Raw genomic sequence first — 56,778 nt, forward strand, 5'->3', positions numbered from 1 at the left:
GGTGGGGGGTGGTGCGGGGGGGTGATGTCGTATTCGACTCAGCTGCGTAGGTGTCGGCAGGGGCAGGTCGGCCTGGGCGGTGCTGGTGGCGGGCCCGGGCACGGGGCTTCTGTTGGCAAGCGATTAGCGAAAACCGACATTGAGGCCCCGCCCCGACCTGCGGCAGGGGCCTTACTTCGTACGGCGCGCCACAACGCACTCCCGGAAGGGGGCCCTGACGTGTCACGATTCAGGGCACGGCGTGCGGGGCGTCGGGTGCTTACCGCACCGGGAGGTGCGCGAGGGAGGGTGTCCGGTGTCAGCGGGTAGGGCCCGCCGGGGACGGCGGGACAACGGGCTCGACGCGAGCGAGTACGCGGTCGCCGGCGACGTGGATCCGCGCGTGGGCGAGCACCTGCTCGACGTGCTGGCCGCGGGCGGCATCGCCGCGTACCTGCAGCCGTCGGCCGACCTGAACCCGGTCACCCGCACCACCACCGTCCCGGCCCGCCCCGTGGACCGGCTCTACGTCGACCGCTCCCACCTGACGACCGCGCGCGACTACCTCACCCAGCTCGCCGAGGAGGCCCCCGCCGCGCCGGCCCGCGACGAGCCCGACGTCGACGCCGAGTGGGCCCGCATCGTGGCCGGCTTCCACACCGCGCCGGCCGCCGGGGCGCACCCCTGGCCCGCCGCCGAGGACATCGACGACAAGCCCGACGAGCAGCCGGCCGGCACGACCGGCCGGGTCGGCGCGGACGAGGGCGGCACCGCCACCGACGTACGCCGGCTGCCGTGGGCCGCCGACGTCTCGGGCGTCTCCGTCGGCGGGGGACGGCAGGACGAGCCGTCCCTGTTGGACGGGCTGGACACCTTCGGCGCCGGCCTGCCCGACGACGCCGACGAGCGCTACACCCCGCCGCCGCCACCGCCGCTGCCCCGCGTCTCCAAGTACGCGGTGGCCGGCGTGCTGGCCATCGTCGCCGGGTTCGTGCTCTTCCTGGAGCCGACGCTGCTGCCGGTGGACCCGTCCGTGGTGACCCTGCTCGGCTTCACCGGCATCCTCGCCGGCTTCGTGACGCTGATCTGGCGGCTGCGCCCCGGCGACTCCGACGACGACCCCGACGACGGCGCCCGCGTCTGAGGCGGCCCCATACGCCGGGTAGTGACCCGTCCCCACAGGCGGGCGGCGGATGCCCGAATTGCGGGACGCGCACCGCCCCCGGCATGGGGCGTAACAGTGGTGTAACTTACTGTCAGTAGGAATACCGCTGTACGTCACTTCCCGCACTGGCTGCCCGGTTGTTCCTTGCTAGCGGTGGTCGGTCTCTGCTGATCGGAATGCCCGAGATGCGACAGAGTTCCCTCGTGGTGGTGGCCAACCGCCTGCCCATCGACGACAGTGTGGCGCCCGACGGCGCCTGCGAATGGCGACGCAGCCCCGGCGGGCTGGTGAGCGCCCTGCACCCCCTGCTGCGGCACACGCCGGCCACCTGGGTCGGCTGGGCCGGCGGCACCGGGCCGGCGCCGAGCCTGCCCGACATCGGCAGCGTGCGAATGCGCGCCGTGCCGCTGAGCGGCGAGGACTTCCGCGACCACTACGAGGGCTTCGCCAACTCGACCCTCTGGCCGCTCTACCACGACGCGGTGGAGCAGCCGGAATACCACCGCCGCTGGTGGGAGGCGTACCAGCGGGTCAACCAGCGGTTCGCCGAGGCGACCGCCGAGGCGGCCGAGCAGGGCGCGGTGGTCTGGGTGCAGGACTACCACCTGCAACTGGTGCCCGGCCTGCTGCGCGAGCTGCGCCCCGACCTGCGGATCGGCTTCTTCCTGCACGTGCCGTTCCCGCCGCCGGAGCTGTTCATGCAGCTCCCCCGCCGGGCCGAACTGCTGCGCGGCATGCTCGGCGCCGACCTGATCGGCTTCCAGCGCGCCCAGGCCGCGCACAACTTCGCCCAGCTGGTGGCGAAGGTGCTGGAGCTGCCGGCGACCGACCGGCGCATCGGCGTCGACGACCGGGTGGTCCGCATCGGGGCGTTCCCGGTCTCGATCGACACCGCCGAGATGGCCGCGCTGGCCGCCCGCCCCGACGTGGTGGCGCGGGCCCAGCGGCTGCGCCACGACCTCGGCGACCCCGGCCACGTCATCCTCAGCGTCGACCGGATGGACTACACCAAGGGCATCGAGCAGCGGCTCAAGGCCTACAGCGAGCTGTTGGCCAGCGGGCACGTCAAGGTGCGCGACACGGTGCTGGTGCAGGTGGCGGTGCCCAGCCGGGAGCGGGTCACGCAATACCAGATCCTCCGCGACCGGGTCGAGCGCGAGGTGGGGCGGATCAACGGCGAGTTCGGCCGGGTGGGCGAGCCGGCCATCCACTACCTCACCCAGCCGTTCGACCGGGCCGAGCTGGCGGCGCTCTACCGGGTCGCCGACGTGATGGCGGTGACCCCGCTGCGCGACGGCATGAACCTCGTCGCGAAGGAGTACGTGGCGGCCCGGGTCGACGACACGGGGTCGCTGCTGCTCAGTGAGTTCGCCGGGTCGGCGGCCGAGCTGCCGCAGGCGTACCTGGTCAACCCGCACGACCTGGAGGGGCTCAAGCAGGGGCTGCTCTCGGCGCTCGAGGCCGACCCGGCCGACGTCACGCCGCGGATGCGGGCGATGCGCGAGCACCTGCACCGCAACGACATCCGGGCGTGGGCCCGCTCCTACCTCAGCGCCCTCGACGACGGCGGGTCGCTGCTGACCCACCTCGCCCCCACCGGCTGACCGGGCGCTCCGCACGACCGGCCGCTGCCGGCGCGCCCGGACGACGGGCCGCGCCGGCAGCGGGTCAGGCCGGCAGCGGGTCAGGCCGGCAGCGGGTCAGGCCGGTGGGTGTTCCTTCTCCAGCCAGTCCAGGATCGCGTCGATCGGCTCCCGCCAGCGGACGTCGAGCATCAGGTCGTGCCCCATGCCGGGGAAGAGCAGCGGCGCGCCGCCGTGCCGGCGGGCGGCCCGGCTCAGCGCGGCCGGCGGGACCACCCGGTCGTCGGGGCTGCCCACGACCAGCACGGGCGGGTCGCCCACGGCCGGCTCCGGGTCGCGGTGGGTCAGCAGCTGCCACTGGGCGCGCCGGCCGGCGTGGCCGAGCCGGGCGGCGTACCGGCGGGCCTCGGCGTCGGGCAGCTCGCGGCTGAACAGCTGCCGGCGGCTCAGCCGCAGCCCCGCGCCGACGAACGCGGGCAGGGTGCCGCCGGGGTTGCGGCGCAGCGCCGTGCCGAGCGTCGACCAGTCGCCGAGCACCGGGGCCGCCAGCACCGCCGCCCGCGCCGGATAGCGGGCCAGGGCGTGCCGCACCACCAGGGCCCCGGCGCCGTGCCCCACCAGCACCGCCTGGCGCGGCAGGCCCGCCGCCGCCTGCGTCACGTCATGGGTGTACGCCCGCAGCGTCGCCTCCGGCGCCGGCTCGCTGCCGCCGTGGCCGCGCAGGCTCAGCGCGTACGCCGGGAAGCCGCGACCGGCGGCGTGGCCGAGCCAGTGTTCGGCGAACGCCCACGCGCCGTGGCCGAAGCCGGGCACGAACAGCAGCGGTGGGCGGCCCTGCTCGACCTCGGGGAGCGCGCTGAGCACCTCGCGCCGGGCCGGGCGGACGGGCCGGGCCCACTCCCGGCCGCGCATGATCCGCACCCGCTGCTGCCGGCTCACTTCTCCTCCAGCTCGTGCATGGCGCGCTGGACGGCGCGCAGGTAGTCGGCGTGGCCCACCTCGAACCAGTGCCGGCTGCTGTCCTTGACCTTCCCCGAGTACCGCTCGCCGGCCCCGGCGGTGACCCGCTGCGCGAAGGCGGCGGCCCGCTCCGGTCGGCGCACGCGCAGCGCGAGCAGCCGGGCGAACAGGACGGTCTGCCAGTGCGACAGGGTGAAGATCCCCGAGTCGGGCTGGACCAGGCCGGCGACGGCGAGCGTCGGGTGGCCGGGGACGAACGCGTTGAGCCACAGCCGGGGCCGGCCCGCCTCGTCCGCGCCGAGCACCCGGGGGTCGAGGAACTCGAAGCGCGGCAGGTAGCCGGTGGCGAAGACGACCAGCTCCGGGTCGATCTCGCGGCCGTCGGTCAGCTCGACGGCCTTGGCGTGGAACCGGGCCACGTCCGGCACGGGGGTGATCTGGCCGTGGCCGACGTGGTAGACGAGCTGGCTGTTGGCGATGGGGTGGGTCTCGTAGACCCGGTGGTCGGGCTTGGGCAGGCCGAACCGGGTCAGGTCGCCGACGGTGAGCCGCAGCGTCCAGTGGTAGAGCCACTGCCGCACGCGCAGCGGCACCCGCAGGGCGAGCAGGCTGTCGTTGACCTGGTCGGCGGGGCGGCCGAGGACGTACTTGGGGGCGTACCAGTAGCCGCGGCGGGTGGAGTGCCAGCAGTGGGACGCCTGCTGGGCCGCCTCGACGGCGATGTCGCAGCCGGTGTTGCCGGCCCCGACGACCAGCACCCGCTTGCCGCGCAGTTGCGCCGGGTCCTTGTACGACGAGGCGTGCATGATCTCGCCCCGGAACTCCTCCAGCCCCTCGTAGCGGGGCAGCTTCGGCGACCAGTTGTGGCCGTTGGCGACGAGCACGGCGGCGTACCGGGAGGTGCGCTCGGGGCCGTACCCGCCGGTGCTGCGGGTGGTGACGTCCCAGCGGTCGCCGTCGACCGGCTCGACCCGGATCACCTCGGTGCCGAACCAGATGTGCTGGCGCAGGTCGAAGTGGTCGGCGTAGCGCTCGAAGTAGGTCAGCACCTGGCTGTGGTGCGGGTAGTCCGGCCAGTCGTCCGGCATCGGGAAGTCGGGGAACTGGGTGAACGGCCGCGACGAGATCAGGTGGGTGCTGGCGTAGACGGGGCTGCGGTCGTGCCGCCAGTTCCACGCGCCGCCGACGCCGGTCTCCCGCTCGTAGCAGTCGACGCCGAAGCCGTGCTCGCGCAGGTTCTTCACGGCGGTGAGGCCGCTGGCCCCGGCCCCGATGACGCAGACCGTGTCGCCTCGGTCGGAGACCGGTCGGGCGTCCCGGGGCGGGGCGAGCGTCGTCGCGTCCGGCTCGGGACGGCCGGGGTCGGTGGAGGGGGACACCGGATTCTCCTTATGTGCGGCACGAGTGCCGGAAATCATTCTCCTCATGCGCGGCATGAGCCGGGTCGCTGCGAAATCCTTCCGGTAACCCGACCGGTTTGTCCAGTCCCTGTGGACGGTGGGTCGCGCGGCCCGTCAGCCGGCGGCGGGCAGCAGCAGGTCGACCACGACCGGGAAGTGGTCGCTGGCCAGGCGGGCCTGCGGGGTGTCCACCACGTCGTAGTCGACCACGGTGATCCGGGGGTCGACGAAGACGGCGTCGATGCGGCGGCGCGGGTCGGCGCACGAGTAGGTGAGCCGGTCGGCGCGGTCGGCCGCGACCGCCGCGTCGGTCAGCCCCGCGCCGACGGTCGCCCACGCCGGGCCGTCCGGGCCCTCGTTGAGGTCGGCGCCGGCCACCACGGGCAGGTCGGCGGCGGCCAGCTCCCGCTTGAACGCCGCCGCCTGCGCGGGGCGCTCGGCCGGGTCGGTGGACAGGTGCGAGCCGGCCAGCAGGAACCGGGCCCCGCCGACGCGGCAGTCGGCGTACGCGGCGCCGCGCATGTGCCGGCCCGGGGTCAGCGGGTAGCGCTGGCAGCGGGTGTCGGCCACCCGCACGCGCAGGCTGGTCAGCAGCAGGTTGCCCAGCGACGGCAGGCCGCCGACGGCGACGACCAGCCCGAACGACTCGGCCAGCGACGCGCACTTCTGCCGCCACCGGAACCGCCGGGGCGCCTCCTGCACGATCACCACGTCGGGGGCGACCGCGCGGACCACCGCCGCCAGCGCGGCCTGGTCGTCGCGCTGGCTGTGCACGTTGTACGACACGACGCGCAGCGGCACTCCGCCCGGGGCCCCGGCCCCCTGGCCGGTCTCGGTCATCCCGGCCCGCCCTACAGCCGGCGGGCCAGGTCGGCGGCGCCGATCACGCCGGCGGTGTTGCCCAGCTCGGCGGGGAGCACCTCGGCGACGGGGAGCCGGCTGCGCTGGGCCAGCGCGTCGGTGAAGGAGCGCCGGGTCGGGCCGAGCAGCAGGTCGCCCGCGTCGACGACGCCGCCGCCGACGACGAGGACCTGCGGGTCGAGGATCTGCGCCATGTCGGCGAGGCTGGTGCCGAGCCAGCGCCCGACCTGCGCGAACGCCTCGGCGGAGACGGGGTCGCCGCCCTGGGCGGCGGCGGTCACCATCGGGCCGGTGACCGCCTCGGCCTCGCCGCCGGCCAGCTCCAGCAGGGCGACGGCCCGGTGCGGCTCCTGCCGGGCGGCGGCGCGGGCGAAGCGCACCAGGGCGCTGCCGCTGGCGTACTGCTCGATGCAGCCGAGCCGGCCGCAGCCGCACTGGTGGCCGTCGGGGACGGTGAGCATGTGGCCCAGTTCGGCGGCGATGCCGTGGGCGCCGCGCACCAGCTCGCCGCCGAGCACGATGCCGCCGCCGACGCCGGTGCCGATGGTGAACATGACCATGGAGTCGTCGGCGTGCCGGGCGGCGCCGTAGCGGAACTCGGCCCAGGCGGCGACGTTCCCGTCGTTCTCGACGATCACGGGCAGACCGGTGGCCCGGCTGACGTAGTCGCGCAGGGGCTCGTCGCGCCAGGCGAGGTTGGGCGCGAAGAGGACGGTGGAGCGGGTGGCGTCGATCCAGCCGGCCGCGCCGATGCCGACGGCGTCGATCTGCCGGCCGGCGGCGAGTTCGGTGACCACCTCGATGATGACGTCCCGGGTCTTGCCCACGTTGTCGGCGGGGGTGTCCCGTCGGGCCTGCACGAGTACGTTGCCGGTGTCGTCGACGACACCGCCGGCCACCTTCGTGCCACCGACGTCGACTCCGATGGTCAGCGTCACCGCTGCCACTCCCCTCTGCTGTGCTGCCCGGCACCGGCACGGCGTACGGCCGTGCCGGTGGGACGGGATGTCCGGTGGTCAGGCCCCGTCGCCTGGTGCGTCCCCTCCCGCGCCACCGGGGGCCCGCGACGCGGGCACCACGGGTCGGCCGGCCGGCGGCCGGGGAGCCCCCGGCGCGTCCGGCCCGGCGTCGTCGGCGGGCGGCACGGCGGCGGCCGGAACGCCCGGACCCTCCCCCCGGGTCGCGGCGGACCACACGTCCTCATCCGGCGCCGGGTGAGAATCATGCCCGGTACGGGTGGCCTCGCGCCACACGTGATCGCCCGATGCCTGGTCAGCCGCCGGTCGGGGCGGGGGCGCGGCGGGGTCACCGGGCGGTGGGCCACCGGCGGAGGGCTCGTCGGCCGACGCGAACGCGCGCAGCAGGCTGGCCACCCCGGCGGCCAGATCACCGGCTCCCGTGGCGAGCCGCTCGGCGAATTCCGGACTCGGGTCCCGCAACGCGGCGATACCGCGGCAGACCGGACAGATACAGCATTCGGCGGCACCGGTGGCGAAACCGCCGTGGCCGCCGCTGGCGGCCGGTCGCGTCGCCGCGCCGCCGGTGCTGTGACCGAGGACACTGGACACGATCCCACCGAGCGGACCCCACGGCCCCGCCCCGGAGCCGCCGCCCGACCCGGCGCCCGCGGCGGCCAGCCGGGCCGCCGCGAGGACCGTGGCGACCAGCCGCTCCGCCTCTTCCCGGGCCGAGCCCGGATCCGTACCCCCCATGGTCGGCTCCTCTACCGTGCCGGGCGTGCCGCAGCCGGTCGCGTCACCGCGCCGCACCGGTGTCTTCTACCCGGCGCTTGAGCTGCTTCAACGCCGCATCCATGATCATTTTCTCGGCCTTGCGGCGAAACATGCCGAGCATGCCCACGGAGAGCTCCACCTCCAGGGTGTAGGTCACCGTGGTCGTGCCGTCGGGGTTGCCGACGAGGTCGTACGACCCGCGCTGGGAGCGCTGCATCTTCGAGGGCGCCACCAGGTGCCACTCGATGCGGGAGATGTCCTCGGCGTACTCGTAGGCCAGCACGTACTCGTCGGCCAGCACCCCGGCGTCGAGGGTGAAGCGGACCTGGCTGGCGTAGCCGTCCTCGTACTCCTCGACGACCTCGGTCCGGCGCACCGCGTCGGTCCATTCCGGGTAGCGCGCGAAGTCGCAGATGACCGCCGCCACCCGCTCCGGTGACGCGCCGATGACGATCGACTGGGTGGAGGAGTCCGCCATGGGGGGAGGCTACCCGGCAACCTGCCTGGCGCACCCACCTGGGCGGGCGGGTAGGTTTCGACAGAGCCGACCCGTCCGGGGCCCCGGCCCGCCCGGGAAGTGCGAGCACGAGGGAGTGCAGGTGCGCGAGTTCTCCGTTCCGCCGATCGTCACCGTCGGCGACTCGGCCAACCTCACCGACCCGGTCTGGGACAATGCCGAGACCGCCCCGGAGGCCGTCCAGTTCGCCCGCCCCGCCGCCGCGCCGGCCTCCGGCTGGGTCGAGGTGACCTGCCGGCAGTTCCGCGACGAGGTGGTCGCGTTGGCCCGGGGGCTGGTCGCCGCCGGCGTCTCCCCCGGCGACCGGGTCGGCCTGATGAGCCGCACCCGCTACGAGTGGACCCTGTTCGACTACGCCATCTGGGCGGCCGGCGCGGTCACCGTGCCGATCTACGAGACGTCCAGCGCCGAGCAGGCCGCCTGGATCCTGGCCGACTCCGGCGCGGTCGCCGCCGTGGTCGAGACGACCGCCCACGCCACCCTCGTCGAGGGCGTCCGCGACCGGCTCCCCGAGCTGGCCCACCTCTGGCAGATCGAGCTGGGCGCGGTCGACGAGCTGGTCGCCGCCGGGGCCTCGGTCGACCCGGTCGAGGTCGACCGGCGGCGCACGGGGGTCAAGGCCGACGACGTCGCCACCATCATCTACACCAGCGGCACCACCGGCCGGCCCAAGGGCTGCGTGCTGACCCACCGCAACATGTACGCCGACATCGCCAACGCCGTGCCGGTGCTACCGAACCTCTTCCTGCGCCCGGGCGCGTCGACCCTGCTGTTCCTTCCCCTCGCGCACGCCTTCGCCCGGCTCATCCAGATCGGCGTGGTGCAGGCCCGGGCCACCATGGCGCACTGCGCCGACACGAGGAACCTGGTCGCCGAGCTCCAGGCCTTCCGGCCGACCTTCGTGCTGTCGGTGCCCCGGGTCTTCGAGAAGGTCTACAACGGGGCCCGGCAGAAGGCCGAGGCCGACGGCAAGGGCAAGATCTTCGACCGGGCCGAGCAGGTCGCCGTGGCGTACAGCGAGGCGCTGGAGTCGCCGGGCGGGCCGGGCGTGGCGCTGCGCGTGCAGCACGCGGTCTTCGACAAGCTGGTCTACCGCAAGCTGCGGGCCGCCCTCGGCGGCCGGTGCCGCGACGCGATCTCCGGCGGCGCGCCGCTCGGGGCCCGCCTCGGGCACTTCTTCCGGGGCATCGGGGTGACCATCTGCGAGGGGTACGGGCTGACCGAGACCTCCCCCGCCGCCGCCGCGAACCTGCCCGACGCCACGAAGATCGGCACCGTAGGCCGGCCGCTGCCCGGCGTGACCATCCGGATCGCCGACGACGGCGAGATCCTGATCTCCGGCGACCTGATCTTCCAGGGCTACTGGCGCAACGAGGAGGCCACCGCCGAGGCGCTCAGCCCGGACGGCTGGTTCCGCACCGGTGACCTCGGCCAGCTCGACGCCGACGGCTTCCTCAGCATCACCGGCCGCAAGAAGGAGATCATCGTGACCGCCGGCGGCAAGAACGTCGCCCCGGCGGTGCTGGAGGACCAGGTCCGGGCGCACCCGCTGATCAGCCAGTGCGTCGTCGTCGGCGACCGGCAGCCGTTCATCGCCGCGCTGGTCACCATCGACGAGGAGGCGCTGCCGAAGTGGCTGGCCGCCCACGGCCGCCCCGAGGACACCGGCGTCGACGAGCTGCGCGACGACGAGGCGCTGCGCGCCGAGGTGCAGGGCGCGGTCGACCAGGCCAACCAGGCCGTCTCCAAGGCCGAGGCGATCAAGGTGTTCCGGATCCTGCCGCACGACTTCACCGAGGCCACCGGGGAACTCACCCCGTCGCTGAAGGTCAAGCGGCAGGTCGTGCACACCACGTACGCGGCGGAGATCGCGGAGATCTACCGGCGCTGACTACGATCCGTCACGTGCCCGACTCCTCGACACCCGCCCGGCCGCCGACGCAGCCGCTCGCCACCGCCGCGCGCGTGGTGATGCTCGCGCTGGTCGCCGTCCTCACCCTCTTCGCCACCCACGACGCCGGCCAGCTCTGGTGGATCGCCCTGCTCGGCGTCGCCGGGCTGCCCGCCGCCCTCGCCCCCCAGCACCGGCTGCTCGGCCCGCTCAGCCGCTTCGCCGAGGTGGTGGTGCTGGGGCTGGCCGCGAGCCAGGTCGCCGCGGTCACCACCCTCAACGGCACGATCGGCGGCCTCGGCGCGTCGGCCGTACTGCCGTACCTCGCCGTCCCGGTGACGGTGACCGCGCTGCGCCGACGGTTCCGCGAGGGCGCGGCGCTGCTCGCCGTCACCGCCGCCACCCTGCTGATCAGCGCCGCCCTCACCCAGGTCGACGGCGGCCGGCAGCTCGGCCAGCCGGGCTACCTGGCGGTCTGCGCGCAGTGGCTGATCCTCGCCGGCCTGGGCCTCTACACCGCCGGCACCCTGCACCGGGTGATCCGGGTCCGCAGCGAGGGCAAGCCCCAGCCGTACGCGGAGGCGACCCGGCTGCTGACCCAGTTGCGCACGGTGGCCCGGCAGCTGCCGGGGGCGACCCTCGACCCGGGCGGCATCTCCGAGCACCTGCTGGAGGAGCTGCGCACCGTGGCCCGGGCTGAGCGGGCGGCGGTGCTCTCCGCCAGCGGCGGCGGCCGGCTGGTGGTGCTCGCCCAGGTGGGCGTGGACCGGGTCGACTGGGAGACCACGCTCGACGCCGACTCGGCGATCGCCGACGCTTGGGCCAGCCAGCAGCCGCAGACCGCCAGCCGCTCGCAGGCCCGCTCGCACACCGGCGGCGACGTCTCCGCGCTGATCGTGCCGCTGGTCGCCGGGGTCCGCACGGTCGGCATGCTGGTGATGGAGGCGGACGTCGCGCAGGCGTACCCGCCGCCGGTGGTGTCCCGGGTGACCGCGCTGACCCGCCCGGCGGCGCTGCGGCTGGAGGCCGCGCTGCTGTTCGACGAGGTCCGTTCGCTGGCCACCAACGAGGAGCGGCAGCGGCTGGCCCGGGAGATCCACGACGGGGTCGCCCAGGAGCTGGTCATGGTCGGGTACGGCATCGACAACGCCCTGGCGTACGTGGAGGAGGACCCGAAGGAGACGGCCGAGGCGCTGCGCACCCTGCGCGGCGAGGTGACCCGGGTCATCACCGAGCTGCGGCTGAGCCTGTTCGAGCTGCGCAGCGAGGTGGACCGGCACGGGGGCCTGGCCGCCGCCATCGCCGAGTACGCGCGCACCGTCGGGGCGTCCGGCGGGCTGCGGGTGCACCTGTCGCTGGACGAGTCCACCGCGCGGCTGCCCGCCGCGACCGAGGCCGAACTGTTGCGTATCGCGCAGGAGGCGGTCACCAACGCCCGCAAGCACGCCGGGGCGGCGAACCTGTGGGTCACCTGTGAGGTGGACCCCCCGTACGCGCAGATCGAAGTGTCGGATGACGGTCACGGCATCGGTGAGCAGCGCACGGACGGGCACTACGGTCTTGCGATCATGGCCGAGAGGGCGGAACGTATCCGGGGCCGATTGGAGATCAGGCCGCGCCAACCCAGTGGCACGACCGTGGCGGTGGTGCTCGGCTCCTCGCCCCGGCGCGATAGGGTGCGCGGCAAGGCGGCAGCAGCAGAAGGGGAGTAACCCGAGGATGACCACAAGCCCGACACCGGCGACCCGCACCAAGGTCCTCCTTGTCGACGATCACGATCTGATCCGCAAGGGGCTGCGGCACGCCTTCGAGCGTGACCGGCAGTTCGAGGTCGTCGGTGAGGCCGCCACGGCGGCGGAGGGGGTCCGGCAGGCCGGCGCCCTCCAGCCCGACGTGGTGATCATGGACCTGCGGCTGCCCGACGGCAGCGGCCTGGAGGCCACCCGCGCGCTCCGCAAGTCCAGCGCGTCGATGGGCATCGTCGTGCTCACCATGTACGCGGGCGACGACCAGCTCTTCGGTGCGCTGGAGGCCGGTGCGAGCGCGTTCGTGCCGAAGACGGCCCCGGCCGACGAGGTCGTGGCCGCCGCCCGGCACGCCGCCTCCTCGCCGAGCGCGTTCACGGCGGCCGACCTGGCCGAGGCGATGAAGCGGCGGCTCGCGCCGTCCGGCCCGCAGCTCTCCCCCCGCGAGGGTCAGGTGCTGCGGCTGCTCGCCGACGGGATGAGCGTGGCCGGCATCGCCAAGCAGCTCTTCGTCAGCGAGTCGACGGCCAAGACCCACATCTCGAAGCTCTACGAGAAGCTGGGCGCGGCCAACCGGGCGCAGGCGCTGATGACGGCGCTGCGGCTCGGCCTGCTCGAAGCGCCCGACGCCCCGAAGTTCTGACGCCGTCCCGCCCGGCCGGCAGTCACCGGCCGGGGGGCTTGCGCGACGGCCGGCGGGTCCGGTCAACGGGACCCTCCGGCCGGCCGGGCGCGACGACGGCGGCCCTCTCTGGTCACCCGCCCGGCGGGCGGGGCAGAATACCCGGGTGACCCGCGCGGGCGGCGTGGCCCGCGTCGTTGACAAAAGGGGTAGGGCATGCAGCGGCCGGACTGGGCACCCGACACGATCGACATCGAGCGCCCCAGCGTGGCCCGCATGTACGACTACTATCTCGGCGGCTCGCACAACTTCGCCGCCGACCGGGCCGCCGCGCGGGCGATGGTGGCCGCGGTGCCCGACGCCCCGTTGATGGCCCAGGCCAACCGGGCGTTCCTGCGCCGGGCGGTGCAGTTCCTCGCCGAGCAGGGCATCCGCCAGTTCCTCGACATCGGCTCCGGCATCCCGACCGTCGGCAACGTGCACGAGATCGCCCAGCGGATCGCCCCGGAGTCCCGGGTGGTCTACGTCGACGTCGACCCGGTGGCCGTGGCGCACAGCCGGGAGATCCTCAGCGGCAACGACCGGGCGGTCGTCCTGCAGGAGGACCTGCGCCACCCGGAGCGGATCCTGGCCCACCCCGAGGTCAACCGGATGCTCGACTTCTCCCAGCCGGTCGCGGTGATGATCGTGGCGGTGCTGCACTTCGTGCCCGACGAGGACCGGCCCGACGAGATCCTGCGGACCCTGCGCGCGGCGCTCGCCCCGGGCAGCTACCTGGTGCTGTCGCAGGCCAGCGACGACGACCGGCAGGACACCGGGGAACGCGAGGAGGCCGAGGCGGTCTACCAGCGCACCGACAACCCGCTGGTCATCCGCAGCCGGCGGCAGCTGACCGCCCTCTTCGACGGCTTCGGGCTGGTCGACCCGGGGGTGGTCTGGGTGCCGCAGTGGCGGCCCGAGACCCCGGAGAGCGCCGAGGACGCCGAGAAGGCGGTCTTCATGGGTGGCGTCGGGCGGCTCGGTGGGTGAGCATCCGGACGACCCGTCAGGCCCGTCAGCTCCCGGCGGGCCCTGCCCGGGGGTGCCCGCCTGCTGCCCGAGCGTGTTCGCCCGGGCCTGGGCGAAGGCGGTCTCCGGCACCAGCTACCTGCCGATGACGCAGGCCCAGCTGGAGGCGTTGCTGCACCGGCTCACCGGGCGGCTGGCCGCAGCGCTGGTGTCCGAGCCGTTCGACGTGCGGGTCGGCCACCAGGTCGGCGCCGAGCTGGTGGCGGCGCACATCGCCTCCGCCGAGGGCCTGGGCCGGACCATCGAGGTCATCCAGCTCCGGCTGCTGCGCGACCTGGGGCTGGTCACCGAGGACGTCGAGGACCGGATGGCCCGGCTGCTGGCCACCGTGGCGACGGGCTACGCCCGGGCGCTGCGGGACCGGACGCTCGACGAGCAGGAGTCGATCCGCCGGGCCGCGATGGTGGCCCGCGCGGAGGCCGAGCGGGCCCTGCGGGACAGCGAGGCCCGGTTCCGCCACCAGGCCACCCACGACCCGCTGACCGACCTGCCCAACCGCACGCTGTTCACCGAGCGGCTGGCCGCCGCGATCGACTCCCCCGGCCGGGGCGCGGACCGGGTCGGGGTGTGCTTCCTCGACCTGGACCGCTTCAAGGTGGTCAACGACTCCCTCGGCCACCAGGTCGGCGACATGCTGCTGGTGTCGGTGGCCGACCGGCTGCGCCGCGCGCTCGGCGAGCACCTGGTCGCCCGCCTCGGCGGCGACGAGTTCGTCATCCTGGTCGAACGCACGGCGGGCACCGACGACGTGGTGAAGGTGGCCGAGACGGCGCTCGCGGCGGTCAGCGAACCGGCCCTGGTCGACGGTCACGAGCTGACCGTGTCGGCGAGCATCGGCATCGTCGAGCGTCCCGTGGCCGGCACCACCCCGGTCGACCTGATGCGGGCCGCCGACGCCACGCTGCACTGGGCCAAGGCGGACGGCGGCGCGCGCTGGTCGCTGTTCGACGTCGAGCGCAGCCGCCGCGAGCTGGCCCGGTACGCCCTGTCCGCGGCGATACCGGCGGCCCTCGACCGGGGCGAGTTCCACCTCGACTACCAGCCGCTGACGTCCCTGCGCGACGGCCGGGTGCTCGGCGTCGAGGCGCTGGTCCGCTGGCGGCACCCGGAGCTGGGCAAGCTCTACCCGGGCAGCTTCATCGAGCTGGCCGAGGAGACCGGGCTGATCGTGCCGCTGGGCAGCTGGGTGCTCGCCGAGGCGTGCCGGGAGGCGGCGTCCTGGTCGTCGTTCGGCGCCGCCGCGCCGTTCGTCAGCGTCAACCTGGCGGTCCGCCAGGTGCACCGCCCCGGCCTGGTGCGGGAGGTGCGCGACGTCCTCGAACGCACCGGTCTGCCGCCCGAGCGGCTCCAGCTGGAGGTCACCGAGAGCACCATGATGAGCGCGGTGGAGGAGCCGGTGCGCGCCCTGCGGGTGCTGGCCGACATGGGCGTGCGGATCGCCATCGACGACTTCGGCACCGGCTACTGCAACCTGGCGTACCTGCGGGACCTGCCGGTGACCGAGCTGAAGGTGGCCGGGGAGTTCGTGGCGGGGCTGCGCGCCCCGGCGGACGACCCGGCGAGCCGCACCGACGAGCGGATCCTCGCCTCCCTGGTCTCGCTGGCGCACGCGCTGGACCTGACCGTGACGGCCGAGGGGGTCGAGACCGAGGGGCAGGCCGACCGGCTGCGGGCCATCGGCTGCGACGCCGCCCAGGGCTGGCACTTCGGCAAGCCGGCGCCCGCCGCGCGCCTGCTGGAGCGCCTGTCCGCCGGCTGAGGCGGCGGGGTTAGCCGGCGAGGAGGGCGGCCAGGCGGGCGGCCTGGGTCTCCCAGCGCCACTCCCGCTCCACCCAGGCCCGGCCCGCCGCGCCGAGCTGCCGGGCCAGGTCCCGGTCGGCGAGCAGGGTGGCCACCCGGTCGGCGAGCTGGGCGACGTCGCGGCCGGGGACCACGTACCCCGTCTCGCCCTCGCGGACGGCGTCCGGCGCGCCGCCGGAGTCGCCGGCCACCACCGGCAGGCCCGTGGCCGACGCCTCCAGGTAGACGATGCCGAGCCCCTCGACGTCCAGGCCCCGGTTGCGGGTGCGGCAGGGCATCGCGTAGACGTCGCCGGCCGCGTAGTGGGCCGGCAGCTCCGCCGCGGGCACCGAGCCGGTGAAGACGACGTCCCGCTCGACGCCGGTCTGCCGGGCCAGCTTCTCCAGGTCGCCCCGGTAGGGCCCGCCGCCGACGACCAGCAGCGCCGCGTCGGGCACCCGGCGGCGGATCTCCGGCAGGGCCCGGATCAGCATGTCCTGGCCCTTGCGCGGCACCAGGCGGGAGACGCAGACCACCACCGGCCGGTCCGCGAGACCGAGCCGGGCCCGCACCGGCTCGCCGTCGACCGACGGATGGTACGTGTCGACGTCGACCCCGGGGGCCAGCCGGTGCAGCTCCGTCAGCCCGTGCAGCGCCCGCTCCAGCCGGACCCGGGTGTACTCGCCCAGGTAGGTGATCACGTCCGCGCCGCGGCCGATCCGGCGCAGCGCCGTGCGGGCACCGGGCAGCGCGGCCCACCCCACCTCGTGCCCGTGGGTCAGGGCGACCACCCGGCGGACCCCGGCGCGGCGGCGCAGCCCGGCGGCGAGCAGCCCGAGCGGGGCCGCCGCCCCGAACCAGACGGTGTCGCAGTCGTGCCGGCGGGCCAGCCGGGCGGCCCGGCGGGCGATCAGCGGGGTGGGCAGCAGCACCTTGGTGCGCTCCCGCACCACCTCGAACGGCTGGTCGGCGTCGAACTTCTCCGCCCCCCGCCAACTGGAGGCGTAGACCACCACGGAGCCGGTGGGCTGGCGCACGGCGAGGTTGTGCACGAAGGACTGGATGCCGCCCGGGCGGGGCGGGAAGTCGTTGGTGATCAGCAGCGTGCGGCTCATCGGCCGGTCTCCCTGGCATAGGCGCGGGCGGCGGCCATCCGCTCGACCGTGGACGGGTGCGACGCCGAGTAGAGGTATTCCCAGCGGGGCGGGTCGGGGTCGGCCAGGTTCACCCCGGCCAGGCGGCGCTGCATCGCCTCGAAGGTGGCCGGGTCGCCGGTGAGGGCGAGGGCGTGCGCGTCGGCCCGCGCCTCGACCCGGCGGGACACCAGCGCCTGGGCCGGTGCGGTCACCAGGCCGGCCACCGTGACCAGCGCGAGCAGCAGCGGGAACGCGCGCGGCTCGGCGATCGAGTCGACGCCGGCCAGGCGCAGCAGCGGGCCGGCGGAGCCGAGCAGGTAGAGCACGACCACGCCCAGCGCGGCGCCCAGCGCCCCGGTGAGGGTGCCCGTCCAGACGTCGCGGTCCTTGGCGTGCCCCAGCTCGTGGGCGACGACGCTGGTCACCTCGGCCGGGGTCGCCTCGCGCAGCAGCGTGTCGTAGACGACGACCCGGCGGGTCGGCCCGAGCCCGGAGACGTACGCGTTGACCGCGCGGGTGCGCCGGGACGCGTCGGCGACCAGCACGTCGCGCACCGGCACCCCGTCGCGGGCCGCCATGGCCGTCAGCTCGGTGCGCAGCGGGCCCTGCTCCATCGGGGTGAACCGGTTGAACACCGGCTCCACCAGCACCGGCAGCACGAACGACAGCAGCACCACCAGCCCGGCCGCGCCGGCCGCGCCGAGGGCCCACCACCAGCGCGGGGCGAGCCGGACGACGGTGTAGAAGCCGAGCAGGGCGAGCGCGCCGATCACGGCGCTGACGGCGTACGACTTGAGCAGGTCGGTCGTCCAGCCGGCCCAGCCCTGGGTGCTCAGCCCGTAGCGGGTGAGGATCGTCTGCCGCCAGGCGGCGAACGGCAGGGTGAACAGGTCGGCGACGAGCAGCACGGCGAGCCCGCCGAGCACCGCCTGGGCGATCCAGTGGCCGCCGAACGGGCGGGCCACCAGCTCCACCAGGCGACCGCCCAGCGGGGTCAGGCCGACGGCCAGGGCCACCAGCAGGCCCACGGCGAGGGCGGCCCAGCCGCCGGGGCGCAGCGCGCCACGGAAGGCACGGGCCCGGGCGACCTGCTCGGCGGGGAGGTCCCGCAGGGCGGCGAGCTGGTCGGCTCGCGGGGCGGGCGGCCGGTGCCAGGGCACGAGCAGGGCGACGGCGACGAGCAGCGCGACGGTGAGCCCGGCGAGGGTGAGCACCGCCCAGCCGCGCGGCGTCACCGGGCCACCCCGCGCTCGCCTCGTGCGCGCCCCATCCGTCGCTCCTCCCGCCGTGAGCGCTCATCCTATTGCCGGCGGCGGCAGGGCCGACCGGGGTGGTCACGTCGTCATGTCGGGGACATGGCGGTATCGGCATGCCCCCGTCCCAGCCCGACCCGGCGGGCGGGTGGGCGGGCGCTACGCGGCGCGGCGGCGGGTCCGGCTGGGACGGGGCACCCGGGGCGGGGGCGTGGCCGCGTCGACGGCGGGCGACGCGCTGGCGGCGGGCAGCACCTCGACGTCGAAGCCGGCGCGGGCGAACACCTCGATGGCCCGCAGCTCGCCGGGGCCGAGATCCGCCCCGGGGGCCTCGTCGTCGAGCAGGGCGGTCACCAGGCAGCCGCCGCAGCCCGCGCCCCGGACCCGGCACCTGTCGCAGTCGATCAGCATCGTTCCTCCTGAAGCGATGCGTCGGTGGACGGGCCGGGGCGGCGTCGCCACCGCCCGACCACCGTCGGTCACGCCGACACTACGGCCGGGGTACGACAGATTCGGACAACCGGCCAACTTCCGCCCCAGAACCGCGCAAGGAGTCCGGCCGTGCGCACGGCCACCGGGCCGCGACGAGCCGGGAACGGGGCGGCGTGGCCGGTCAGGACCGGGCGAGGCGGCGCAGCAGCGAGTCGGCGCCGAGCGGGTACGCGCCGTGCCGGCGTACCCCGTCGGCGACCTCGCGGTCGGAGGAGACCACGACGACCGGGCGGCCGGGCGGCTCGGCCCGGACCAGCCGGCGGATCAGCTCGTCGGCGGTCTCGCCCTTGCGGGAGAAGAGCACCCGCACGCCGCGCGGGGCCGGCGGCAGGCCGTGCATCCGCTCGGCGCCGTCGAAGACCACGGTGACCTCGTCCCCGGTCTGCGCCGCGATCCCGCCCAGCCCGGTGATCAGCCGCTTGCGCTGCTGCTCCAGCGACATCTCGCCGAAGCCCCGCTTCGTCACGTTGTAGCCGTCCACCACCAGGTGCGCCTTCGGCAGCGCGAGCAGCTGGTCGAGCCGGGCCGGGTCGTCGGTGTCGCGGGCCCGGGTGGCGGCGCCGGCCGGGGTGGCGTTGGGCTGGTCGGCGAAGGTGTCGGCCACGAAGTCGGCGGGGAGCCGGTCGACCGGGTCGAGCGCCAGCTCGCGGCGCAGCCCGACGGCGGCCTGCCCGATCGTCTCCAGCAGCAGCCAGAGCTTCGCGTCGTCGACGGAGCGGGCCTCCTTGGCGCTGGCGCGGGCCACCCCGGCCGCCGCCTCGGCCTCGGCCAGCCGGGCCCGGGCGCGACGCAGCTCGGCGTCCGCCTCGGTCGCGGCGCGGCTGGCCCGGCCCCGCTCGGTGGCCAGCAGCTCGGCCGCCCTGCGCTCCCGGGCCTGTGCCTCGCGCAGCGTGCGGGCGAGCTGCCGGTGCTCCTCGCGGAGCTGGCCGAGCTCGTCGCGGACCCGGGCCAGCTCGTCGCGGAGCTTGTCGGCCTCGACCCGGGCCACGGCCCGGTCGTGCTCGGCCCGGGTGGCGCGCTGCTCGGCCTCGCGGACCAGCTCGTCGACGACGGCCTTGTCCGCCTCGGCGCGCACCGCCGCCCCGCTGGCGTCGATCAGCTCCCGCCAGCCCCGGGGCCGGGCCAGGTAGGCCAGCGCGGCGACCTCAACCGGGTCGGCCGCGGCGGGGGCGGTGCCGGCGACCACAGCGGCGCCGAGGTCGCCGGAGTCGGCGAGCACCCGGGCGGTGATCCGCTGCCGGAACAGCGGATCGGCGGTGAGCTGGGCGGCGATCATCGGCGCGCCCAGCCGGGCCCGCCGGTTGGGCGCGAACTTGGCCACCCGGCGCAGCGGCACGGGCACCTCGTCGCCGGGCAGGACCGGCAGGACGGCGGCGGTGAGCGCGACGATCCGCTGCCGCACGGGCTCCGGCAGCGTCGGCTCCGGCTCGGACTCGGGCCCTGGTTCCGGCTCGGACTCCGACAGCCTCGGCTCAGACTCGGGCTCCGACAGCTCCGACTCCGTCCCCGGCTCCTGCTCGGGCACGGTGCCCGCCCCGGCGGTCGGGGCGTCCTCACCGGGGTGGCGCACGGCGGCGACCGACTCCTCCTGCGGGAGGTTGTCGTCGTGCGGCTCGGTGAGGGGCATGTGGCAAGTCTCCCACCGCGACCGGGCCCACCGCCCGGTGAGTGAGCTGATCTCTCATCCTAGCCCCAGGGGTGACCCGTGGGGCTGTTGTTGCGCGAGTGTCGGACCCGGGGTCTACCGTGCCCGGGGTGGGCGGAGCGGAATACGTCCAGCAGGCGCTCGCCGGGCTGGGCCAGGCGGCGGGCGGCGGCGTGGATCCGGCGCTGCCGCTGTACGCGACGACGTTCGTGGTGGTCGACCTGGAGACCACGGGCGGCGCGCCGGACGGCGGCGGCATCACCGAGATCGGCGCGGTGAAGGTGCGCGGCGGCGAGGAGCTGGGCGTGCTGGCCACGCTGGTCAACCCGGGCGTGCCGATCCCCCCGTTCATCACCGTGCTGACCGGCATCACCCAGGCCATGCTGATTCCCGCGCCGCCGATCGAGCAGGTGCTGCCGAGCTTCCTGGAGTTCGTCGCCGACGCGGTGCTGGTCGCGCACAACGCGCCGTACGACGTCGGTTTCCTCAAGGCCGCCTGCGCCCGGCACGGCTACCGCTGGCCCAACCCCCGGGTGCTGGACACGGCGGCGCTGGCCCGGCGGGTGCTCAGCCGCGACGAGGTGCCCAACCGCAAGCTGGGCACCCTGTCGGCCTACTTCCGCACGGCCACCCGGCCCACCCACCGGGCGCTCGACGACGCAAAGGCCACCGTCGACGTGCTGCACGGCCTCATCGCGCGCCTCGGCGGGCACCGGGTCGACACCCTCGGGGAGGCGATCGAGTTCGCCCGGGCGGTCACCCCGACGCAGCGGCGCAAGCGCCACCTCGCCGACGGGCTGCCGAAGGTGCCGGGGGTCTACATCTTCCGGGCCGCCGACGACCGGCCGCTCTACGTCGGCACCTCCGGCGACATCGCCACCCGGGTGCGCAGCTACTTCACGGCCGCCGAGAAGCGGGCCCGGATGTCGGAGATGCTGGCCGCCGCCGAGCGGGTGGAGGCGGTCGAGTGCGCCCACTCGCTGGAGGCCGAGGTGCGCGAGCTGCGGCTGATCGGCGCGCACGCGCCGCCGTACAACCGGCGGTCCAAGTTCCCCGAGCGGATGGTCTGGCTCAAGCTCACCGACGGGCCCTACCCCCGGTTGTCGGTGGTGCGGTCGCTGGCCCCCGGCGACGAGGCCTACCTCGGCCCGTTCGGCTCGCAACGGGCGGCGGAGCTGGCCGCCGCCGGCTTCCACGACGCGCTCCCGCTGCGCCAGTGCACCCACCGGTTGTCGCTGCGCACGGTCACCCCGGCGTGCGCGCTGGCCGAGCTGGGTCGCTGCCCGGCACCCTGCGAACACCGGATCACCCCGGGGGAGTACACGGCCCGCGCCGTCGACCCGTTCCGCGCGGCCACCGCCACCGACCCGGGGTCCGTGGTGCACGCGCTGCTGGCCCGCATCGGGGCGCTGGCGGCCGACCAGCGGTACGAGGAGGCGGCGGTGGTGCGGTCCCGGCTCGCGGCGGTGCTGCGGGCCACCGTCCGGATGCAACGGTTGACCGCGCTGGCCGGGATCGCCGAGCTGGCCGCCGCCCGGCCGGCCGCCCGGGGCGGCTGGGAACTGGCCCTGGTCCGGCACGGTCGGCTGGCCGGGGCCGGGGTCTCCCCGCCCGGTGTCCACCCGCGACCGACGATCGAGTTGATCCGGGCGACCGCCGAGACGGTGCCGCCCGGCCCCGGCCCGGTGCCCCGGGCCTCCGCCGAGGAGTCCGAGCGCATCCTGTCCTGGTTGGAGCGACCCGAGACCCGGTTGGTGGAGATGTCCTCCGGCTGGGCGTCCCCGGCCGCCGGGGCGGCCCGCTTCCGTGACCTGCTCAGCAAGATCGAGAGCGCCGCATCTCACCAACTCTCGACCGAACGCCCATGACCAAGTGACCGATCGGACGACCTCGACTCGCTTAGGCTGTTAAGGAAGTGCAGTACTGCCCGTTTCGTGGGCCTGCTCCCGGTCGCCGTGCCCGGTGACCGAGGGGCCGGGGTGAGGAGGTGTCCCTCGTGGACGTCGACGCCGGACACGGCGCCGCCCTGGGGGGCGCGCTCCCGACCCAGCCGGGCGACCTGCCCCTGGCGCGGCGGCTGCGGTCGCTGCTGAGCTGGCCCACCGGCGAAACAGACCCGGTCACCCACCTGATCCGCACGCACCGGGGCATCCACCCCGGCACGGAGGCGTCGGTGCTGCGCCGGGCGTACACGATCGCGGAGAACATGCACCGCGGCCAGTTCCGCAAGAGCGGCGAGCCGTACATCACCCACCCGCTCGCGGTCGCCCAGATCTGCGCCGAGCTGGGCATGGACGCCACCACGCTGGTGGCCGCGCTGCTGCACGACACGGTGGAGGACACCCGCTACACGCTGCAGGCCCTCGCGGAGGACTTCGGCGGCGAGGTGGCCCACCTGGTCGACGGGGTGACGAAGTTCGACAAGGCGTTCTACGGCAAGGCCGCGGAGGCGGAGACCACCCGCAAGATGATCGTCGCGGCCGGCAAGGACGTCCGGGTCCTGATCATCAAGCTGGCCGACCGGCTGCACAACATGCGCACCCTCGGGGTCCGCTCGGCCGCGTCGCGGGAGCGGATCGCCCGCAAGACGCTGGAGGTGCTCGTCCCGCTCTGCGACCGGCTCGGCATCCAGACCCTCAAACGCGAGCTGGACGACGTGGTGCTGCTGCACCTGGAGCCCGACGAGCACGCCCGCATCGCGCGGTTCGTGCACGACCGGCCCGGCTGGTCGGCATACCTGGCCGACGTGGTCGCCAAGGCGAAGGTGGCGCTGCGCCGCAGCCGCGTCGACGCCCAGGTCTCCCCCCGCCCCCGGCACCTCTACTCGATCTGGAAGGACACCGTCGCCGGCGGGCACAGTGTGCCGTTCGACCTGCCTCGGATCGTGATCGTCGTGGACGGGCCGGCGACCGACTGTTACGCCGCCCTCGGCGCGGTGCACGGCCTCTGGCGGCCCGTGCCGGGCCGGTTCAAGGACTTCATCGCCTCCCCGAAGAACAACCTCTACCGCTCCCTGCACACCAGCGTCTGCGGGCCGAAGGACCGCACGGTCGAGGTGCTGATCCGCACCGAGGAGATGCACCGCGCCGCCGAGTACGGCATCGCCGCCGACTTCCGTTTCCCGCGCCCCGCCGGGGCGGCCGCGCAGGCCGAGCAGCTCGACTGGCTGCGCCGGGTGCTCGACTGGGAGCAGGAGGCGCCCGACCCGGCGCAGTTCCTGGAGTCGCTGCGCTGCGACCTGGCCGAGGCGCAGATCCAGGTCGTCGTCGAGGGGCGGCAGGTGGTGCTGCCGGCAGGCGCCACCCCGGTCGACGTGGCGTACGAGCTGGGCCCCGACCGGGGCGACCGCTGCCTGGCGGCCCGGATCAACGGCCGGCTCGCCCCGCTCTCCTCCGAGCTGGAGGAGGGCGACGTGGTGGAGATCTTCACCGAGTCCGACGCGGAGTCCGGCTTCGAGGCGGACGTCGCCCCGCGCGGCCCCCGCCGGGAGTGGCTCGGTTTCGTCAAGTCCCCGCACGCCCAGATGCAGATCAACCGCTGGTTCGCCGAGCACACCGAGCCGGGCATCTCCATCGCCGACAAGGTCCGCCTCGGCCGGGCCACGATCGGGCTGGCGCTGCGCAAGCACGACCGGGGGCTGGCCAACGACCTGCCGCTGCTACGGCTGTCCGAGGAGCTGGGCTACCCCGACCTGGAGACCCTGCTGGTGGCGGTCTTCGACCGGGCGCTCGAACCGGACGCGGTGGTCCTGCAGCTCATCGACCTGGTCGACCACCGCCAGTGACGTTTTCGCCCCCGGTGCCCGGCCCGCCCCGCGTCGGCCACTAGCCTAAGGCGATGATCCCCCGCTCCCGAGCCACCGGACGGGCCTTCGCCTACCAGGTGTTCTACCGGCTGCCCGTGTCGATGCGCCGCCGGCTGGTCCGGCTCGCCACACCGAAGTACATCGTGGGGGCGGTCACCCTGGTGCGCGACGCCGAGGCCGACGGCCCCGGTCGCCTGCTGCTGCTGCGCCAGCCCCCGGGGCACAGCTGGACGCTCCCGGCGGGGCTGCTGCAGCGCGGCGAGGAGCCGGTCGTCGGCGCGGCCCGCGAGCTGTTCGAGGAGTCCGGGGTGCGCCTCTCCCCCGACCGGCTGCGCCCGGCGGTGCCGAACGCCGTGGTGCACGCCAAGGGGTGGGTAGACGTCGTCTTCGAGGCGGAGGTCCCGGCGTCGACGACGAAGCTGACGGTCGACGGCGCCGAGGTCTTCGAGGCCGCCTGGCATCCGCTGGACGACCTGCCGAGGCTGAGCCGCGCCACGGCGAACCTGCTCGGCCGCTACGGCATCGGGCCGCGCGCCGGTGAGGCGCCGCCCGGACCATCGGCGTGACCACCTCGGCGGCCGGCGGGCCGGGCCGCGCGGTGGGCCCGGCCGGGGCTCCGGAGGTCTGCGCGGTGGTGCTGGCCGCCGGCGAGGGGACCCGGCTGCGCCCGCTCACCGAACGGCTGCCGAAGGCACTCTGCCCGGTGGGCAACGTGCCGCTGCTCGACCGGGCGCTGGCCCGGCTCGCCGGGCTCGGGCTCGCCGGCCCGGCCCGGGTGGCGGTGAACGCGTGTTACCTGGGCGAGCAGGTCGTCGCGCACGTCGGCGACCGGGCCCACCTCTCGGTCGAGCCGGGCGCCCCGCTCGGCACCGCCGGTGGGGTGGCCAACCTGCGGGACTGGATCGCCGGCCGGGGCGTGCTGGTCGGCAACGCCGACGCGTACCTCGCCGACCCGGCCGCCGATCCGGGGCCGGACATCGCCGCGCTGCTCGCCGGCTGGGACGGCGAGACCGTACGCCTGCTCGGCCAGCCCGCCGCCGATCCGGCCGCCCCCGGCACGTTCTCGGGTCACCGCTTCACCGGCTTCTCGCTGCTGCCGTGGCGGCTGGTGCGGGGCCTCGCGGTGGAGCCGGGCGACCTGGTCCGGGCGGTGTGGCGGCCGGCGGAGGCGGCCGGGGCGCTGACCGTGGTGCCATACTCCGGCACCTTCTACGACACCGGCACCCCCGCCGACTACCTGGCGGCCAACCTGCACGCGGCGGGCGGCGGCAACCTGGTCGACCCGACCGCGACGGTCACCGGCCGCTGCCGGGAGGCCGTGGTGGGCGCGGGGGCGATTGTGCGGGGCGAGGTGACCCGCTCGGTGCTCTGGCCGGGCGCGGAGGTGGCCGCCGGGGAGCACCTGACCGGGGCGGTCCGTGTCGCCGGGGGCCTGACCGTCACGGCGGAGCCCCGCTGAGCGCTGGGGCCATCGCAGGCTGCCGCAGTCCCGCCCCGGCCCAGCCCGGCCCCACTTCATTCGGCCCCGGCCCCCGCCCCGGCCCGCTACGGTTCCGCCCGACCTGCCTCGGCCCGCCTCGGCCTGCGGTGGCCGGCTCCGGTCCCCCGGCCCACCCCGGTACGTGACGGATCGCGATCGGAGGCCCCGCCGACCCACCCGCCGTTCCGCCTCCTTTGCTCTGCACCCATCCACGCAGCGGTCACACAACGTGATCGGGTCACCGCCCCGCCCACGTCGTGATGACGCATTCGCGCAGCTCCGCGCAGCGTTGCGTCCGTGGGTGCAGAGCAAAGGGGGGCGGGGGACGTCGGTCGGGCCCGAAGGCGCTGGCGCAGAGTGAGAACGAGTCCGCACCCACGAGTGCTTCCACGGCGATCGCGGAGCGTGGCCGTCACGGGTGCTTCCGCCGGGTCACACCCCACCGCTGCCCGGGACCCGTCGGACGGGCCTACGATGGTCGTCGACGCCACCACCGGCGTGGCGTGCACGCGCGACGAAGGGCAGACCAGTGATCACCGCGATCGTCCTGATCGACTGTGCCACCGACTCGATCCCCGAGGTGGCCGAGAACCTGGCCGCCCTGCCCGGGGTCAGCGAGGTCTACTCGGTGGCCGGGCACGTCGACCTGATCGCCATCGTGCGGGTGCGGGAGTTCGACCAGATCGCCCAGGTCATCGCCGGCAGCATCTCCAAGGTGCCCGGGGTGATCAACACCGAGTCGCACATCGCCTTCCGGGCCTACTCGCAGCACGACCTGGAGGAGGCGTTCGCGATCGGGCTGGCCGGCACGGACTGACCCCGCCGCCACGCCACCCCACGAGACGACGGGGTGGCCAGCCCACCGGTCCGGAGGGCTGGCCACCACCTGGGGTGTCGCGACGTCAGCTCACGCTCGGGGCCGGCGTCTCGGTGTTCTCCGGGGTCGGCGACTCGAAGGTGCCGCCCGGGGCCGGGGCCTCGCTGCTGCCGCCCGGAGCCGGCGTCGTGGTGGTCGCACCCGGGCTGGGCGTGCCGCTGGCGCTGGTCTGCGGGACCGGGACGCCCAGGGTCTGGGCCAGGGCCACCAGCGCGTCATAGTGCGCCTGGAGCACCGGCAGGGCGTTCTGGGCCAGCTGGACCACCGACTGCTCGGTGCCCTGCGAGATCTCCGTCTGGGTGGCCTGGATGGCCTGGACGTGACCCGCCAGCTCGGCGGTCACCCACGCCTTGTCGAACTCGGCGCCGCTGAGCTTCTTCAGCTTGTTGATGACCTTCTGCTGATCGGCGGTCGGGGCGCCCGGCAGCTTCACGTTGAGCTGCTGCGCGGTGTCCTGCACCGTCTGGTCGAGCTGGGTGTGATCCGTCACGAACTGAGCACCCAGGTCCTTGACCTGCTGGTTCTGGCCCTTCTGCTGCGCCAGGTTCCCGGACTCGATCTCCGCGAGGTTCACCTGGTGCAGCGCCTGCAGATACTGACTGTCCTGCGTCGACGGCTGTGCGGCCTGCGCCGCCGCCGCGGGCGCCAGCCCCGCCACCACCAGGGCGGCGAGCAGTCCGAGGCGCTTGAGACCCAACATGTTTCCCTCCCCGTTTTCCGTTGGACCGCACGGATACCCGGCTGACCCGGATTAACCCTGCGAATCCGCAGCCGCCTCGCGGGAGGCGCCAGGGTGCCGGCGACGCTCGGCGGTCGCCCGGGGGCGGAAACGGGACGTGGCGCCCGCCGAGGGTTCGGCGGGCGCCACGTGCGGCTTGCGGGCGGTCAGCGGCTCAGCGGCGGGTCTCCCCGCTGCTGATCTCCTTGCGCTCCGGCAGGGGCTCGACCGGCGGGTGCCCCGGCGAGACCGGCGCTTCGGCCGGCTTCTCGATGGGGTAGAAGAAGCCCCGGATGGCGGGCCCGAGGGCACCGAGCCGGTTCATCTTCTTGGGCACCACCCAGCCGGCGTACTCCAGCTCCGCGTGGCCGTCGTGGCCACCGGCGGCCAGCGGCTGGTGGACCTCCTCGAACCGGCCGTCCGGCAGCCGGCGGATGATGCCGGTCTCCACGCCGTGGGCCAGCACCTCCCGGTCGTGCTGCTGGAGGCCGAGGCAGATCCGGTAGGTCACGTAGTACGCCAGCGGCGGGATCACCAGCAGGCCGATCCGGCCCGCCCAGGTCATCGCGTTGAGGCTGATGTGGAACTTGTCCGCGATCACGTCGTTGCCGCCGGAGAGGGTCAGCACGATGTAGAACGCCACCGCCATCGCGCCGATCGCGGTCCGCTCGGGGACGTCGCGGGGGCGCTGGAGCAGGTTGTGGCTGCGGTAGTCCTTGAGCCGGCGGGCCTCCACGAACGGGTAGAGCGTGGAGAGGCCGACCAGGACGCCCGGCAGTACGACGGTGGGCCAGAACAGCGGCGGGATGACGTACCCGTCGCCGATCGGGATGTTGATCTCCCACGCGGGCATGAGGCGGGTCGAGCCGTCGAGGAACATGACGTACCAGTCGGGCTGGCTGGCGGCCGAGACCACCCACGCCTCGTACGGGCCGAAATACCAGATCGGGTTGATCTGGAACAGGCCGCCCATCAGCGCGATCACGCCGAAGACGACCATGAAGAAGCCGCCCTGCTTGAGCGCGTAACGCGGGAACATCCGCTCGCCGACCACGTTGTCGTTGGTCCGGCCGGGGCCGGGCCACTGGGTGTGCTTCTGCTTGAAGACCAGGCCGAGGTGGGCGCTGATCAGCGCCACCAGCAGACCCGGGATGAGCAGCACGTGGGCGATGAAGAACCGGCTGATGATGATCTCGCCCGGGAACTCCCCGCCGAAGATCGACGAGGTGACCCAGGAGCCGATCACCGGGATCGACAGCATGATGCCGGAGGCAATCCGCAGGCCGGTGCCGGAGAGGCCGTCGTCCGGCAGCGAGTAGCCGGTGAAGCCGGCGAGGAAGCCCACCCAGAACAGCAGCGAGCCGATGATCCAGTTGGTCTCGCGCGGCTTGCGGAACGCGCCGGTGAAGAAGACCCGCAGCATGTGCACGACGATCGCGGCCATGAACAGCAGCGCCGACCAGTGGTGCATCTGCCGCATGATCAGGCCGCCGCGGACGTCGAACGAGATGTCCAGGCTGGAGGCGTACGCGGCCGACATCGGCGTGCCCCGCAGCGGGGCGTAGCTGCCGTTGTAGACCACCTCGGTCATCGCGGGCTCGTAGAAGAACGTGAGGAAGACGCCGGTCAGCAGCAGCACGACGAACGAGAACAGCGCGATCTCGCCGAGCAGGAACGACCAGTGGTCGGGGAAGACCTTGTTCAGCAGCTTGCGCAGCGGCGTGGAAACCCCGAAGCGATCGTCCACCCCCACCGCGGCCTTGCCCGGAACGGACGCCATGTCCAACTTACGACGCTTCACGGCCGCTCCCAGAAGTCAGGCCCGACGGTCTCGGTGTAGTCCGACCGCGCCACGAAGAAGCCCTCGTCGTCCACCTCGATCGGCAGCTGCGGCAGCCGCCGGCTCGCGGGGCCGAAGACCGGCCGGGCGTTGTCGGTGATCAGGAACTGCGACTGGTGGCACGGGCAGAGCAGCCGGTTGGTCTGCTGCTCGTACAGGCTCGCCGGGCAGCCCGCGTGCGTGCAGATCTTGGAGAACGCCGCGTAGTTACCCCACATGTAGTTCCCGTGGCCGACCCGCTGGTTGGCCTCGCGGGACACCTGGGCGTCGGACTCCCGCAGGTGGATCAGCAGCGTCGGGGAGTCGGCGTGCTTGTTGCTCACCCCGTGCTCGATGCCGGGGAAGACGGTGAGCTGGCCGCCGGCGCTGATGTCGGCCGGGCGGATCGGCCGGCCGTCCTCGCGGACCAGCCGGATCTTGCGGCCGTCGGCCGGCGCGAAGCCGGTGGTGAACATCTGGTTGTTCTTGTGCGGGTTGGAGATCAGGCCGCCGACCAGCGGGGCCGCCGCGACCGCGCCGACGGGCGCGAGGCCGGCCAGCAGCGAGATGCCCAGCAGCGGGCGACGCTTCACGCCCATCTCGTCGGCGAGGTAGAGCATCGTCTCGCCGGTGATCTTGCGACTCTCCGCCACGTTCGGGTCGTTCTCGTGGCGGTCCTGGATCGAGACCTCCTTGGGCAGCAGCTTCTTGCCCCAGGTCAGGATGCCGAAGCCGATGCCCAGCAGGGCGACGCCGAGGGTGAGGCCGAGCAGCGGGGTGTAGTACTTGTCCCCGCCGGTGCCCGGCTCGTACTCCCACGGCCACCAGATGTAGACGACCAGGAAGGCGGTGGCGGCCAGGCCGGTCAGCAGGAACATCGAGGCGACCGTACGGGTCAGCCGGCGCTCGGCCTTGCTGCCCGGGACGACCTGCTCCTCGTAGTGGACGATCTCGATGTCGTCCCGGCGCGCGCCCTCCCGGACGATGTCGAACCGGCTCAGCCGCGGGTCGTGGACGTCGAGCGGCTCCGGGCCCTGGTGGGCCTGGTGCTCGGTCTTGGTGCTCATGCCGTCACCTCGCTACGGGCGGTGCCGGACCGCGGCACCGCAGCGCTGAATCGAATGATCCGCTCGGTCACGACTTGCCCGCGATCCACAGGCTGGCGAAGACGAGCGCGACGATGCCGATCAGGAAGATCGCCAGTCCCTCGGTGGACGGCCCGTACCGGCCGAGGTTGAAGCCACCCTGGTCCTGGTCGTGCTTCAGGGTGTCCTGGATGTAGGCGATGATGTCCGCCTTCTGCTCCGGGGTGATCTGGTTGTCCCCGAACACCGGCATGTTCTGCGGGCCGCTGAGCATCGCGGCGTAGATCTGCCGGTCGCTGGCCGGGCGCAGGCTCGGCGCGTACTTGCCGGAGGACAGCGCGCCGCCGCCACCGCCGAAGGCGTGGCACTGGGAGCAGTTGATCCGGAACAGCTCGCCGCCGGTGGCCAGGTTGGCGCCCTCGCGCAGGTCGCCCTCGGGGACCTGCGGACCCCCGCCGAGCTCCTGGACGTACTGGCCGAGCTGGCGGACCTGCTCGTCGGTGAAGACCGGCGGCTTGCGCATGGCCTGCGCCTCCTGCCGGGCCATCGGCATCCGACCGGAGCTCACCTGGAACTCGACGGAGGCCGAGCCGACCCCGATCAGGCTCGGGCCACGACCCTCGACACCCTGCGCGTTACGGCCGTGGCAGGTCACGCAGCTCACGTCGAACAGCGCCTTGCCCTCGGCGGCGGCGCCGGTGAGCGGCGGGTTTTCCTGCGCCTGCACTCCGGGGGCGAAGACGGTGTAGGCGCCGCCGGCCAGCGTGAGCGCGGCGATCAGGCGGACCGCGGCACCCAGCCGGCGGCGGCCCCTGCTGCGCGCTGCGGACCGCTCGCCGCGCAACCGCGCGAGCAGACCGCGTCGGCGGTCGTTGTCAGAAGTCATGACCTGTGTCCTTAACCGGTGGGACCTTGTCTCAGAGGACGGGGCAGCGGCGCGGTTCGTGACGCGCCAAGATCACTGAAGCCAGTAGATCATGGCGTAGAGGCCGATCCACACGACGTCGACGAAGTGCCAGTAGTACGACACGACGATCGCCGACGTGGCCTGCGCCGGGGTGAACCGGCCCATGGTCGTGCGGACCATGAAGATGATGAAGGCGACCAGACCGCCGGTCACGTGCAGGCCGTGGAAGCCGGTGGTCAGGTAGAACATCGACCCGTACCCGTCCGCGTTGATCTTCACGCCCTCGTGCACCAGGGTCACGTACTCGTTCAGCTGACCGAGCACGAAGATCAGACCCATCACGAAGGTGATCGTGAACCAACGCCGCAGGGCGTGGACGTCACCCTTCTCGGCGGCGAACACCCCGAGCTGGCAGGTCACCGAGGACAACACCAGGATCACCGTGAAGGTGGTCGCGTACGGGATGTTGAGGTGCTCGGTGTGCTTCGCCCACTGCTCCGGCGCTGCCGCGCGGATGGAGAAGTACATCGCGAACAGCGCCGCGAAGAACATGAGTTCGCTGGAGAGCCACACGATCGTCCCGACGCTGACCATGTTGGGCCGCGTCAGGGAGTGGATCCGGCTCTTGTCAATGGCTGGGGCCGCAGTCACGCGGTCATTATTGCCCCTGACCACGGCCGGCGATCAGCGGGGGGCCAAACCCGTGGCGTCGGTGGCCCGATCGTGGCAGTCCGAATCGCCTGGCCTAGCCTGAAACGCGTGCAGCACGCCGATCCGATCTTCGCCGCCACCTCGGCGGTCGCCGCGCCCGGAGCGCTCGCGGCCGGCGGGGACCCGCTGCCGCCGCCGTTCACCGTGGCCCGCGTGTTCACCGAGACCCGGCTGGACAGCTGGCTGGCCCTCGGGCTGGTGCTCGCCGCCGGCCTCTACCTCTACGGGGTGTACCGGCTGCGGCTGCGCGGGGACCGCTGGCCCGTCGCGCGTACCGTCTTCTTCCTCGGCCCCGGCCTCGGCGGCATCGCGGCGGTCACCGTCAGCGGCCTGCACGCGTACGACACCGCGCTGCTGTCGGTGCACATGGTGCAGCACATGGTGCTGTCGATGGTCTCCCCCATCTTCCTGGCCCTCGGCGCGCCGGTCACCCTCGCGCTGCGCACCCTGCCGGTCCGGCCGCGCAAGCGGCTGCTCGCGATCGTGCACAGCCGCGTCGCCCGGGTCTACACCTTCCCGCTGGTGGCGTTCGCCATCTTCGTGGTGAACCCGTTCGCGCTCTACTTCAGCGACCTCTACCGCTACACCCTCGAACACGCCTGGGCGCACGAGCTGGTGCACGCGCACTTCATCATGACCGGCTGCGTGTTCTTCTGGCCGCTGCTCGGGCTCGACCCGCTGCCGGGGCGCTGGCCGTACCCGGCCCGGGCGCTGCTGATGGTGCTGTCGGTGCCGTTCCACACCGTGCTCGGGCTCACGATCATGCAGAGCACCACGCTGTTCGGCGGCGACTGGTACCCGTCGCTCGGCCTCACCTGGTCCGACCCCGCCGCCGACCAGGTGGTCGCCGGGGGCATCCTGTGGGCCGGCGGCGAGTTCGTCAGCGTGACGATGCTCGCGGTCCTGGTGGTGCAGTGGGTGCGCCAGTCGGAGCGGGAGGCCCGCCGGCTCGACCGCGAGCTGGACCGCCAGGAGGCCCGCGAGCGCGCCGACCAGGCCGCGCAGTCCCCGGCCTGACCAGCGGATTCCGGTACGACCGCCGGCCCGCCCGGGCGGGACATCGACCGGCCGGCGGCGGCGGGTACGATGCTCGGCAGCTACGAGGTGGGGAGTCAGCCAGCGATGAGCGATCGTCTTTGCACCGTCCTGCTCTACAGCGACGACCCGCAGGTCCGCGACCGGATGCGGCTGGCCGTCGGCACCCGCCCGGCCCCCGGGCTGCGCGTCGAGTTCGTCGACGCGTCCGACTACGCCGGGTGCGTGCGGCTGGTCGACGAGTACGAGATCGACCTGATGCTGCTCGACGGCGAGGCGAGCCCCGGCGGCGGCCTCGGCATCGCCCGGCAGATCAAGGACGACCGGGACGACGCTCCCCCGACCTGCCTGGTGATCGCCCGCGCCGCCGACCGCTGGCTGGCCGCGTACGCCGAGGTCGACGCCACCCTCGTGCACCCGCTCGACCCGGTGACCACGGGCGCCACCGTGGCCGAGCTGCTGCGCAGCCACGCCCCCGCCTGAGCCCACCCTCCCGGCCCGGGCCACCACCCGGCCTGAGCCGACTCCGGCCCGCGCGCCACCGGCGTCGCCCGGTCCGTCGTGCCGGCCCGCACCGCTCGGCACCCGTCCCCCGCATCCCCACGCCCGCTCGGGAGGCCCGCCATGGGCGAACGGAACTGGCCGCACCTGCTCGGCGCGCTGCTGCGCGGGGAGGAGCTCTCCACCGCCGACACCGCGTGGGCGATGGGCGAGATCATGTCCGGCTCGGCGGCACCGGCCCAGATCGCCGGCTTCGCCGTCGCGCTGCGGGCCAAGGGCGAGACCCCGGCCGAGGTCGCCGGGCTGGTCGAGGCGATGCTCGGCGAGGCGGTCCCGGTCGAGCTGCCGGAGGAGCTGCGGTCGTCCGCGCTCGACGTGGTCGGCACCGGCGGTGACCTCGCCCACACCGTGAACATCTCCACCATGGCCGCCCTCGTGGTGGCCGGCGCGGGCGTGCGCGTGGTCAAGCACGGCAACCGCGCCGCCTCGTCGTCCTGCGGCACCGCCGACCTGCTGGAGTTCCTGGGCGTGCCGCTGGACCTGACCCCGGAGGGCGTGGCCCGCTGCGTGACCGAGGCCGGCATCGGCTTCTGCTTCGCCGGCCGGTTCCACCCGGGCATGCGGCACGCCGGCCCCGTCCGGCGCGAGCTGGGCGTCCCGACGTTCTTCAACTTCCTCGGCCCGCTGACCAACCCGGCCCGGCCCCGGGCCGGCGCGGTCGGCTGCTTCGACCCGCGGATGGCCCCGGTGATGGCCGCCGTCTTCGCCGCCCGGGGCGACTCGGTGCTGGTGCTGCGCGGCGAGGACGGCCTCGACGAGTTCACCACCGCCGCGCCCACCCGGGTCTGGGCGGCCCAGGACGGCACCGTCAGGGAGGCGCTGCTCGACGCGACGGACCTCGGGGTGCCCCGGGTGACCCTCGCCGACCTGCGGGGCGGTGACGCCGCGTACAACGCCGGCGTGGCCCGTCGGCTGCTGGCCGGCGAGGCGGGCCCGGTCCGCGACGCGGTGCTGGTCAACGCCGCCGCCGCGCTGGCCACCCAGGGTCCGCTGGGCGGCGACCTGACCGAGGCGCTGCGCGCCGGGATGGCCCGCGCCGCCGAGGCGATCGACTCCGGCGCCGCCGCAGCCGTGCTCGACCGCTGGGTCGAGGTGGCCCGCTCCGCCTGAGCCGACGCCTCCGCCCGCTCCGCCTGAGCCGACGCCTCCGCCTGCTCCACCGACGCTTCGCCCGATCCGCCGGCGCGGACTCGCCGCCACTAGCGCAAACCCGCTCGCCAGTGCGAACTCGACGCTCGCCGGCGCGAACGCCGTCCGGTCCACCCCTGGCGGGAATTGTCGGACTCCCGTGGGAAACTACAGCCGAGTGATTCTCATGCCCCGGCCAGGAGAGGAGACGCCCGTGTCGGACCGCGAGCTCTACTGCGACACCTGCGAGGGCGTGCGGCCGTTCGAGGCCCCGCCGTGCGCCGACGGCCACGGCCCCGACTGCCCCGAGCTGGCCTGCACCGGCTGCGGCGCGGCGCTGCTGATCGCCACGTTCACGTTCCCGGCGACCCGGCTCGCCACCGGCGCCGCCCACGCCTCCCGCCGCGCCTCCCGCCGCCGCGCGGCCTGAGCCGGTCTGGGCGACATGCCCGGCTGGGCGGGACCGGCCGAGGAACGATCCGCCTTCATGTCGGGGCCGTGGCGGGGTCCGGGCCCCACTGATACCGCCATGTCGCCGACATGAAGGCGATCATCGGCCTCGGGCCAAGCCCAGCGCGGCCACGCCGGCGCGGTGGTTTCTCGCCCCGTCGGTCCCCGACGCGGAGAAGCCCGCGCCCCCTCACCGGGGGACGCGGGCTTCTTCCGTAAGCCGGCGGGTGGCTCAGTGCTCGGCGGTGCGCCGGGTGCCGCTGTAGTACTCGAAGAGCAGGCCGCAGGCGGCGAAGACGACCGTCACCAGGCCCAGGCCCAGCAGCCAGAACTGCCAGAAGACCAGGCCCAGCCCGGCGATCGCGGCGGCCAGCGCCAGCCCGAACGGCCAGTAGCTGCCCGGGCTGAAGAAGCCGATCTCGCCCGCGCCGTCGGCGATCTCGCCGTCAGCCCGGTCCTCCGGCCGCAGGTCGATCCGGCGGGAGACGAACCAGAAGAAGCCACCGCACATCGAGCAGAGCAGGAACGACAGCAGCAGCGCCACCGTGCCGACCCACTCGACGTGGCCGCCGGAGTCGCCGTACGTCCAGGCGCCGTAGAGGATCGTCGCGCCGAAGAGGAACCCGGCGATGATCAGGAAGATACGCCACTCGGTCTTCATGCCCGCTCCCTCAGCTTCCCGCGCCGGCCGCGACGTCGTCGGGGTTGAAGTTGGCCGTGTTGCGCCGCGTGTCGAACGGCTTGGTCGTGGTGGCGTACGGGTCCTCGCCGATGGCGGTGAGCGCCTCCTGCGTCGACTTGCCGTCGCGCTTGGCGGCCAGGAACTGGTCGTACTGCTGCGGGGAGACCACGCGCAGCTCGAAGTTCATGAAGGCGTGGTAGCTGCCGCACAGCTCGGCGCAGCGGCCCACGTAGGCGCCCTCGGCGTCGAGGCTGGAGACCTCGAAGACGTTGCGGATGTTGCCGGGCATGACGTCCCGCTTGAACAGCATCTCCGGCACCCAGAAGGAGTGCACGACGTCCTTGCTGGTCTCCTCGAACCGGATGGACCGGCCGGTCGGCAGGACCAGGATCGGGATGACCTCGCTGGTGCCGAGCGTCGACGCCACCGTGTTGGCGTCCTTGCCCTGGCCGTCGCGGTAGTTGAACTGCCAGTTCCACTTGAAGGCGACGACCTCGACCGTGACGTCCGGGTTCTTCGTCGTGCGCACCACGTCGGTCTGCACGACCGCCGTGTAGTAGAAGAGCACCGACACGATCAGGATCGGGGCGATCGTGTAGAGGAACTCCATCGGCAGGTTGTAACGGGTCTGCACCGGCAGCTCGTTGCCCCGCTTGCGGTAGCGCACGACGCACCAGAAGATCAGGCCCCAGACGAACACGCCGACCGCGAGCGCCGCGATGCAGGACGCGATCCACAGGTCGTACATGCGGTGCGACTCGGGCGTGATCCCGCCCTGCGGCCAGCCGAAGCCGCCGAACGCCTTGCCGACGTCGCAGCCCGTGAGCGAGACCAGCAGCGCCGCGCCGCCGAGGCCGAGCCCGGCGAGCCGACCAGCACCACGCCGCCGGCGTCCACCGGCTCCCGGAGAAGCGCTGTGCCGTACGGCCGGGGGCCGTACCTCCGAACTCCTTGCGACCACCTGGTCCTGCCTCCCTAGCGCGCCGTGGCGGTTGGTTGTCCCCGTACCAGCGGCAAAGGCGTCACCGACGGTCGCAGATTACTCGACCATGACGGGCAGAGCCGTGTTGGGGTGGCCGTACGCCCCCTTCGGGGGGATCGTCGGCGTGCCGGCGCGATAGCGTCGGGCCGTGAGCGCATCCCCGGTCTACCTGGACGCGGCCACCGCCGCCCCGCCGCACCCGGTCGCCCGGCAGGCGCTGCTGGCCGCCCTCGACGACGGCTGGGCGGATCCGTCCCGGCTCTACGGCCAGGCCCGCCGGGCCCGCCAGCTCCTCGACGCCGCCCGGGAGGCCGCCGCGGCGACGCTCGGCGTCCGCGCCGACGAGCTGTCCTTCACCCCCAGCGGTACGGCGGCGGCGCACTCGGCGGTGCTCGGTGGCCTGGCCGGGCGGCGGCGGGTGGGCGCGACGCTGGTGCACTCCGCGATCGAGCACTCGGCGGTGCTGCACGCCGCGCAGCGACACGTGGCCGGCGGCGGGAGCGCCGTGTCGGTGCCGGTGGACCGGCTCGGTCGGCTCGACCTCGACGCCTTCGCCGACGCGGTCCGCGCGCCGGGGGTGGCCCTCGCGGCGCTGATCGGGGCCAGCCACGAGGTGGGCACGGTGCAGCCGGTCGCTCCGGCCGCCGCCGCGTGCGCCGCCGCCGGGGTGCCGCTGTACGTCGACGCGGCGCAGCTCGTGGGCCGGGTGCCGGTGCCGGCGGGCTGGTCGGTGCTGACCGCCAGCGCGCACAAGTGGGGCGGGCCGCCCGGCGTCGGGCTGCTGGTGGTGCGCAAGGGCACCCGCTGGGAGTCGCCGTGGCCGGCGGACGAGCGGGAGTCGGGGCGTACCCCCGGGGTGGTGAACCTGCCGGCGGTCGTGGCGGCGGCGGCGAGCCTGCGCGCGGCGGCGGCCGACGCGGCGGCCGAGGCGGCCCGGCTGGCGCCGCTGGTGGACCGGATCCGGGCCCGGGTGGCGGCGGAGGTGCCCGACGTCGAGGTGGTCGGTGACCCGGTGGACCGGCTGCCGCACCTGGTCACGTTCTCCTGCCTGTACGTTGACGGAGAGGCGCTGCTGCACGCGCTGGACCGGCGTGGCTTCGCGGTTTCCTCCGGCTCGTCGTGCACGTCGTCGACGTTGCGCCCGTCGCACGTGCTGGAGGCGATGGGGGTGCTGTCGCACGGCAACGTGCGGGTCTCGCTGCACCGGGAGACGACGGTCGCCGACGTGGAGCGGTTCCTCGCCGAGCTGCCCGGGATCGTCGCGGCGCTGCGCGCCGAGGCGGGGGTGGTGGGGCTGTGAGCGGGCCGGTCGGGGGAACTGCTCCGCCGGAGGGGACTGCCCCGGCGGCGGGGACTGCCCCGGTCGAGGTGCTGGACTGCCGGGGGCAGCGCTGCCCGCTGCCGGTGATCAAGCTGGCCCGGCGGCTGCCGGAGCTGCCGGTCGGGGCGGTGCTGCGGGTGCTCGCCGACGACCCGGCGGCGGCCGTGGACATCCCGGCGTGGTGCCGGATGCGCGGCCAGGAGTTCGTCGCCGCCCACGACGAGGGACCGGGCTACGACGTACGCCGCGTCGGTTGACCCTTCGGCTCATCGCAGCTCAGGGGCTCGTGGCGCTCGGCAGGGCGTCGATCCAGATCAGCCGCAGCCGGCGGCCGGTGCGGGCGAAGAGCCGCAGCGCGCTCTCGGCGCTGGTGAAGTGCCCGGTCGACGTCTGGTCGTCGCAGCGCAGCAGGGCACCCTCGGCGAACGCCATGCCCCAGGCCACGACCTCGCCGTCGACCCGGTCGCCGTACTCCTCGCAGATCGCGAACCGGCGGGGCGCGAACTCGTGCACCAGCTCGACCAGCATCCGGTGGAACTCGTCGGGTGTGCCGAGCGGTTCGGGCATCGGTGCGGGCATGACCACCTCCACAAGTCCGTTGCTATACGTATAGCGCTGATCCTTGCCTGTTGGAAGTAGGAACGGCATGATGTTCTCGTCGGTATACGAACGTGGAGGCGATGCATGGGTACGCGAACGGATCCGTCCGCGCTGCGCTGGCTGATCGGGGCCGAGCTGAACCGGTACCGGCGCGAGGCGCCGATGACGCTCACCGAGCTGGCGGCCGGCACCGGCATCGGCAAGCCCAAGCTCGGTCACATGGAGACCGGCCGCTACCAGCAATTCCCCGAGGACATCGCGACCGTGCTGCGGGCCTGCGGCGCGGACGAGGCGGCGATCGAACGGCTCACCTCGCTCGCCAACCGCTCCGACGCCAAGACCTGGTGGGCACCCTGGGCCGCCGTGATGCCGGACTGGTTCAAGACGTATGTCGGCCTGGAAGGGCTGGCCGACGGCGCGTTCGTGTTCGAGTCCATGGTCATCCCCGGCCTGCTCCAGACCGAGGAGTACGCGCAGGCGCTGACCCTGGGCACCGGCTTCGTCCGACCCGACCACGCCGAGCGGTTCGTGTCCTTCCGGCAGGCCCGCGCCCGCCGGCTCACCGACGACGAACCACTCACCCTGCACGCGGTGATCGGCGAGGCGGCGCTACGGCTGCGGGTCAACGGCGACGCCACCCGGCGGGCCCAGCTCGCGCACCTGGCCGCCATGTCCGAGCTGCCGAACGTCACCGTGCAGGTGCTCCGCCCCGAGGACGGGCCGCACGCGGCGACGCCGCTGGGCAAGTTCGTCCTGCTGGACTTCGCCAACGTGCGGCCGATCGCCTACACGGAGGTGCTCGACGGGGCGATGTACGTGCAGGATCCCGACGGCGTGCGCACCTATAGCATGGTGGCAGACAACCTGCGCCAGGTCGCCCTCTCGCCCGCCGAGTCGCGCGCGTTGATCAGGGAGTTGGCCGGCGCGGCCTGACCCCCCGGAGGCCACGATGTCCACCCCTGACCTCGGCACCGTCGACCTCGCCGCCGCCCGCTGGTTCACCAGCAGCCGCAGCGCCAACAACGGCGACTGCGTCGAGTGCGCCGTGCTGCCCGACATGGTGGCCGTGCGGGACAGCAAGGACCGCTCCGGCCCGACGCTCGTGTTCCCGGCCGACCGGTGGACGTCGTTCGTCACGGCAACCACCACCGGCACGCTCGCCCCAGGCCGCTGACCGCTCTGCCCCGGCAGAGCCGCCGTTCGCCCGGCAGCGATGCGGCACGAGGCCGGCGGGCCAGCTGACGGCTCCTTGATCGTCTGCTGTTCTCGGACAATCGCACCGGTGTGTCGTCTCACCAAACCGCAGACGATCATCACCTCGCCCCGCCGCCCCCGTGATCACGAGGTTTGTGTCAGAGTCGATCTGCTCTGACACAAACCTCTCGAGCACCAACTTGGGATGGGCGTTACGGGAGGAGGTGAGGGCGGATGTCGTCGGCGGCCTGGTCGCCGTAGGACTCCGCCAGGCGCTTGACGAAGACGTCGGGGCGCACCTCGTACTCCTGGGTGCCGACCGTCTCCAGCACCAGCGTGGCCAGCAGGGAGCCGACCTGGGCAGCGCGCTCCAGGCCCAGCCCCCAGGAGAGGGCGGCGAAGAAGCCGGCCCGGAAGCCGTCGCCGACACCCGTCGGGTCGACGGCCTGGGCCTCGCGCGCGATCGGCACGTGGAGGGTGTCGAAGTCCCGGCCCGCGATCTCCACCCCGTTGCTGCCCAGCGTGGTCACCCGGATCTTCACCCGGTCCAGCAGCTGCGCGTCGCTCAGGCCGGCCTTGCTCTGCAGCAGCGACTTCTCGTACTCGTTGGTCATGAGGTAGTCGGCGCCGTCGATGAGCCCCACCACGTCCGCGCCGTCCATGCGGGCGAGCTGCTGCGACGGGTCGGCGACGAAGGCGTACCCCCGCTCGCGGCACTCGGCGGAGTGCCGCAGCATCGCGTCGGGGTCGTTGGCGCCGACCAGGACGAGGTCGAGCCCGCCGAGCCGCTGCGCGACGGGGGCCAGCTCGATGTTGCGCGCCTCGCTCATCGCCCCGGCGTAGAAGGAGGCGATCTGGCACATGTCGGTGTCGGTGGTGCAGACGAAGCGGGCCGTGTGCGCCACCTCGCTGACGTGCACGGACTCGCAGTCGACTCCGTGGCGCTCCAGCCAGGAACGGTAGTCGGCGAAGTCCGCGCCGACCGCGCCGAGCAGGATCGGCCGCAGGCCCAGCTGGCCCATGCCGAAGGCGATGTTGGCGGCCACCCCGCCGCGGCGCAGCACCAGGTCGTCCACCAGGAAGGACAGCGAGACCTTGTCGAGCTGGTCGGCGATGAGCTGGTCGGCGAACCGGCCGGGGAAGCTCATCAGGTGGTCGGTCGCGATCGAGCCGGTCACGGCGATCTTCATGTCAACCCTCGTGGTCGGGAGCACGGCGCGGGTCAGCCTACCGGTCCGGTCGGTGCCGTGGTCGCGGGTCGGACGGGGAGCGGACGGCAGGCGGTCATGTCCCGCTCACCTCACCGTCACCCCGCACGAGGCGGCGCAGGTCGGCACCGGTCACGCCCGCCGGGGAAGTCACGGACGGTAGGGCCGGCCGGAAAAAGGGACGCCGGGCCGGGCGGAGGAAGAGACACCAGGCCGGGCGGAGAAGGGACGCCGGGCCGGGCCGGGAGACGGACTGCGGGGCCACCCTCAGATCGAGGGTGGCCCCGCAGTGTCGGCCGGAGCGCGACCCAGCCGGAGTGGCCGGGCCGGGAACCGGCTGAGGTCGGACGGACTCGAGGTCGGACGAACTCAGCCGAAGTCGGGACTCAGCTGAACGAGTCGCCGCAGGCGCAGGAGTTGCCCGCGTTCGGGTTGTCGATCGTGAAGCCCTGGGCGTCGATCCGGTCGGCGAAGTCGATCGTGGCGCCGGCCAGGTAGGGGGCGCTCATCCGGTCGACGACGACCTCGACCCCGTCGTAGTCGGTGACGACGTCACCGTCGAGCGAACGCTCGTCGAAGAAGAGCTGGTACCGCAGGCCGGAGCAGCCGCCCGGCTGCACCGCCACCCGGAGCCGCAGGTCGTCGCGGCCCTCCTGCTCGATCAGGGCCTTGACCTTCTGCGCCGCGACGTCGGTGAGGACGACGGAAGTAGGGGCCTTGGCCTCGGTCGACTCGGTCTGCGCTGGCGTGGTCACGTGGAAATCTCCCTGCGCGGTCTGGGTCTGGACGCACTGGCCAACGTCGTCCGTCGCCCAGTGATTCCCGATGTGTTCGCAGATCCGATGGTACGCCGCCCCGGCCGGGACCACCCGGTCGACGTGACCGGGGCCCCAGGCCGGGCCCGGGTCACGACAGGCCGGGCCCGGACGGCAGCCACGCTGCGGGCGCTCAGCGGCTCCACTGGCGGGCCAGCCGGGCGCCGAGCTGGCGCAGCCCTTCCGCCGGGCGGCTCAGCGCCGCGTCGAGCCCGCCGCGCTCCTCGCCGCCGAAGTGCTCCACCAGGCTGTACGCGTCGGTGACGCCCGCCGAGGCGGCCTCGCGTCGCCCGGTGCTCACCTGCCCCGCCAGCACCACGCAGGGCACGCCCCGGTCCCGGGCGGCCCCGGCCACCCCGGCCACGACCTTGCCGCGCAGCGACTGGTGGTCGAAGGAACCCTCCCCGGTGATCACCAGGTCGGCGGCGTCGAGCGCGGCCGGCAGGCCGATGGCCTCGGTGACCAGGCCGATGCCGGAGGCGCACCGGCCGCCGAGGGCGAGGATCGCCGCGCCGAGGCCGCCGGCTGCTCCCCCGCCGGGCAGCGCGCCGAGGCCGGGCGGGCACCCCGGCAGGTCCTTTTCGAGTACGCCGGCGAAGCGCTCCAGCGCGGCGTCGAGCAGCAGCACGTCTTCGCGCGTCGCGCCCTTCTGCGGGCCGTAGACGTTGCTGGCCCCGTGCAGCCCGAGCAGGGGGTTGTCGACGTCGGTGGCGGCGACGAGGGTGACGCCGCGCAGCCGGGGCGCGCCGTCGAGCCCGGCGACCGCGGCCAGCGCCGCCCCGCCGTAGGGCAGGGCCCGGCCGGCCTCGTCGAGCGGCGTGACGCCCAGCGCGGTGAGCAGCCCGGCCCCGCCGTCGTTGGTGCCGGAGCCGCCCAGCCCGATCACCACCGTGCGGGCCCCGTGCTCCACGGCGGCGGTGACCAGCGCCCCCAGCCCGTACGAGGTGGTGGCCTTGGGGTCGCGCTCGGCGGCGGCGAGCAGGTGCAGGCCGCACGCCTGGGCGCTCTCCAGGTATGCCGTGCCGTCGTCGGTGACCAGGATCTCACCGTCGGCGGGGCGACCGAGTGGGTCGACGGTCGGCACCGGCACCCGACGCCCGCCGAGGGCCTCCGCGAGCACGGCCACGAACCCGGGCCCGCCGTCGGCGAGGGGACGGATGAGCAGGTCGTCGCCGTCGGCCACCTCCCGCCAGCCCTCGGCCACGGCGGCGGCGACCTCCTGGGCGGGCAGCGTTCCGGCGAACTTGTCGGGGCAGAGCAGCACGCGCATGCCGAGCAGTGTGGCAGGCCACATAGGCGCGGGGCAGTGTGGCAGCACACACCGGCGCGGGCTGCCTTGTCGCCCGGCTGTGGAACCATGAGTGGCGTGACTTCGACCTGGATGGAACCCTCCAACACCGCGACGGCCCTGCTGCTGCTCGGCCGTGGCAGCGACCCCGCCACCGAGCGTGGCGTGGAGTGTCCGGGCGACCTGCCGGCGCCCAGCGACCCCGACCTGGTGGCGCGGGCCGCGGCGGCCAAGGCGAAGCTGGGTGACAAGGTCTTCGTGCTGGGCCACCACTACCAGCGCGACGAGGTGATCCAGTTCGCCGACGTGACCGGCGACTCGTTCAAGCTGGCCCGCGAGGCGGCGGCCCGGCCGGACGCGGAATACATCGTCTTCTGCGGCGTGCACTTCATGGCGGAGAGCGCCGACATCCTCACCTCCGAGCGGCAGCGGGTGGTCCTGCCCGACCTGGCCGCCGGCTGCTCGATGGCGGACATGGCGGTGCTGACGCAGGTCGAGTCCGCCTGGGACGCGCTGACCGAGCTGGGCGTCGCGGCGCAGACGGTCCCGGTGACGTACATGAACTCGTCGGCGGACATCAAAGGCTTCGTCGGCCGCAACGGCGGCGTGGTGTGCACCTCGTCGAACGCGAAGCGGGCGCTGGACTGGGCGTTCGAGCAGGGGTCGAAGGTGCTGTTCCTGCCGGACCAGCACCTGGGCCGCAACACCGCCGTGCTAGAGCTGGGGCTGTCGCTGGACGACTGCGTCCTGTACGACCCGCACAAGCCGGGCGGCGGGCTGACCCCGGAGCAGCTGCGCGACGCGAAGATGATCCTGTGGCGCGGGCACTGCTCGGTGCACGGCCGGTTCACCCTCGACAGCGTCGAGGACGTGCGGGCGCGGGTGCCGGGGGTCAACGTGCTGGTGCACCCGGAGTGCCGGCACGAGGTGGTCAACGCCGCCGACTACGTGGGCTCGACGGAATACATCATCCGGGCCATCGAGGCGGCTCCGGCCGGCTCGGCGTGGGCGGTCGGCACCGAGCTGAACCTGGTGCGCCGGCTGGCGCTGGCCCACCCGGACAAGCAGATCATGTTCCTGGACAAGGCGGTCTGCTACTGCTCCACGATGAACCGGATCGACCTGCCGCACCTGGTGTGGGCGCTGGAGGAGCTGGTGGCGGGTCGGGTGGTCAACCAGATCACCGTGGACGCCGACACCGCGCACCACGCCCGGGTGGCGCTGGACCGGATGCTCGCCCTCCCCGGCGCGGACACCCCGCCCCCGGCGAGCACCTGATCACCCTGCGTGACCGGATGGGCACCTTATGGTGCCGGAAGCGCCGATTCGTGCCCTCCGGCGCACGGTGACCGTCTCCATTCTCGTCACCGAGGGCTATGCTGCCGGGGCGACGACACACGCGCCCGTTTTCATCCGGCCGCATCACGGGTAACCCCCATATCGCCCGCATCACCATCAACTACGGCAGCACCGACGCGCTGGAGGTTGCGTTGACCGACGACGTCCTGGTCGTACACGGAGGTACTCCGCTGGAAGGGCGGATCCGCGTGCGCGGCGCGAAGAACCTGGTTTCCAAGGCGATGGTCGCCGCCCTGCTGGGCGACAGCCCCAGCCGGCTGTTCGACGTGCCGCGGATCCGCGACGTCGAGGTGGTCCGGGGGCTGCTCGGCCTGCACGGGGTCAAGGTCACCGACGGCGCCGAGGACGGTGAGCTGGTCTTCGACCCGGCCAACGTCGAAAGCGCCAGCACCGACCAGATCAACGTGCACGCCGGCTCCAGCCGCATCCCGATCCTGTTCTGCGGGCCGCTGCTGCACCGGCTCGGCCACGCGTTCATCCCCGACCTGGGTGGCTGCCACATCGGGCCGCGCCCGATCGACTTCCACCTCCAGGCGCTGCGCGAGTTCGGCGCCACGGTCGACAAGACCCCGGAGGGCCTGCACCTGTCGGCCCCCAACGGGCTGCACGGCACCAAGTTCGCGCTGCCGTACCCGAGCGTCGGCGCGACCGAGCAGGTGCTGCTCACCGCCGTGATGGCCGAGGGTGTCACCGAGCTGCGCAACGCCGCCGTCGAGCCGGAGATCATCGACCTGATCTGCATCCTGCAGAAGATGGGCGCGATCATCAAGGTGCACACCGACCGGGTGATCGAGATCCAGGGCGTGCCGAAGCTGCACGGCTACACCCACCGGCCGATCCCGGACCGGATCGAGGCGGCGAGCTGGGCGGCGGCGGCGCTGGCCACCCGCGGCCACGTCGAGGTGCTCGGCGCGCAGCAGGCCGACATGATGACGTTCCTCAACATCTTCCGCTCCGTCGGCGGCGAGTACGAGGTGACCGACGCCCGGCCGCCGAAGCTGGGCGACCCGGGCCAGGAGGGCGGCATCCGGTTCTGGCACCCGGGCGGCGAGCTGAACGCCGTGGCGCTGGAGACCGACGTACACCCGGGCTTCATGACCGACTGGCAGCAGCCCCTCGTCGTGGCGCTGACCCAGGCCCGGGGCCTGTCGATCGTCCACGAGACGGTCTACGAGCAGCGGCTCGGCTACACCGAGGCGCTCAACACGATGGGCGCGAACATCCAGGTCTACCGCGACTGCCTCGGCGGCACCCCGTGCCGCTTCGGCCGGCGCAACTTCAAGCACTCCGCCGTGATCGCCGGCCCGAGCAAGCTGCACGCCGCCGACCTGGTCATCCCGGACCTGCGCGCCGGGTTCAGCCACCTGATCGCCGCGCTCGCCGCCGAGGGCACCTCCCGGGTGTACGGCGTCGACCTGATCAACCGGGGCTACGAGGACTTCGAGGCGAAGCTGGCCGACCTGGGCGCCCACACCGAGCGTCCGTAACGCCACGCGCAGTAATTCTGCTCACGTCCGCCCGCGCCCGGTGCACCGCGATGTGCACCGGGCGCGGGCGTTTGGCTACCCTTTCCGCGTGCCGTCGCTGTTTCGCCGCAAGTCCACCGACCTCGTCGAGGAGTCCGTCACCACGGTGACGACCGACGAGGAGTCCGCGCGCGCCCGCCGGGGCTACACCCCGGCCAAGGGCCGCGAGACGCCGAAGCGGCCCGTGGCCGGGCGTCGGCCCGCCGGCCCGACCAAGCCGCTGAGCAAGGAGGAGGCCCGGGAGCGGCGGCGGCAGTTGCGCACCGAGTCCGCGGCCGAGTTCCGCCGCGAGGGCGGGCCGCGCGACCGGGGCCCGGAGCGGCTGCTCGCCCGCAACGTGGTCGACTCCCGGCGCACGGTGGGCACCTGGTTCTTCGGCGGGGCGCTGATCGTGCTGCTCGGTTCCAACCAGGCGATGCCGCCGGTCGTCCGGCTGCTCTCCAACATCCTGTGGGGCGCGCTCGCCCTCGGGGTGGTGATCGACTCGATCCTGATCAGTCGGAAGATCAAGAAGCTGGTGCGGGAGCGCTTCCCGAAGTCCGACCAGCGCCTCGGCTCCCTCTACCTGTACGCGATCATGCGGTCGATCACCTTCCGCCGGATGCGCGCCCCGGAGCCCCGCGTCAAGATCGGCGACCCGGTCTGAGGCGTCCCCCTGGTTAAGAAGGGGCCCCTGCTATACCGGAAGCGTTAACAAGGGGCCCCTCCTTACCCGCGTACAGGCGGGCGACGACGTCCTCGATGTCCGGCTCGACGATCGAGACGTCCCGCAGGGCGGCCCGCCCGGCCAGGGCGGCCACCACGTCGGCGACGCCCGCCGACTCCAGCGCGAACACCAGCCGGTGCCCGTCGGCCTCCACCCGCAGCAGCGGGGCGCCGGGCAGCTCCGGCGGCTGCGGCAGCGCGGTGTCCAGGTCGGCCACGACGAGGCGGCGGGAGCCGTACCGGTCGTGCAGCGCGGCGATCGGGCCGTCGTGCACCACCCGGCCGTGGTCGATCACCACGAGGCGCGGGCACAGCCGCTCGATGTCGGCCAGGTCGTGGGTGGTGAGCACGAGGGTGGTGTCGCCGGAGCGGCCCAGCTCGGCCAGGAAGCCCCGCACGGCCTGCCGGCTCACCACGTCCAGCCCGATCGTCGGCTCGTCGAGGAAGAGCACCTCGGGGCCGTGCAGCAGGGCGGCGGTCAGCTCGCCGCGCATCCGCTGGCCGAGGGAGAGCTGCCGCACCGGGGTGTCGGCGAAGGCGTCCAGGTCGAGCAGGTCGCGGCAGCGGCGCAGCCGGGCGGCGTGCGCGGCGGCCGGCACCCGGTAGACGTGCCGCAGCAGGTCGAACGACTCCCGCAGCGGCAGGTCCCACCAGAGCTGGGACCGCTGGCCGAACACCACGCCGACGCGCAGCGCCAGCCGGGTGCGCTCGGGCACCGGGCGCAGCCCGCACACGCGTACCTGGCCGGAGGTGGGGGTGAGCACACCGGTGAGCATCTTCAGGGTGGTGGACTTGCCCGCCCCGTTCGGGCCGATGTAGCCGAGCAACTCGCCGCGCTCGACGCGCAGGTCGACCCCGGCCACCGCCGCGACGGTGCGCTTCTCGCGGCGCAGCCGGCCGGCCCTGACCCGGACCGTGAACTCCTTGCGCAGCTCGCGCACGTCGATGACGCTCATGACCCCGTACTCCGGTAGTGGCGGACCCCGACGCGCCAGGCGGTGGCGGCGAGGGCGGCGGCGACCAGCGCGACCGTCGGCGAGGCCCAGCCGACCCAGGCCGGCAGGCCGAGCGGGTCGGCCCGGCCGAGCAGCGCCAGCGCCGGCTGGTAGCTCACGAAGGCGAACCCCATCCCGTACGCGAAGGCCGCGCGGAACCAGCCGTCGAAGATCGTGACGGGGTACGAGGTGAAGTCGCGCCCGCCGTAGGTGACCGAGTTGGCCAGCTCCCCCGACTCGGTCCAGTAGAACGACACGGTGGCGGTGGCCACGAAGACCGACCCGAAGAAGACGACCCCGGCCAGCGGGGCGGCCACCGCCAGCGCCACCCGGCCCGGGGTCCACTCGATGCCGGCGCGGGCGAGCGCCACCAGCAGCACGGCCAGGCCGAACACCGCCCGGGACGCCTTGCGCAGCGGCAGGTCCATCAGCAGCAGTTGGGGCAGCGCGCCCAGCGGGCGCAGCAGCACCGCGTCGAACAGGCCGGTGCGCACGTACGCGGGCAGCCGCTCGACGTTGCCGACGAGCAGGTCGGCGGTGGCGAACGCGCAGGCCGACAGGCCCACCATGACCAGCGTCTCGCGCAGCGTGAACCCGCCCAGCTCCCGGGTCACCCCGAAGATCACCAGCACGGTCACCACGTCGAAGACGGTGGCACCGACGTTGCCGACCAGGTCCACCGCGAACGACGCCCGGTACGCCGCCTGCGACCGGGCCTGCGCGCCGAGCAGCGCCCCGTACGCCCGCAGCCGGTGGTCAGCCACCCTGCACCACCAGGCGGCGCTCGGCGCGGCGCTGCACCAGCCGGCACAGGGCGAGGATCGCCACCGCCCAGCCGACCTGCAGCCCGACCAGCCCGGCCTGCACGCCCGTCGGGTCCCGCTCGACCAGCACGTCGAGCGGGGTCTGCAGGAGACTCGGGAACGGGGTGGCCAGCTGCAACGCCAGGAACAGCGCGTCGGGCAGGAACGGCAGCGGGAAGTAGAGCCCGGCGAGCACCCCCGAGCCGAGGGTCCACAGGATCTGCGGGCCCCGGACGTCCTGGAGCCAGTACGCGGTGGCGTTGACCAGGAACCGGCAGCCGAAGCAGAGCACCACCGCGACGGTCGCGGAGACCACGAACAGCGGCACGGTCGACCAGCGGGCCGGCAGGTACACGTCGAAGAAGAGCGGGCCGACCAGGACCGGCGGCAGCAGCCGGGACACGCACGCCCACCCCGCCCGGCCCAGGTCGGTGGCGAGGTAGCTGGTCACCGGATGGACCGGGCGCAGCAGGTCGCTGGCCACGTCGCCGGTGCGGATCCGCTCGGCGAGCTCGGGCCGGCCCCACAGCAGGATCACCGCGAGCATGCCCTGCCCCGCCCAGACGAAGGTGGCGAACTGCGCCCGGTCGTAGCCGGCCGCGGTGCCCGCCGCGCCCGCCGCGCCGAACAGGATGTAGCAGCGCAGGAAACCGAAGACGATGTTGGTGACGGCACCGGCCAGCGCGGCCTGGCGGTATGTGGCGTACCGTCGGAATCCGGATCGCGCTATCGCACCGAATGTCCGAAACCATAGGATAACGTTTGACTCGGTGGGCGGTGCCACAGTGGCGGTGACAGAGCCCACGCCGTTACCCTCCTTCCGCAGCCACCCGCGCCGGACCGGGCGACTTTACCGGCAGGTGGGGTGCCCAGCGCGACAATTTCCAACGAGGTGACATCGCCGTGAGCGAGCGACGCGAGCCGGGCACCGGGGCTCGCCACGCGGGCGGCGACGGGACCTGCGGATGAGCGGCGACTTCATCGACCGCTGGCGCGATCCGGCCGAACCGTCCTGGGTGTTCGAACCGACCACCGAGTGGCAGCCGCAGTTCCCGGGGCAGCGCTACCCGGGCGACATCGGCGTGCGGCACCAGCCTCCCCCGCCCCGGGGTCGCGCCGCCGTCGTCGGCCGGGCCGAGGTGCAGCCGGTCAGCCCCGCCCCCGACGACCACGACCCGTACCGCCGCCCCGGACCGGACGACCACGACCGGTACCGCCGGCCGCCCGCCGACCAGGACCCGTACCGCCGGCCGGTCAACGAGCAGGACGGCCACCGCCGGCCCGTCGCCGACCACGACCCGTACCGTCGGCCGGTCACGGGGCAGGACGGCCAGCGCCGGCCGGTCACCGAGCACGACCCGTACCGTCGACCCGGCGTCGAGCAGGACGGCTACCACCGGCCGGCCGGTGACGGGCGCCGTGCCGCCCCGGACGAGCGCGACCGCTACCGCCGCCCCGCCCCCGACGAGCACGACCCCTACCGCCCGCGCCCCGCCGCCGACGACCACGCCCTCTACCGGCGTCCGGCTCCGGGCGAGGCCACCCCGCACCGGCGGCACGCCGCCGACGAGCACGCCCCGTACCGCCGGCCCGCACCGGAGGAGTGGGGACCGGCCCGGCGCGGCTGGGAGGAGCGCGGACCGGACGAGGCGTACCCGCCCCGGCACCCCGCCCACGACCAGCCCGGCCGCCACGACCGGCGTGCCGCCGGCTGGACGCCGGACCGCGATGCGGCCGTCGGCCGGTACGACCAGCCGCGCCCCACCGACCACGGCCGCCGGCCGGGGCCCGCCGAGGCGAGCCCGGTCTCTCCGGCGCCCCGCCGCGAGGCAGGGTGGGTGCCCGAGCCGGACGAGCACCCGAACCGGCCCTACGGCGACCGGCCGGGGCCGGCCGGCCCCGGCTGGCCGGAACGCCGCCGGCCAACGCTGGACCGCGACGGCCGTCCCGGCCCTGGCCCGGACGGGTGGCAGGCGTCGCCGGCGACCGGCACCGGTCAGGGCGCGGACCGGCTGGACCGTCAGCACGGTCGGCCCGCCGACGCACCTGGACGCCCCCTCGCCGACGAGCCGCGTCACCCCGCCGACCGGGGCGGACCGGCGCCGCACCGGGACGGCCGACCGTACCGGGACGGGCGGGACGTGGCCGCCGCGCGCGCGGAGGAGTACCGCGAGCCCGGCGTCCGGCCGGCACCGCCGCGCGACGGCGCCCTGCCCTGGCCGCCGCCCGGTCCGCTCCGTCCGGACCTGGGCCGCAACCCGACCCCCGCCGACCCTTACCGTGCCGAGCGGCCGGCCGAGGGCCGCGGCGACGAACGGCCGGTCACCGATCGGTACGGACCCCGCCCGCCGGTCGATCGGGCCGGGTCGCCACCCAGGCAGGACAGCGCCGCTCCCGGCCCCCGGTTCGTTCCCCCGTCGCACCGGCCCGTCGAGCCGACCCGCCCGCCGAGCGAGCCGCGCCGCCCACCGGCGGAGCCGCTGCGGCCCGCAGCGGAGTCGCTGCGGCCACCACCGGTAGAACCGCTGCGGCCCCCGGCGGAGTCGCTGCGCCCGCCGGCAGAACCGCTGCGCCCGCCGGTGGAGCCCCCGCGTCCGGCGGCCGGGTCGGCGCGTCTCCCGGCCCAGCCGCACCCGCACCACGCACCGGTCGAGCCGACCCGCCCGCCGAGCGAGCCGCGCCGCCCGGCCGAGCCGGCCGCCGACGCCCCACGGTTCGCGCGGCCCACCACCCCCGCCGCGCCCGTCGACGGATCGCCCGCCACCGGCGTACCGGCGAGCGGCGTGCCCGTGAGCGGCGGCGCACCCGTCAGCGGCGGCGTGCCCGTCAGCGGGCCGCCGGCCCGGCCGGTCTCGGGGCCGCCGGCCCGGCCGGTCTCCGGGCCGCAGGCGACCGGGCCGGTCTCCGCGCCGCCGACCGAGCTCACGCCGGCCGCGTCGGCGGCACCGGTCTCCGCGCCGCCCGTGCCGCCGCGCACCGCGCCCACGTCCCCCGCGCCGTCGGCACCGGTCTCCGCGCCGCCCGCCGAGCCCGTCGCCGCGCCACCACCCGTCTCCATGCCGCCCGTCGAGCCCGTTCCCCCGCCGCCCGCCGAGCCCGTATCCGCGCCGCCCGCCGCCCGGCTGCGGCTGGAGTTCCTGCCCGCCCCCGGGCCGACCGAGCCCCGGCCCGGGCCCGGCGAGCCCACGGCAGTCAGGGACGACCCGGCCCGCCCGGACGTGTCGGTCGAGGCCGCTGGGGTCGCCGCTTCTTCACCGCCGGACGAGCGGCCGAGCCCGCCGCGACCGGAGCAGCCCGTGCTGCCGGTGCCGTCCGCCGCCCGGGAGTCGGCGAACCCGACGCCAGAGCCGCCGTCCACCGCCGCCGAACCCCGGCCGCCGGCCACCCGGGCACCGGGCGAGTCGCCGGATGCCGAGCCGGTCGACCCGACCGCCACCGCCGAGCCCGAGACCACCGCCGAAGCCAAGGCCGAGGCCGCCACGGGACCCGAGGCCGCCGCCATCGGGGCCGAGGTCACCACCGGGCCCGAGGCCGGCACCGAAGCCGAGTTCGCCGCCGAGCCCCGGGCCGCCGCCGAGCCTGTAGCCACGGCCAAACCCGAAGGCGCGGCCGAGCCCGAAGTCGTCACCGGGCCCGCCGGGTCGAGCGTCGCGACCGGTCCGGCGGTGCCCGGCGAACCGGCTGTCGCCGCAGGACCGGATGTCCCCCGCCGGCCCACCGTGCCCGCCGACGCGACCGAGGCCACCGCGCCGGAGGAAAGCACGCCGGAGGAGGAACCCGCCGGCCGGGAGGAGAACGTCGACCGAGGTGACGCCGTCGACCCGGCCGGGACCGTGGTCGCCTCGGCCGTCGACGTGCGGGCCGGAGAGGCGCGGGATGCCGGGGCGCCGGACGACGGCACCCCCGGTGGATCCGACCGGCCCCGGGCAGCGGACGCGTCCCCTGAGCCGGCACGCGCGGCGACGCCGCCACCGCCGGAGCATTCCGACGCGTGGTTCCGGCCGAACAGATCGGCGGCACCGGCCGCCGAGCCGGCCACGCCCGCCGCCGCTGCGGGCCCGGTCCCTGCCCCAGCCCAGGTCTCGCCCACCACGCCGACCCAGGCCCCGACCCCGGCCCAGACCCAGGATCCGACGCCGGCCCAGGATCCGAAGCCGGCTTCGGCACCGGCGTCGGCGTCGGCCCCGGTCCAGGTTCCGGCTCCGGCTCCGGCTCCGGCCGATGCGGGCGCGACGACGCCGCCCGCCCCGCAGCCCGCCGGCGGCCCGGCCGGCCGGGCCACCGACCCACGCCCGGTGAGCGCCGCGCCCGCGTCGCCGGTGTCCGCACCTCCGGCCGGGTCCGCGCCGCTCACCACCCACCCCGCACTGGAGCAGCCGCGTCCCGTCTCGGCACCGCCCGCCCGCCCCGTGTCCGGCGTGCCCGCGCGGCCGGTCTCCGGCCCACCCGCGCGGCCGGTGTCCGGCATGCCTGCGCGGCCGGTGTCCGGCATGCCTGCGCGGCCGGTCTCCGGCATGCCCGCCTATCCCGTGTCCGGCGTACCCGCGTGGCCCGTGTCGCCGGCCGGACCCGCTGCCGGGGCGGAGCCACGACCCGGCCGGGAGCGGCGGGCCGCCCCGGCCGACCCGGAGCAGACGCTCGCGGCCCTACGCTGGCGCCTGCACCCGGAGACCCTGCGCGAGGAGACCGACGACCCGGAGCTGCTGCGCAGCGTGCGGGAGGGGCTGACCGCCAAGCTCGACGTCGCCCTGGACAACCGGTCCCGGGCCCGGCTGCTGAGCCTGCGGGCGGTGGCGTCGCGCCTGCTCGGCGACCTGGGGGACGCGGTCGACGACGCCCGGCTCGCGCTGACGTACGCCGAGGCCACCGGCGAGTTGCGGCGAACCGCGCTGGCGCGGGCGCGGCTGGCCCACGTGCTGCGCTGGCGGGGCGAGTTCGCCGAGGCCGACCGGCTCTTCGCGGAGGCGAACTCGACGGAGCTGCCCGACCGGCTGCGCGCGGCCCTGCACGAGCACGCCGGCCGCTGCTGCTATGACCAGGGCCGGCTGATCGAGGCGTGCCAGCACTTCGAGCGGGCGCTCGACCTGCGCCGGTCCGCCGACCCGGAGCTGCTCGCCCGCACCCGGATCGCACTCGACGCGGTCGCCGAGCGGGCCGGGCGGGACGGCTTCGGCCCTTACCCGCGCGGGCGGTCGGAGATCCTGCGCACGCCCCGGCCGCCGGTGCCGACGTACGACGAGGACCTGGACCGGTGGGGCTACGCCGACGCCGACGGCAACCTGGTGATCGGCACCGACTACGCCGAGGTACAGCCGTTCCGCGAGGGCGTGGCCTGGGTACGCCGGCCGGAGGGCACCCGGTGGGCGCTGATCGACGACTCGGGCCGCACCCTGATCCAGGCCAACAACGGCTACCGGTCGGTCGGTTCGTTCTCCGACGGCCTCGCCTGGGTGTCGATGGACGGCACCGGCAACTGGATGGCCGTCGATCCGTCCAACATGGTGGTGATCCCGCCAGGCTTCGACGACGTCCGGCCGTTCCGGGGCGGGGTGGCGGCGGTTCGCGTCGACGGCGGCTGGGGGGCGGTGGACCGCACCGGCACGGTGGTGGTGCCCACCCGTTACCACGGCTTCACCACGGCCCTGGCCGACGGCCGCTACGTCGACGGCTTCACCGAGGAGGGGCTGGCCGTGGTGGAGCTGAACGGCCGGCGCGGGGTGGTGGACCGCACGGGCCGGGTCCTGGTGGCCCCGGCGCACCCGGCGCTGGTGGTGCACCCGGTGGCGTACCTGGTCGGCGACGGCCTCGGCCGCTGGGGTGCGCTGGACCGGCGCGGCGAGCCGCTGATCGACCCGGTGCACCCGAGCCGGGACCGGGTGGTCGAGCAGATCGACCACCTGCTCGCCGACGCCAGCCCGCTGGTCTGACCCGGGCCGCCGCGCAACCCGCCCACGGGTGACCATGACGGGGGCGGGCTAGGGTCGGACCATGGAATTCCGACACCTGGGCCACTCGGGCCTGCTGGTCAGCGAGATCTCGTACGGCAACTGGATCACCCACGGTTCGCAGGTCGAGGAGGACGCGGCGACCGCCTGCGTCCGGGCCGCGCTGGAGACGGGCATCACCACGTTCGACACCGCCGACGTGTACGCCGGCACGAAGGCCGAGGAGGTGCTCGGCCGGGCGCTGAAGGGCGAGCGCCGCGAGGGGCTGGAGATCTTCACGAAGGTCTTCTGGCCGACCGGTCCGGGCCGCAACGACCGGGGCCTGTCCCGCAAGCACATCATGGAGTCGATCAACGGCTCGCTGCGCCGGCTGCAGACCGACTACGTGGACCTCTACCAGGCCCACCGGTACGACCACAGCACGCCGCTGGAGGAGACGATGGAGGCGTTCGCCGACGTCGTGCACTCCGGCAAGGCCCACTACATCGGCGTCTCGGAGTGGACGGCGGACGAGATCCGGGCGGGTCACCGGCTCGCCCGGGAGCTGCGCATCCCGCTGGTGTCCAACCAGCCGCAGTATTCGATGCTGTGGCGGGTCATCGAGGCCGAGGTGGTGCCGACCAGCGAGGAGCTGGGCCTCGGGCAGATCGTCTGGTCGCCGATCGCGCAGGGCGTGCTGTCGGGCAAGTACCTTCCGGGGCAGCCGCCGCCGGCCGGTTCCCGGGCCACCGACGAGAAGTCGGGGGCGAACTTCATCGCCCGGTTCCTCACCGACGAGGTGCTGACCCGGGTGCAGGAGCTCAAGCCGCTGGCCGAGCAGGCCGGGCTGAGCATGCCGCAGCTCGCCATCGCCTGGGTGCTGCAGAACCCGAACGTCTCCTCGGCGATCGTCGGCGCGTCCCGCCCCGAGCAGGTGCACGACAACGTCAAGGCGGCCGGGGTGAAGCTCGACGCCGACCTGCTCAAGGCGATCGACGCCATCGTCGACCCGATCGTCGAGCGGGACCCGGGCAAGACGCAGTCCCCCGCCCAGCGGCCGTGAGGCGTCCCGGTCCGGCCGGCGCGGCGCGCCGGCCGGACCGGGCCCGCCGGGAAGGTGGGACCGGGCCCCGCCGCCGTCGTGCGCGGGCGGGTCAGCCCTGCCAGAAGCGGATCAGGTCGAGGCCGGCGGCGTAGAGCCACGGGGGCAGGCCGAGCACGTCCGCCACGGCGAAGACGCCGTCGAAGAACCAGCCGCCGAGGCGCGGGTTCCACAGCAGCGCGAACAGCAGGATGAACCCGAACGGGGCGAACAGGTCGTACATCCGCCGCCACTGCGGGTTCAGCCACGGCTGGATCATGTTGCCGCCGTCGAGGCCGGGCACCGGCAGCAGGTTGAGCACGCTGGCGGTGAGCTGGAGGAACGCCAGCAGCGCCAGGCCCGCCCAGAACTCCACCGACCCGCCGCCGCCGCCGAAGCAGACCCGCAGCACCGCCACCAGCACGAGGGTGAACAGCACGTTGGTGGCCGGGCCGGCGAGGCTGACCAGGGTGTGCCGCAGCCGCCCCGGGATGGCGTGCCGGTCCACCCACACCGCGCCGCCGGGCAGGCCGATGCCGCCGAGCAGCACCACCACCACGGGAAGCACGATCGACAGCAGCGGGTGGGTGTACTTGAACGGGTTGAGCGTCAGGTAGCCCCGGTGGGCGATGTCGCGGTCGCCGGCCCGGTAGGCGACCACCGCGTGGGCGTACTCGTGCAGGCAGAGCGAGACGAGCCAGCCCGAGACGACGAAGAGGAACACGTCGAACCGGACGTTGCCGAACCGGTTCCAGGCCATGACGCCGCTGGCCGCGAAGAGCGCGACCAGCGCCAGGAACACCGGGCTGGGCCGGAAGGCCGCCCGGGGCACCCCGAGCACCAGCGGCTCGCCGCCGCCCGGGCGGCCCGCCGTCATCACTCGGCCGGGGGCTGGAGGCTCATCCGGTATTCCACCCGGTCGTCCTCGACGAGCGTGACCGTCGTGACGCCGGATGCCGCGAGCTCCCGCCAGGTCTGGCCGATCCAGGACTCGGCGTCCGCCTGGCTCCCGAACGTCTCCGTCGGCCCCTCGGCCGCCGCGCCGTCCGCGCCCTCGTACCGCCAGCTCCACGCCATGCCGCGTCTCCCCTCGCCGCTGAAGTCCTCCTGGGACGAACCCCCGCAAGCGTAGTCGGCCCCGTGCCGGACGGCCCGCCGCTCCACCGGGCACCGCCGCCGGCCGCTGTTCGGCCGGGCCGCGCGGCGGCGGGCCCACCCGGGACCGCCCCGGCCCGGCCGCCCGAACCGTGGTCACCGGCGCGGGCCGACCGGCGGCGCGGGCCACGGCGGCCTTAAGGTACGGGGCATGTCCGTTGACGGGTGGAACACGGTCCTGGTGCTCGGCGGGATCCGCTCCGGCAAGTCCGAGTTCGCGGAGTCCCTGGTCGCCGAGGCGCCCACGGTCCGCTACGTGGCGACGTCGGCTGCCGGCGACCCGACCGACGCCGAGTGGGCGGCCCGCCTGAAGGCCCATCGCGACCGGCGGCCGGGCGGTTGGACCACGGAGGAGACCGCCGACGATCCGCGCCGGCTGGCCGACGTCGTCGCGTCGGCGCGGCCGAACGAGACGCTGCTCGTCGACGACCTCGGCGGCTGGGTGACCGTGCTGCTGGATCCGGCCCACCAGCCGGCAGACGACACGGCGACCGTCGCCGAGCTGGCCGACGCGGTGCGGGCCTGCCCGGCGCGACTGGTGGTGGTGAGCCCCGAGGTGGGGCTGTCGCTGGTGCCGACGACCCCGCTGGGTCGGGCGTTCACCGACGCCCTCGGCGCGGCCAACCGGGCGGTCGCCGACGCGTGCGACGCGGTGGTCCTGGTGGTCGCCGGCCAGGCGTGCTGGCTCAAGACCCCCGCCGCCTCCTCGGGCACGGGGGCCGGGGCGGTCACCGC

Annotated in this window: 52 protein-coding genes (1 of these 52 only partly in view); 26 read left to right on the top strand and 26 right to left on the bottom strand. The window is 74.4% G+C overall.

The window, feature by feature from the left end; genetic code table 11:
* The first annotated feature begins 295 nt into the window (after positions 1–295).
* Positions 296–1,123 carry a hypothetical protein gene (locus LPA42_RS26170; RefSeq protein ID WP_077939005.1) on the top strand — a complete coding sequence of 276 codons (828 nt, stop codon included), beginning with the start codon at positions 296–298 and terminating at the stop codon, positions 1,121–1,123.
* Positions 1,124–1,329: 206 nt separating this feature from the next.
* Positions 1,330–2,748: a trehalose-6-phosphate synthase gene (locus tag LPA42_RS26175; RefSeq protein WP_077939011.1), complete on the top strand. Its 1,419-nt coding sequence runs from the start codon at positions 1,330–1,332 to the stop codon at positions 2,746–2,748.
* 96 nt (positions 2,749–2,844) lie between these two features.
* On the opposite strand, the gene LPA42_RS26180 is transcribed toward LPA42_RS26175, so the two are convergent.
* The 6 genes from LPA42_RS26180 to LPA42_RS26205 all read right to left on the bottom strand — a co-directional run bounded on the left by LPA42_RS26180 (position 2,845) and on the right by LPA42_RS26205 (position 8,159).
* Positions 2,845–3,639 (bottom strand): alpha/beta hydrolase, encoded by a 795-nt coding sequence (locus LPA42_RS26180; protein WP_077939010.1) that lies wholly within the window; start codon positions 3,637–3,639, stop codon positions 2,845–2,847.
* Between the two features lie 23 nt (positions 3,640–3,662).
* Positions 3,663–5,066, bottom strand: a complete 1,404-nt coding sequence (locus tag LPA42_RS26185; protein ID WP_077939004.1) for an NAD(P)/FAD-dependent oxidoreductase — start codon at positions 5,064–5,066, stop codon at positions 3,663–3,665.
* A 135-nt stretch (positions 5,067–5,201) separates the two neighbouring features.
* Positions 5,202–5,927, bottom strand: coding sequence for an endonuclease/exonuclease/phosphatase family protein (locus tag LPA42_RS26190; protein ID WP_077939003.1), 726 nt, complete (start codon positions 5,925–5,927; stop codon positions 5,202–5,204).
* An 11-nt stretch (positions 5,928–5,938) separates the two neighbouring features.
* Positions 5,939–6,895, bottom strand: coding sequence for an ROK family glucokinase (locus LPA42_RS26195; protein WP_176734398.1), 957 nt, complete (start codon positions 6,893–6,895; stop codon positions 5,939–5,941).
* A 69-nt stretch (positions 6,896–6,964) separates the two neighbouring features.
* Positions 6,965–7,660 carry a hypothetical protein gene (locus LPA42_RS26200; RefSeq protein ID WP_077939009.1) on the bottom strand — a complete coding sequence of 232 codons (696 nt, stop codon included), beginning with the start codon at positions 7,658–7,660 and terminating at the stop codon, positions 6,965–6,967.
* 43 nt (positions 7,661–7,703) lie between these two features.
* Positions 7,704–8,159, bottom strand: coding sequence for an SRPBCC family protein (locus LPA42_RS26205; RefSeq protein WP_043967200.1), 456 nt, complete (start codon positions 8,157–8,159; stop codon positions 7,704–7,706).
* A 121-nt stretch (positions 8,160–8,280) separates the two neighbouring features.
* Here LPA42_RS26205 and LPA42_RS26210 point away from each other — a divergent pair, with 121 nt between their 5' ends.
* The 5 genes from LPA42_RS26210 to LPA42_RS26230 all read left to right on the top strand — a co-directional run bounded on the left by LPA42_RS26210 (position 8,281) and on the right by LPA42_RS26230 (position 15,283).
* Positions 8,281–10,089 (top strand): long-chain fatty acid--CoA ligase, encoded by a 1,809-nt coding sequence (locus LPA42_RS26210; RefSeq protein ID WP_077939008.1) that lies wholly within the window; start codon positions 8,281–8,283, stop codon positions 10,087–10,089.
* 74 nt (positions 10,090–10,163) lie between these two features.
* Complete coding sequence (locus tag LPA42_RS26215; RefSeq protein ID WP_077939007.1) at positions 10,164–11,801, top strand: GAF domain-containing sensor histidine kinase; 1,638 nt, start codon at positions 10,164–10,166, stop codon at positions 11,799–11,801.
* 7 nt (positions 11,802–11,808) lie between these two features.
* Positions 11,809–12,477 (top strand): response regulator transcription factor, encoded by a 669-nt coding sequence (locus LPA42_RS26220; protein WP_007072219.1) that lies wholly within the window; start codon positions 11,809–11,811, stop codon positions 12,475–12,477.
* Positions 12,478–12,672: 195 nt separating this feature from the next.
* Positions 12,673–13,485, top strand: coding sequence for an SAM-dependent methyltransferase (locus tag LPA42_RS26225; protein WP_077939002.1), 813 nt, complete (start codon positions 12,673–12,675; stop codon positions 13,483–13,485).
* A 124-nt stretch (positions 13,486–13,609) separates the two neighbouring features.
* Positions 13,610–15,283 (top strand): bifunctional diguanylate cyclase/phosphodiesterase, encoded by a 1,674-nt coding sequence (locus LPA42_RS26230; RefSeq protein WP_176734399.1) that lies wholly within the window; start codon positions 13,610–13,612, stop codon positions 15,281–15,283.
* Positions 15,284–15,293: 10 nt separating this feature from the next.
* Here the strand turns inward: LPA42_RS26230 and LPA42_RS26235 are convergent, their stop codons facing one another.
* From LPA42_RS26235 to LPA42_RS26250, 4 genes are all read right to left on the bottom strand, one after another.
* On the bottom strand, positions 15,294–16,418 hold the full coding sequence (locus LPA42_RS26235; RefSeq protein WP_043967192.1) for a glycosyltransferase family 4 protein: 1,125 nt from the start codon (positions 16,416–16,418) through the stop codon (positions 15,294–15,296).
* A complete protein-coding gene (locus LPA42_RS26240; RefSeq protein ID WP_077939001.1) occupies positions 16,415–17,674 on the bottom strand; it encodes a M48 family metallopeptidase in 1,260 nt (419 codons plus the stop codon). The genes LPA42_RS26235 and LPA42_RS26240 overlap by 4 nt, the downstream gene beginning before the upstream one ends.
* Positions 17,675–17,851: 177 nt before the next feature.
* A complete protein-coding gene (locus LPA42_RS26245; protein ID WP_228986930.1) occupies positions 17,852–18,103 on the bottom strand; it encodes a hypothetical protein in 252 nt (83 codons plus the stop codon).
* Positions 18,104–18,305: 202 nt separating this feature from the next.
* Complete coding sequence (locus tag LPA42_RS26250) at positions 18,306–19,811, bottom strand: NYN domain-containing protein (RefSeq protein ID WP_077939000.1); 1,506 nt, start codon at positions 19,809–19,811, stop codon at positions 18,306–18,308.
* Between the two features lie 128 nt (positions 19,812–19,939).
* On the opposite strand from LPA42_RS26250, the gene LPA42_RS26255 reads away from it, so the two are divergent.
* The 5 genes from LPA42_RS26255 to LPA42_RS26275 all read left to right on the top strand — a co-directional run bounded on the left by LPA42_RS26255 (position 19,940) and on the right by LPA42_RS26275 (position 25,931).
* Complete coding sequence (locus LPA42_RS26255) at positions 19,940–21,697, top strand: DEDD exonuclease domain-containing protein (protein ID WP_096761684.1); 1,758 nt, start codon at positions 19,940–19,942, stop codon at positions 21,695–21,697.
* A 128-nt stretch (positions 21,698–21,825) separates the two neighbouring features.
* Positions 21,826–23,613, top strand: a complete 1,788-nt coding sequence (locus tag LPA42_RS26260; RefSeq protein WP_077938998.1) for a bifunctional (p)ppGpp synthetase/guanosine-3',5'-bis(diphosphate) 3'-pyrophosphohydrolase — start codon at positions 21,826–21,828, stop codon at positions 23,611–23,613.
* A gap of 53 nt (positions 23,614–23,666) precedes the next feature.
* Positions 23,667–24,200, top strand: coding sequence for an NUDIX hydrolase (locus tag LPA42_RS26265; protein WP_077938997.1), 534 nt, complete (start codon positions 23,667–23,669; stop codon positions 24,198–24,200).
* Positions 24,197–25,093 (top strand): sugar phosphate nucleotidyltransferase, encoded by an 897-nt coding sequence (locus tag LPA42_RS26270; protein WP_228986931.1) that lies wholly within the window; start codon positions 24,197–24,199, stop codon positions 25,091–25,093. The genes LPA42_RS26265 and LPA42_RS26270 overlap by 4 nt, the downstream gene beginning before the upstream one ends.
* 550 nt (positions 25,094–25,643) lie before the next feature.
* Positions 25,644–25,931 carry an Lrp/AsnC family transcriptional regulator gene (locus LPA42_RS26275; RefSeq protein ID WP_043967181.1) on the top strand — a complete coding sequence of 96 codons (288 nt, stop codon included), beginning with the start codon at positions 25,644–25,646 and terminating at the stop codon, positions 25,929–25,931.
* Between the two features lie 85 nt (positions 25,932–26,016).
* Here LPA42_RS26275 and LPA42_RS26280 read toward each other — a convergent pair whose 3' ends face one another.
* The 5 genes from LPA42_RS26280 to LPA42_RS26300 form a co-directional block, all read right to left on the bottom strand.
* Positions 26,017–26,691: a DUF4142 domain-containing protein gene (locus tag LPA42_RS26280; protein WP_043967179.1), complete on the bottom strand. Its 675-nt coding sequence runs from the start codon at positions 26,689–26,691 to the stop codon at positions 26,017–26,019.
* Positions 26,692–26,884: 193 nt separating this feature from the next.
* Positions 26,885–28,510 carry a ubiquinol-cytochrome c reductase cytochrome b subunit gene (locus tag LPA42_RS26285; protein ID WP_077938996.1) on the bottom strand — a complete coding sequence of 542 codons (1,626 nt, stop codon included), beginning with the start codon at positions 28,508–28,510 and terminating at the stop codon, positions 26,885–26,887.
* On the bottom strand, positions 28,507–29,595 hold the full coding sequence (locus LPA42_RS26290; protein ID WP_043967176.1) for a ubiquinol-cytochrome c reductase iron-sulfur subunit: 1,089 nt from the start codon (positions 29,593–29,595) through the stop codon (positions 28,507–28,509). The genes LPA42_RS26285 and LPA42_RS26290 overlap by 4 nt, the downstream gene beginning before the upstream one ends.
* Positions 29,596–29,662: 67 nt before the next feature.
* Positions 29,663–30,499: a cytochrome c gene (locus tag LPA42_RS26295; RefSeq protein WP_074474819.1), complete on the bottom strand. Its 837-nt coding sequence runs from the start codon at positions 30,497–30,499 to the stop codon at positions 29,663–29,665.
* A gap of 72 nt (positions 30,500–30,571) precedes the next feature.
* Positions 30,572–31,171 (bottom strand): heme-copper oxidase subunit III, encoded by a 600-nt coding sequence (locus tag LPA42_RS26300; RefSeq protein WP_043967173.1) that lies wholly within the window; start codon positions 31,169–31,171, stop codon positions 30,572–30,574.
* 108 nt (positions 31,172–31,279) lie between these two features.
* On the opposite strand from LPA42_RS26300, the gene LPA42_RS26305 reads away from it, so the two are divergent.
* From LPA42_RS26305 to LPA42_RS26320, 4 genes are all read left to right on the top strand, one after another.
* Positions 31,280–32,248: a cytochrome c oxidase assembly protein gene (locus LPA42_RS26305; protein ID WP_077938995.1), complete on the top strand. Its 969-nt coding sequence runs from the start codon at positions 31,280–31,282 to the stop codon at positions 32,246–32,248.
* Positions 32,249–32,353: 105 nt separating this feature from the next.
* Complete coding sequence (locus LPA42_RS26310; protein WP_043967169.1) at positions 32,354–32,749, top strand: hypothetical protein; 396 nt, start codon at positions 32,354–32,356, stop codon at positions 32,747–32,749.
* A 141-nt stretch (positions 32,750–32,890) separates the two neighbouring features.
* Complete coding sequence (trpD, locus tag LPA42_RS26315) at positions 32,891–33,937, top strand: anthranilate phosphoribosyltransferase (protein ID WP_077938994.1); 1,047 nt, start codon at positions 32,891–32,893, stop codon at positions 33,935–33,937.
* A gap of 232 nt (positions 33,938–34,169) precedes the next feature.
* A complete protein-coding gene (locus LPA42_RS26320; protein WP_077938993.1) occupies positions 34,170–34,385 on the top strand; it encodes a hypothetical protein in 216 nt (71 codons plus the stop codon).
* A gap of 252 nt (positions 34,386–34,637) precedes the next feature.
* Here the strand turns inward: LPA42_RS26320 and LPA42_RS26325 are convergent, their stop codons facing one another.
* Together LPA42_RS26325 and coxB are read right to left on the bottom strand one after the other, a co-directional pair.
* On the bottom strand, positions 34,638–35,066 hold the full coding sequence (locus tag LPA42_RS26325) for a cytochrome c oxidase subunit 4 (protein ID WP_077938992.1): 429 nt from the start codon (positions 35,064–35,066) through the stop codon (positions 34,638–34,640).
* A 10-nt stretch (positions 35,067–35,076) separates the two neighbouring features.
* Positions 35,077–36,048, bottom strand: coding sequence for a cytochrome c oxidase subunit II (coxB, locus tag LPA42_RS26330; protein ID WP_077938991.1), 972 nt, complete (start codon positions 36,046–36,048; stop codon positions 35,077–35,079).
* Positions 36,049–36,217: 169 nt separating this feature from the next.
* Here coxB and LPA42_RS26335 point away from each other — a divergent pair, with 169 nt between their 5' ends.
* Positions 36,218–37,369 carry a cysteine desulfurase family protein gene (locus tag LPA42_RS26335; RefSeq protein WP_077938990.1) on the top strand — a complete coding sequence of 384 codons (1,152 nt, stop codon included), beginning with the start codon at positions 36,218–36,220 and terminating at the stop codon, positions 37,367–37,369.
* A gap of 68 nt (positions 37,370–37,437) precedes the next feature.
* Positions 37,438–37,647: a sulfurtransferase TusA family protein gene (locus LPA42_RS26340; protein ID WP_096761683.1), complete on the top strand. Its 210-nt coding sequence runs from the start codon at positions 37,438–37,440 to the stop codon at positions 37,645–37,647.
* A 19-nt stretch (positions 37,648–37,666) separates the two neighbouring features.
* On the opposite strand, the gene LPA42_RS26345 is transcribed toward LPA42_RS26340, so the two are convergent.
* Complete coding sequence (locus LPA42_RS26345; protein WP_144082715.1) at positions 37,667–37,969, bottom strand: hypothetical protein; 303 nt, start codon at positions 37,967–37,969, stop codon at positions 37,667–37,669.
* 105 nt (positions 37,970–38,074) lie between these two features.
* On the opposite strand from LPA42_RS26345, the gene LPA42_RS26350 reads away from it, so the two are divergent.
* Together LPA42_RS26350 and LPA42_RS26355 are read left to right on the top strand one after the other, a co-directional pair.
* Positions 38,075–38,923 carry a helix-turn-helix transcriptional regulator gene (locus LPA42_RS26350; RefSeq protein WP_077938987.1) on the top strand — a complete coding sequence of 283 codons (849 nt, stop codon included), beginning with the start codon at positions 38,075–38,077 and terminating at the stop codon, positions 38,921–38,923.
* Positions 38,924–38,939: 16 nt separating this feature from the next.
* Positions 38,940–39,164: a DUF397 domain-containing protein gene (locus LPA42_RS26355; protein ID WP_077938986.1), complete on the top strand. Its 225-nt coding sequence runs from the start codon at positions 38,940–38,942 to the stop codon at positions 39,162–39,164.
* 232 nt (positions 39,165–39,396) lie between these two features.
* Here LPA42_RS26355 and LPA42_RS26360 read toward each other — a convergent pair whose 3' ends face one another.
* From LPA42_RS26360 to LPA42_RS26370, 3 genes are all read right to left on the bottom strand, one after another.
* Positions 39,397–40,374 (bottom strand): carbohydrate kinase family protein, encoded by a 978-nt coding sequence (locus LPA42_RS26360; RefSeq protein WP_077938985.1) that lies wholly within the window; start codon positions 40,372–40,374, stop codon positions 39,397–39,399.
* Positions 40,375–40,778: 404 nt separating this feature from the next.
* Positions 40,779–41,147, bottom strand: a complete 369-nt coding sequence (erpA, locus tag LPA42_RS26365; protein WP_013735179.1) for an iron-sulfur cluster insertion protein ErpA — start codon at positions 41,145–41,147, stop codon at positions 40,779–40,781.
* 193 nt (positions 41,148–41,340) lie between these two features.
* Positions 41,341–42,501, bottom strand: a complete 1,161-nt coding sequence (locus LPA42_RS26370; RefSeq protein WP_198956666.1) for a glycerate kinase — start codon at positions 42,499–42,501, stop codon at positions 41,341–41,343.
* Positions 42,502–42,573: 72 nt separating this feature from the next.
* On the opposite strand from LPA42_RS26370, the gene nadA reads away from it, so the two are divergent.
* The 3 genes from nadA to LPA42_RS26385 all read left to right on the top strand — a co-directional run bounded on the left by nadA (position 42,574) and on the right by LPA42_RS26385 (position 46,026).
* Positions 42,574–43,773 (top strand): quinolinate synthase NadA, encoded by a 1,200-nt coding sequence (nadA, locus tag LPA42_RS26375; protein ID WP_077938983.1) that lies wholly within the window; start codon positions 42,574–42,576, stop codon positions 43,771–43,773.
* A gap of 212 nt (positions 43,774–43,985) precedes the next feature.
* Complete coding sequence (gene murA, locus LPA42_RS26380) at positions 43,986–45,341, top strand: UDP-N-acetylglucosamine 1-carboxyvinyltransferase (protein ID WP_074474807.1); 1,356 nt, start codon at positions 43,986–43,988, stop codon at positions 45,339–45,341.
* Positions 45,342–45,429: 88 nt separating this feature from the next.
* Entirely contained in the window at positions 45,430–46,026 is a 597-nt protein-coding gene (locus LPA42_RS26385; RefSeq protein ID WP_077938982.1) for a DUF3043 domain-containing protein, read from the top strand.
* Positions 46,027–46,039: 13 nt separating this feature from the next.
* Here the strand turns inward: LPA42_RS26385 and LPA42_RS26390 are convergent, their stop codons facing one another.
* From LPA42_RS26390 to LPA42_RS26400, 3 genes are read right to left on the bottom strand one after another with little or no spacing between them, the layout of a single operon-like run.
* Positions 46,040–47,041, bottom strand: a complete 1,002-nt coding sequence (locus tag LPA42_RS26390; RefSeq protein ID WP_077938981.1) for an ATP-binding cassette domain-containing protein — start codon at positions 47,039–47,041, stop codon at positions 46,040–46,042.
* Positions 47,038–47,844, bottom strand: coding sequence for an ABC transporter permease (locus LPA42_RS26395; RefSeq protein WP_077938980.1), 807 nt, complete (start codon positions 47,842–47,844; stop codon positions 47,038–47,040). The genes LPA42_RS26390 and LPA42_RS26395 overlap by 4 nt, the downstream gene beginning before the upstream one ends.
* Positions 47,837–48,688, bottom strand: coding sequence for an ABC-2 family transporter protein (locus LPA42_RS26400; protein WP_043967142.1), 852 nt, complete (start codon positions 48,686–48,688; stop codon positions 47,837–47,839). The genes LPA42_RS26395 and LPA42_RS26400 overlap by 8 nt, the downstream gene beginning before the upstream one ends.
* Positions 48,689–48,848: 160 nt before the next feature.
* On the opposite strand from LPA42_RS26400, the gene LPA42_RS26405 reads away from it, so the two are divergent.
* The gene (locus LPA42_RS26405) at positions 48,849–53,810 is read left to right on the top strand and encodes a WG repeat-containing protein (RefSeq protein ID WP_228986932.1); all 4,962 of its coding nucleotides are present in this window, start codon (positions 48,849–48,851) and stop codon (positions 53,808–53,810) included.
* A gap of 61 nt (positions 53,811–53,871) precedes the next feature.
* Complete coding sequence (locus LPA42_RS26410) at positions 53,872–54,870, top strand: aldo/keto reductase family protein (RefSeq protein WP_043967140.1); 999 nt, start codon at positions 53,872–53,874, stop codon at positions 54,868–54,870.
* Positions 54,871–54,961: 91 nt separating this feature from the next.
* Here the strand turns inward: LPA42_RS26410 and LPA42_RS26415 are convergent, their stop codons facing one another.
* Both LPA42_RS26415 and LPA42_RS26420 read right to left on the bottom strand, forming a co-directional pair.
* The gene (locus tag LPA42_RS26415) at positions 54,962–55,765 is read right to left on the bottom strand and encodes a site-2 protease family protein (RefSeq protein WP_077938978.1); all 804 of its coding nucleotides are present in this window, start codon (positions 55,763–55,765) and stop codon (positions 54,962–54,964) included.
* The gene (locus LPA42_RS26420; RefSeq protein ID WP_043969283.1) at positions 55,765–55,965 is read right to left on the bottom strand and encodes a hypothetical protein; all 201 of its coding nucleotides are present in this window, start codon (positions 55,963–55,965) and stop codon (positions 55,765–55,767) included. Before LPA42_RS26420 ends, LPA42_RS26415 begins: the two co-directional genes overlap by 1 nt.
* A gap of 229 nt (positions 55,966–56,194) precedes the next feature.
* Here LPA42_RS26420 and LPA42_RS26425 point away from each other — a divergent pair, with 229 nt between their 5' ends.
* Positions 56,195–56,778: the start of a bifunctional adenosylcobinamide kinase/adenosylcobinamide-phosphate guanylyltransferase gene (locus LPA42_RS26425; RefSeq protein ID WP_077938977.1), read on the top strand. 1,408 nt of this gene lie beyond the right edge of the window; the window shows 584 of its 1,992 coding nt (coding positions 1–584); it begins with the start codon at positions 56,195–56,197; its stop codon lies beyond the right edge, outside the window.

It is taken from the genome of Micromonospora sp. DH13, assembly GCF_020873825.1.
Lineage (GTDB): Bacteria > Actinomycetota > Actinomycetes > Mycobacteriales > Micromonosporaceae > Micromonospora > Micromonospora haikouensis.

Bases quoted from the DNA above. Each gene is read 5' to 3' on its own strand.
- LPA42_RS26175 (WP_077939011.1), top strand. From the start codon at position 1,330: ATGCGACAGAGTTCCCTCGTGGTGGTGGCCAACCGCCTGCCCATCGAC.
- LPA42_RS26180 (WP_077939010.1), bottom strand. From the start codon at position 3,639: ATGCGCGGCCGGGAGTGGGCCCGGCCCGTCCGCCCGGCCCGGCGCGAG.
- LPA42_RS26190 (WP_077939003.1), bottom strand. From the start codon at position 5,927: ATGACCGAGACCGGCCAGGGGGCCGGGGCCCCGGGCGGAGTGCCGCTG.
- LPA42_RS26200 (WP_077939009.1), bottom strand. From the start codon at position 7,660: ATGGGGGGTACGGATCCGGGCTCGGCCCGGGAAGAGGCGGAGCGGCTG.
- LPA42_RS26205 (WP_043967200.1), bottom strand. From the start codon at position 8,159: ATGGCGGACTCCTCCACCCAGTCGATCGTCATCGGCGCGTCACCGGAG.
- LPA42_RS26220 (WP_007072219.1), top strand. From the start codon at position 11,809: ATGACCACAAGCCCGACACCGGCGACCCGCACCAAGGTCCTCCTTGTC.
- LPA42_RS26225 (WP_077939002.1), top strand. From the start codon at position 12,673: ATGCAGCGGCCGGACTGGGCACCCGACACGATCGACATCGAGCGCCCC.
- LPA42_RS26230 (WP_176734399.1), top strand. From the start codon at position 13,610: ATGACGCAGGCCCAGCTGGAGGCGTTGCTGCACCGGCTCACCGGGCGG.
- LPA42_RS26235 (WP_043967192.1), bottom strand. From the start codon at position 16,418: ATGAGCCGCACGCTGCTGATCACCAACGACTTCCCGCCCCGCCCGGGC.
- LPA42_RS26245 (WP_228986930.1), bottom strand. From the start codon at position 18,103: ATGCTGATCGACTGCGACAGGTGCCGGGTCCGGGGCGCGGGCTGCGGC.
- LPA42_RS26250 (WP_077939000.1), bottom strand. From the start codon at position 19,811: ATGCCCCTCACCGAGCCGCACGACGACAACCTCCCGCAGGAGGAGTCG.
- LPA42_RS26265 (WP_077938997.1), top strand. From the start codon at position 23,667: ATGATCCCCCGCTCCCGAGCCACCGGACGGGCCTTCGCCTACCAGGTG.
- LPA42_RS26280 (WP_043967179.1), bottom strand. From the start codon at position 26,691: ATGTTGGGTCTCAAGCGCCTCGGACTGCTCGCCGCCCTGGTGGTGGCG.
- LPA42_RS26290 (WP_043967176.1), bottom strand. From the start codon at position 29,595: ATGAGCACCAAGACCGAGCACCAGGCCCACCAGGGCCCGGAGCCGCTC.
- LPA42_RS26295 (WP_074474819.1), bottom strand. From the start codon at position 30,499: ATGACTTCTGACAACGACCGCCGACGCGGTCTGCTCGCGCGGTTGCGC.
- LPA42_RS26310 (WP_043967169.1), top strand. From the start codon at position 32,354: ATGAGCGATCGTCTTTGCACCGTCCTGCTCTACAGCGACGACCCGCAG.
- trpD (WP_077938994.1), top strand. From the start codon at position 32,891: ATGGGCGAACGGAACTGGCCGCACCTGCTCGGCGCGCTGCTGCGCGGG.
- LPA42_RS26325 (WP_077938992.1), bottom strand. From the start codon at position 35,066: ATGAAGACCGAGTGGCGTATCTTCCTGATCATCGCCGGGTTCCTCTTC.
- LPA42_RS26345 (WP_144082715.1), bottom strand. From the start codon at position 37,969: ATGCCCGCACCGATGCCCGAACCGCTCGGCACACCCGACGAGTTCCAC.
- LPA42_RS26350 (WP_077938987.1), top strand. From the start codon at position 38,075: ATGGGTACGCGAACGGATCCGTCCGCGCTGCGCTGGCTGATCGGGGCC.
- LPA42_RS26355 (WP_077938986.1), top strand. From the start codon at position 38,940: ATGTCCACCCCTGACCTCGGCACCGTCGACCTCGCCGCCGCCCGCTGG.
- LPA42_RS26360 (WP_077938985.1), bottom strand. From the start codon at position 40,374: ATGAAGATCGCCGTGACCGGCTCGATCGCGACCGACCACCTGATGAGC.
- LPA42_RS26370 (WP_198956666.1), bottom strand. From the start codon at position 42,501: ATGTGGCCTGCCACACTGCTCGGCATGCGCGTGCTGCTCTGCCCCGAC.
- LPA42_RS26390 (WP_077938981.1), bottom strand. From the start codon at position 47,041: ATGAGCGTCATCGACGTGCGCGAGCTGCGCAAGGAGTTCACGGTCCGG.
- LPA42_RS26405 (WP_228986932.1), top strand. From the start codon at position 48,849: ATGAGCGGCGACTTCATCGACCGCTGGCGCGATCCGGCCGAACCGTCC.
- LPA42_RS26410 (WP_043967140.1), top strand. From the start codon at position 53,872: ATGGAATTCCGACACCTGGGCCACTCGGGCCTGCTGGTCAGCGAGATC.
- LPA42_RS26415 (WP_077938978.1), bottom strand. From the start codon at position 55,765: ATGACGGCGGGCCGCCCGGGCGGCGGCGAGCCGCTGGTGCTCGGGGTG.
- LPA42_RS26420 (WP_043969283.1), bottom strand. From the start codon at position 55,965: ATGGCGTGGAGCTGGCGGTACGAGGGCGCGGACGGCGCGGCGGCCGAG.